The sequence below is a fragment of the Actinoplanes sichuanensis genome, assembly GCF_033097365.1.
Taxonomy (GTDB): Bacteria; Actinomycetota; Actinomycetes; order Mycobacteriales; family Micromonosporaceae; genus Actinoplanes; species Actinoplanes sichuanensis.
In genome coordinates this window covers 2981070-3035398 of sequence record NZ_AP028461.1, presented here as the reverse complement: position 1 = coordinate 3035398, position 54329 = coordinate 2981070, and the positions used below count along the sequence as shown (strand labels likewise).

Sequence of the window (54329 nt, the reverse complement as noted above, 5' to 3'; positions counted from 1 at the left end):
AGGACATCCGCGCCGTGTTGAGCCGCTACGACGACCGGCTCAACGACCCGGCGCGCAGACCGACCGGGCATCGCGTCACTGAGCTGTTGCTGTTTACCCAGCTATACGAGCCCGCCGGCTATCCGCCACCGGACCGCGATCCGCTTGACCCGTCGACCGGCACGACCGCTACCACGACTCAGCACAAGTCAACACACTGATCTCTGCCGCCGATCGTGCGTAGCGGCGAACGTGAGTCACCCAGTTCTATACGTCTGACGTAGAACGGAACGTGGGCCTCACAAGATGTTGCGCGAGAGGCGCAGATACTTCTGCATTCGGCGAATGCACTCGTCGCGTTCGGCGGCCTGGTCATATTGGTGCCCCGGGCTGACCTCAATTTCCACATCCTTGCCGGCGGGTGGCGCGATGAGGGCTTCCTTGCGGAAGGTCTTGTTCTTGAGCTGGATCTTGTCAACCAGGGCGTCGTAAGCATCGCCGAGTTCGGCGGCGTCCATACGAAGCCAGCGACGGTGGAACGCCAATGCCACCTGGACGTCGGCGAGCATCCGTGCCAACTCGTCGCGGATCTCCGCCGTCTCGTTGTGCCGTCGGCGGAAAGTATAGGGAAGTTGTTGATAACGCTCGGCGGCGTCGAGGGCATCGGCGTAGCGACGCATGCGTTCCGTTCGACGACCAGCGGCGCCGTTGAGCAGGTACCCCACGAGGGCGGTCATGGCTGCCACGGCCGCGACCACAAGAGGAACGTAGTCCTTCACCGAAACAGTGTGGAGGGTTGTTCGTCTGGGTGGCAAACGTGCCGCCCGAATCATTCTAGTGGTCCTGCACAGCTAACCTTCGTTTGCTGCGCCGCATATACGGATCTGCCGCCGATAGTGTGTTTGATCGGCGGGCGCGCCAGGCTGGCGCCGCAGCCCGAGCAGCCGGAGTTACGGTCCTGATGCCCCCTGCGGATGTCGGCGCTGAACTCCACCTCTTGGAGAAGGTTACGGCGAACGCGGGTTTCGGTTTGGCGGGCGCACCGCTTCGATGAGCAGGACCAGTTGCCGCCGCGCCGCCTCCCACCGGAGACTGCGGGACGCCTCAGCACCGGCGGCGAGTAGGCCGGCAAGCTTCTGAGCCTCCGCGGCTACGTCGAGAACCGTCGGCTGGTAGCGGTTCCGGGAGATCATCCCTGATTCCTCCATGCCTCTCTGACAGGCAGCTGAGACGGCGATCGCGGCTATCCACGACGCCGTTGCGGGCAGCCCCTCGGCATGCGACCGAACGTCGAAGAAACGCTCGTGTGCAGACTTCAACGAATCCACTTCGGCGCTCTCCACGAAGCCCCGCGCGGCATCCAGGTAGGCAACCGATGCTTCCAGGAGCTCGGCCGGGAGAAGGTGCCCCACCGTCCGAAGCGACTGCTCGGCATAGTCGAGAGCCAAGACCGCGGCGAGGTCCTCGTCGACCTGCCGCAGCAATGACAGCAGCAGATCCGGGATGATGATCATTTATTCCGGGACGACCTTCCCGCATCAATGGATTTCCGGACCGCCTGCCACGCTGCGCGGGACTCGTTGGAAGGTACCCGCCCGCTGGCTGATGACGCTCAGGCCGGGACGTCGGTGGCCAGAAGGCTGTACATGTACATGTCGCGGCGTTCGTGTGCGACCGGCTGCCAGCTACGGAGGAGCCCTTCACGCTGAAAGCCGGCGCGTTCGGCCGTTCGCCAGGAGGATTCGTTCCAGGGCTCGACGTAGAGCTCGAGGCGGGCGATACCGGGAAGTGTCCATGCCCATCGGGTCAAGGCGCACAACGCAGCTGACGCGTAACCACGTCCGCGATACTGCGGCGTGAGCCAGTAGCCGATGCCGGCTCGGCCATGTCGATAGTCGTGCAGCCACAACCCGATCTGGCCGGCAGCCTGGTCCCCGACGGCATCGGCTATGGCGAACGAGTATCCGGCGCCCGAGGAAAGCCGCTCGTGCTGGCGCTTGATGAAGTCCAGGGCATCGGCGTGATGGCCGCTCACCGGGACGCTGGTGATCAAGGGGATCAACGGATCGGCGGCCACTGACATCACCGCCTCGGCATCCGCTTCCCGGAAGGGGCGCAGCCGGATCGGCCCCAGAGACAGGATCGGCATTTCGCTGGGCAGCACGAGGCCCAGGATCCTGGGAAGGGTCGGGGCCGATCAACGGAATTCCGCCGCATCGCTCCGGCTCCGCTGTCCGACATGCTCGATCCGAACGGTACGTGGTATGCCGACCTGCAGGCTTCCATCGGCGGCTGAGTCAGCAGGGTCGTGGCGCCGGCGGCTGGGCCAGCTCGGCGGCGAGGTGGTCGAGTTGGGTGAAGAGCCAGCGGTGGGCCGGGTCGGAGAGGCGGTCGGCGGCGAACCAGTAGCCCTCGGCCAGGACCACCTCGCCGAACGGGGGCTCGACCACGGTGATCGGGCCGCCGTCGGCCAGGTGCATGCGGGCCAGCCGCTCCGGGACCACGGCGACCATCTCGGTGCCCTCGATCACGAACGCCAGCGGCAGGAAACCGGACACCTGCAGGACGACGCGCCGGTCGATGCCGACCTCGCCGAAGACCCGGTCGACCGGGGTGAGGATGCCGGGGCCGAACGCGGCCACCGCATGCGGTAGGACGGCCAGGTCGTCCAGGGTCAGGCGGCCGCCGGTGAGCCGGGAGTTACGGCGGTCGGCGATCACCACCATCCGGTCACGCCACAGCGGCCGGGACTCGCCGGGGAAGCCGAAACCGAGCGGGGCGATCAGGGCGTCGTGTTCGAACAGGATGCGTTCCGATGTACGGGCGTTCGGGCCCAGGTGCTCGATCACCAGCCGTACCCCCGGCGCGGTCGCACTCAGCAGGCGGACCAGGGGCTCGTGCATCACCGCGATCGCGTAGTCGCTCATCCCCAGCCGGAACGAACGTTCGCTGGTGGAGGCGTCGAATCGGCCCTCGACGTCCAGGGCGCGGGCCATCAGCCGTACCGCATGCTGCACTTCTGGCAGTAAATCGCGGGCGAACGGGGTCAACTCGTAGTCGCGGCCGGCCCGGACCAGAAGCTCGTCGTCGAACCGGCGGCGCAGTTTGGCCAGGGCGGCGCTCATCGCGGGCTGGCCGACGTCGAGCCGGGCACCGGCGCGGGTCACGTTGCCCTCCTCCAGCAGCACACGCAGAAAGAGCAGAAGATTGAGATCGGTACCGCCCAACGTCATCCCATGGCCTCCTTGTGCCCGACACTAAACGGGTGAAGGAACGGCTGCGGGAAGTCGACGCCAACCTGTTGCTCTCCCTGCATGCGCTGCTGGAGGAACGCAACCTGACCCACGCCGGCGACCGGATGACGATGAGCCAGTCGGCGATGAGCGGCGCGCTCACGCGGCTGCGAAAACATTTCGACGACGAGCTTCTGGTACGGGAGGGGCGCGGCTTCGTGTTGAGTCCGCTCGCCGGCCGGTTACGTCCGGTCGTGGCCGAGGCCGTGGAGGCGGCGGAGGCGCTGCTCGGCGCGCAGCGGGAGTTCGATGCGGCGGCCAGCACCCACCGGTTCGGGGTGAGCATGTCGGAGTATGCGATGACGGTGCTCGCCGAGCCGCTCACCCGGCTGGTCGCGCAGCGGGCGCCGGGGTGTTCGCTGGCGTTGGATCCGCTGGAGGTGGGGCGCGAGCAGTTCGAGTCGCAGCTGATGCGGCGGGATCTGATCGTGGGGCCGCTCGGGTACGACTTTCCCGGGCGTACCCAGCCGGTCTTCACCGACCATCTGGTGTGTGTCGTGGCCCGGAATCATCCGCGGCTGGTGGACGGGGCGCTCGGGCTGGCCGATCTGCGGGCCATGCCGCATGCGGTCGCCCAGTTCACCGCCGCGGGCAGCCGGCGGCGGCCGTTGGAGGTGACGCTGGAGCAGCACGGGCTCGCCGATCGGACCGTGTTGGTGCAGGTCACCAGCCTGTTGACGCTGCCGTTCGCGGTCGGCGGGACGGGCATGTGCGCGTTCGTGCCGTCTCGGCTGGCGCGGCGGTGCCTGGACATCCTGGACCTGGTGATCGCCCGGACTCCCCTACCGACCGTGCACATCACCGAGGCGGCGCATTGGCATCCGCGGCGCGAGAACGATCCGGCCGTGGTGTGGCTGCGGCGCCTGCTGTACGACGTGGCGGTCGCCGTGGAGGATCACGCTTGAAGGTCGGGTGGTAGCGGGAAGCCGCCGTTCGCCCAGGTCTCGGAGGTGGCGGCGGTGATGGCGAAATCGTCGTCCTGGAGCGAGCCGAGCCCGACGTGGTAGACGAGGGTACGGCCGGGGATGATCGCGCGGTGTCCTCGTTCGTCGTTTCCGCACGGTGTCTCAGTGAACTCAGCGCTCTGCAGTGCCGTTTCGCGACCGCCCGGCGCAGCGATGCGTCGACGCGCGACGAGTTGCTGCTGGTGGCCTTCACCGGCACGTACGGCGCGGGCAGCGGCGACGCCGTGTTCATGCGGGCCGTGCTCGCCCTCGCCGTGCGGGCGTTCGCCCCGGCCGGGGTGGTGCTGGACCTGCGCGAACTCGACTACCGCTCGGGCGACATGATGGCCACAGTGCTGAACGACGTGATCGTCCGCGGCGTCGATCCCGCGGTCGTGGTCTCCGACACCTGCCGCCGGGCCATGACCACCCTGGTAGCCATGGAAATGGGCGAAGACCCTGCCGAGTGGCTGTTCGACAGCCCCGACGAAGCCTTACAGGCCGTCGACGCACGTCGAATCCGATGAGTGGATGTAGCGGAGAAGGTTGAATGACATGATCGACGGCAATGAGCGGCGGTGAAGATTCGATTCTGGGTGAGGCGCGTCAGCATCATCGGAAGCACGTGAACGCGGTGCTCCGACGGCCCGGTATGTACGGCCGTGACGAGACGGCCGAGCAGTTACTGCTGGGTGCGATGGCTGCCGTCGACGGCAACTCGACGCGGTGGGCCGCAGAGTTCGCCGGGCTCCGGGAACGTCACGCCTTCACCGCCACCGGAGTGCAGGGCGCTTACCGCGACGTGCTGCCGGCAGACGGGTTGCGTGAGGCCACCGCATCGATCTACGCCGGCATCGCCCATCGATGCGGCTGGCTCGACCTGGATCGGACCTTGTCAGCAGCCGAGTATCAACGGTTGGCCGCCGACATCGGCGACTGGGTCACCGAAGACCGGACGCTTTCCGAGGCCGTCGACAGGTTCGGCGCACCGTCGCTGTGGATCGGCGGCACCAATCCCCTCTCGCCCAAAACGCTCTGCTACGCCACGGCGAGTCCGAACGACGAACTGCTCTGTCTCCATCTGTGGAACACGTTCGCAAACGACGGCGCCGAGGGGCGGCATCCGGAACCGGTGGTGTTCGCCGTGCGCCATCGACCGGGCGATTTCCCTGGTTCGTTCTCGTTCACCCCGGAAGGCGAGCGTCGCCGGCCCGGCACCGGCCGGCAGAGTCGGCTGCGCCCGACCGTGTGGATCTTTCACGGCGAACAGGCACGATACGCCTCCGCCGTCTTCGAGACAGACGAGGCCGGGCTCGCCTGGGCGGCTGAGCACGGTGTGACCGGCATCCTGGCAGAGTATCCCTACGGAGGTGCCTACGACGCCGCCGTCACCGAAGGCCGGTTCACGCCGTCCAAGCCTCACCACGGCACCACGAACCACGTCGCCGCCTTCAGTCCCGGCCTACGGCACATCCATCTGGTCAACGGCCGGCGAGACTGATCGGCATCCGCTTCTGCCACAGTCCGCGCTCATGCCGACCGCTGCCGTCGCTCAGTTGCCGGCGCATTCGGCGCCCGGGAGGGGTTGCGGCTTGTCGTCGCCGACGAAGGTGAGGGGTCGGTCCAGCGGGAGGTCCCGAGTTGTCGTGAGGCCCCACCAGCTCACTCTGAACCGTAGGGCGTCGATGGTCATGTAGCTGTTCTCGGCCATGGTGGGCTGGCACGCCGTGTCCAGCGACCACAGGACGGTCGTCTCCTGCCCGGGATCCAGCGTCACCGACGTCTGGCGGGTCGTATCGTCCTGGAAACCCGAAACGCCCGGCACGAACGTGACCTGCTGCTTCTTGAACCAGGCGATCGTGTCGGAGACGTCGAGGCCGTGCACGGTGAAGGGCAGCCGACCGTCGTTGCGGAGGCTGAACGTGGCGGTCAACGTCGCGACCGGCCGGCCGCGCGCCACCAGGCGGGTGTCCGTCACGCCGTCGTTGGCCCAGGTCATGCCGGCCCCCGGGCCGGTCACGCTGCCCTCGGCCATCCGAGGACTGCCCCACCACACGAGGCCGGATGCGAGCACGGCGATGAGGGCTACGGTGCCGATGGCGAGTAGCCACCGCATTCGTCGCGAGCGTACACCGGGCCGGGTCACGTCGCTTTGCTCGTCCATCTTCACCTCCATGCCGCACCCCTCGCGGGCCCGCCAAGAATGATCATGTCGTGCGGCGCCACGCCGGCGACGGGCCGTTCACCAAAGGGCCGGTGCGATGGATGACGTCAACTCGGCTTGAGCCGTTTCTCGAAGGAGAGCTGGTTGTACGGCGAGTCGCCGTACGCGTCGATCTGCTGGTAGCCGCTGCTGCGGTAGAGCGCTATCGCCTCGCTGAGCGTCTGGTGGGTTCCGAGGCGGATGGTGTCGACGCCGTGGGTGGCGGCGTCTGATTCCAGGTGGTGCAGGAGGCGGCGGCCCAGGCCGAGACCCCGTGCGTGGGTGTCGATCCACAAATGCCGGATCTCCGCGGTACGGGGATCGAGCCGGACCCAGGCGCCGCAGCCGACCGGTTCGTCGCGTTCGCGTGCCAGGAGCAGGCCGCCGGTCAGGTCGTCGGGCCTGGTCAGGGTCGCCTGGTCGTAGCCCTCCGGGAAGAGGGTCGCCAGTTCGGCCGCGTACCGCTTCAGGCACCGCCACGCCTGCGGGTCGTCGGTCGCCACGGGTGTGATCGTGATGGCGGCCAGGCGGAGCAGGCGCCGGATCCGGTGCTGGGCGGCCGCGAGTTCTTCCTGTTGTTCGGGGCCGAGTCCGTCGAGCAGGGCGGCGACGTCGGCGCGTGATCGTTGGTCGAGCGTGTCGCGTTCGCGTCGGCCGGCGTCGGTGAGCTCGGCGATCCTGGCGCGGCCGTCGCGGGGGTGGGGGACGACGCGGACGAGGTCTTGGTCCTCCAGGCCACGGAGGAGCCTGCTCAGGTAGCCGGAGTCGAGTCCGAGTCGGTCGCGTAGCTCGCGGAGGTCTCGCCGGTCGCCGATCTCCCAGAGCAACCGGGACGGTCCGAGGGCGCGGTCACTGCCGAGGTAGCGATCGGTGAGCAGGCCCAGGCGCTGGGTGTAGAAGCGGTTGAAGTCGCGTATCTGCTCGATCAGGTCCGGCTCCATGTCCCGAGAATATCTGACCCAGGTCAGATAATTCTGGTGTCAGGTGTGCTGAACTGGAGGCATGCTGTTGCGTCCCGCGGAACTGGCGGCGATCCGTGCCGGTGATGTCGATGTGGCGTTCCGTCGCTGGGAACGGCCTCGGCTCAAGGTCGGTACTCGAATGCGTACCGCGATCGGGTTGGTGGAAGTCACGTCGGTCGACCGTGTGCCGGTGAGTTCGCTGACCGCCGCGGAGGCCCGCCGGGCCGGCGCGGTTTCGCTCGCCGCGCTCCGGCAGGGGCTGGACCGTCTGCACGCCGACCGGCCGGTGTTCCGGGTCGGGTTGCGGTATGCGGGTGCCGACCCGCGGCACGCGCTGCGTGAGGCGGTGCCCGACGCTGCGGAGATCGACACGATCGTCGCGTGGCTCGACCGGCTCGACCGGTCCTCCCCGGCCGGGCCCTGGACCCGGGAGACCCTCCTGCTGATCGACGAGATGCCGGCCACCCGGGCACCTGACCTGGCGAAGCGGATGGGGCGCGACACTGCGGCGTTCAAACAGAACGTCCGCAAGCTGAAGGAACGCGGCCTGACCGAATCGCTCGACATCGGTTACCGGCTCTCCGCGCGTGGTGCCGCCGTGCTGGACCACGAGGGGCATCCCCGATCCTCGGTGGACCGGCCGGAGCCGGAGCCGGGCACCCCGCTGCCGCACCTGGGCGCGGCCGCGACCCGTACGCTCACCGCTTGTGGTCTGCACCGTCTGGAGCAGGTCGCCGGCCTCACCGAGAGTGAGGTGCGGGCACTGCACGGAGTCGGGCCCTACGCCCTTGATCGTCTGCGGGCGGCGATGGAGGCGGCCGGGCTGTCCTTTCGTGACGCGCCGCCTCGCTCCGGAATTCGGGGCGACGGCGTGGGCTGACATCGGTCATGATCTTCGGCATGGCGGAGCATGAGTCGGCTGAGGTGTGGCGGCGGATCATTCGCGGTGACGGCAAGTCGTGGGTGGTGTTCGCGCACGGCACGTGTGTCGTGCTTCCCGCGCCGAGTCCGGCGGAGGTTCTGGCCGACCGGGCGGTGGAGATCCTGCGTGAGTACGGGCCTGTCGTCGGCGGCACGCCGGCCGGTGACTTCGGCACCATCACCCTGGATCCCGGCCCCGGGTGGGTGGTCTACGGGCACCACAACGACGTGCTGAACCACGTCGGTCCCGACGAGGTCGCCGACCCCACCGACGTCGCGGTAGGCCTGCACGGCCGTGCCAAGCGGGACCGCGACGGCCGCGAACTCGACGTCGTACACGTCGAGGACAACCGGCCTCGGTGATCATCTAGGCTCGCCCGGGTGGGGTACTCGGGATCCATCGTGGTGGCACGGCCCGACCGTCTACTCAGTAGGCAGGACGGGGTGCAGGGGGTCGGACCGCAGCACAATCTCCTGCGGGAACTCGGCGGCGGCTGGCAGATGTTGGAGAGTCTCTCGCGCGAGCCGTCGCCCGACCTGGCCAGGGTGTCGACGGCGGTCGCCGCGTCCACCGGCCGGCCCGCGCTGACACTCGACGTCATCGACAGCGATTGCGCGGTGATGTGCGCGGCGACGCCCGGATGGACCGGGCCCCTGACGCATCTGTGGGACGTGCGCCGGCCGTGCCCGGCCTATCACCATCAGCCCGCCGGCCATCTGCCGCCGGTCCTCCGCGAACCTGAGGAGGTCGCGGCGGAACTGGTCACCTGGGCGGAGACGGCAGAGCTCCGGCCGGACCCGGAGCGGCTGCTGGAGATCGTCTCCCCGCCGGACGGAGGTGCCGACCGTGACCGGCTGTTCGCCCTGGTCACCGCGGTCGGTGTGGAACGGATCGGACCGACCCGGCGGTGGTCGGTGCCGGTGCGGTCCTGGCCGTTCAGCCCGGTCGTCGGCCGCTCGTCGAGTCTGGGCGCCGTGGCACGCTCCTATGCACGCGATCGCGCGGAGGATCCGGCGGGCTGGGCCGACGAGCCGGAGCAACCGTGGGAGGCGGCGGCCATCGCGCTCGAAGCCGAGGTGTGGGCTTCGCTGTTCGACGACGGCGTGGACGTGATCGCACTCGCACGCCGGGCGTTCGCGGTGTATCAGGACTACGCCCGGCATACCTCTCTGAAGCGGGATCTCGCGAAGGACCAGGAGTGGCTCGACGAGTTCGAGGCCACGTTCGCCGCCGGTGGTGTCCGGGCCGAGATGATGTTCGACCCGGAGTGGCGTTGAACGTCAGATCATGCGGCGCCGCACCCGCCACACCACGACGCCGATCAGGACCACCGCGACGGTGACGAACAGGGTCGTCTCGATGACCTGGAACGTCCAGAAGCGGCCGGCCGGGTGGTAGACCGCGACCTGTTGGATGCCCCGCGCGTGCAGGAACTGATTGAGGTTGGTGCCGGCCTGGTCGGCGGCCGCCTCCAGGTCGTAGTACTCGGTCGCGCTCAGTCGGCGCCCGGCGGCGTCCGCGTAGCCACGTTCGATCATCCAGTCGGCGGCACTCGACGCGGGCCACCCCTTCGCGCCGCCGACGGGGACCGGCTGCAGGGTGGTGAGCGGGGTGTCGTACGCGGGGCGGGCCAGCAGTGCCACCGACATCCGGGCGGCGAGGAACGCTCCGAACGCGACGCCGAACGCGGGCAGGCTGCGCCGTAGGATCGCGCCGGCGGCGGTGGCGGCGGCGAACGCGAACAGTGCGTACGCCACCGGGACGAGGCCCTCCAGGTCGAAGGCGTCGTACTGGAACCGGCCCTCCCACGCGTCGAACGGCTGCCGGAACCAGGTCAGCACCGCGGTGAACATCGCGGTGAGCACGACGGTGACGCCGGCCAGTGCGACGAGTTTGGCCGCCAGCCAGCGCATCCGCGGTACGGCCTGCGTCCACGCGAGCTGCCAGGTGCCGTCCTCCAGTTCGCGGGCGAGCAGCGGCGCACCGAGGAACGCACCGATGACGACGGGCACCAGGTAGAAGGCCGCCAGGAGGTTCTCGAGATACCCGTACTCGTCGTCGAGGCGGCGGAAGGAGGCCGTGCAGTCCTCTGCCCCGCACCGCGCGGGACCGCCGGGGAACAGGTCGTGGGCCTGCATGCCGAGCACGAGCAGGGCGGCGCCGAAAACGGCGACGATCAATCCCAGGACGCAGATTTCGGTACGGTGCTGGCGCCAGATCAACCACGTCATGCGGCCACCGCCGGCTCGGACGGGCGGCGCAGGTAGGCCAGTACCAGTTCCTCCAGCGCGACCGGCTGCGGCTGCCACCCCGGTGCGGTCGGGAGCGCGCCGTCGCGTACCAGAAGAGTGGTGTGCCTGTCGCTGTGCACGGCCTCCACGACGGTGCCGGACCGGTCGAGGTCGGTGGCCGTGCGGGGGCCGACGAGCAGCCGGTGCTCGGTGAGCAGGGTGTCGATGTCACCGGTGAGCGTGACCCGACCGTGGTTGAGCACGATCAGGTGGTCGCAGACGCGTTCCAGCTCGTGCACGACGTGCGAGGAGAACAGGACGGTGACCCCGCCTTCGGCCACCGCACCCATCAGGGTCTGCATGAACTCGTGCCGGGCCAGCGGGTCGAGGCTGGCCACCGGTTCGTCGAGGACGAGCAGGTCCGGCCGTTTCGCCAGGGCCAGGGCCAGCGCGACCTGGGCCTGCTGCCCGCCGGAGAGCGTGCCGGTGCGGCGGTCGAGTGGGATGCCCAGCTTCGCCAGCCGGCGTTCGGCGAGCCCCTGGTCGAACCGCAGGTTGCAGGCCCGGCCGAAGCGGAGCATCTCGGCGACGGTGAACCGCTTGTAGAGCGGGTGGTCCTGGGCCAGGAACCCGATCCGGGACAGGGTCTGCGGGGTGCTGGCGGTGACGTCGTGGCCGAGAACCTCGACCGTGCCGGTGCTCGGTGCGAGCAGTCCGACGGCCAGGCGCAGCAGTGTGGTCTTGCCCGCGCCGTTCGGTCCGACCAGGGCGATCACGCCGCCGGTCGGCAGGGCCAGGGTGCAGTCGCGCAGGGCCCAGCCTTTCCGGTAGAGCTTGCCGACCCCGTCGGTGCGCAGCGCGAACTCGGTCGCCGTCACGCCACGTCCTCGTTCCTGGTCTGCTGGTGGACGGAGGTGAAGAGCGCGTTGACCGCCTGCTCGTCGAGGCCCGCCGCGTAGGCGCGGTCCAGCCAGGTGGCCAGGCCGCGGCGCAGCGACGTGTACGTCGATGGCGACATCACGGCCGACTGCTGTTCGTTGACGAACGTGCCCTGGCCGGGGCGGCCGGTGACCAGGTTCTCCTGTTCCATCTGCCGGTACGCCTTGGCGACGGTGTTCGGGTTGATCGCCAGGTCCTCGACCACTTCGCGGATGAGCGGGAGGCGGTCGCCGGGTTGCAGGAAGCCGAGTAGCAGCGCCTGGCGGACCTGTTGGACGAGTTGCAGGTACGGCGGCACGCCGGAGTGGGTGTCGAGCCGGAAGACGAACATCGGAGCCCCTTACTGCTTTACTAGTTAAGTAGTAAAGCAGGTGGAGACTACACGATCCAGGGTTCCGGCGGTCAGGTCGACCTCGTAGACGTCCGGCAGGCGAAGGCCGTCCCAGAAGGCGATCGGGTCGGCGAGGTCGGTGGTTGCGGCCGCCCACAGCGTCATGGCCATCCCGTGGGTGGCGACGACCAGTGGTCGGATGCCCGCGCGAGTCCGCCAGTGCCTGATTCCAGCGTCGAATCGTTCGATGACCTGCCGGTGCGGTTCCCATCCCGGATGCTCGGTGCCGGCGAGGTAGGCGCGCCGCCGTGCCCGGAAGTCGCCGTCATACGGTTCGTCGCGGGCGATCTCGTTGAAGCGGACGTCGGTGAGCACCTGCCCGGTCGGCTCCAGCGTCTGGCGGGCTTTGGGTTCCCGGCTGGAGACCAGTACGGCGTTCGCCGGGAGGATCTGCTTGAGTGATTCGGCGGCCTGCCGCCCGGCCGCGTCGAGCTCCCATCGCTCGGGTGGGACTTCCGGGTCGAGAACGGGCATGGCGTGCCGGACGAGGAACAGCATCCGCCGAACGGTAGCCGACGCGCTCGTCGCGGTCCGGCCGTCGAGCCGGGCCCGGCTTCAGACTTCCCGGTCCGGGAGCCAGATGGCGACGTCCCCACCGGGTACGCAGACCAACAGCAGGTCGTTGTCGGCCCTGACCTGCCAGGATTCGTACATCTCGTCGGGTTCGGCCACCAGCCGCACGTCGCCGAAGCCGATGGTCAAGGAGCCGTCCGGGCTGAGGCTCACCATCGTGGTGTCCGCGTTCAGCAGAGGGATGATCGCTTCGGCGACCTCGGCGGTCACCGGATCGGCATACCGCTCCACCCGGCCGGGCCGTGAAACGCACAACCGCCCTTCAACCAGGATCTGGTGGTACGGATCTCCGCTGAACTCCAGCAGCACGCCACCACCCATGCGAAAACGGATCAACGAACGCCCCTGGATCTCCGCCAACTGCCGGTTGACGAGGTCGAGGTCCTCCGGTGTCACACCCATCACCAGATCATGCCGCTCCTCGGCGGCCGGTCGACTGACACCACGGGTCGGGTGATTTCGACCGGTGAGCGAACACCGACACCTCAGCCCTTCGGTTCGCGGACGTCGGTGCCGTGCTCGGCATACTCCTTGAAGTCCTGCATGTGCTGCAGCGACTGCTTGCGGAAGACGCCCGGCATCAATCGCCCCATCAGCCGCATCGGGACGTTGCTGAACCGGAATTCGTTCTCGCTCACCCACAGCGTCGCCTCCGGGCCGGCCTCGGTCAGGCGGTCGCGTACGGCGTTCCACATGCCCTCGGCGACGATTTCGCGCTCGAAGTGGACGACGGTCTCGCTCGGGATCTCCTGCAGGTCGGCCGGTTCGCGGCGGGTGATGGTCTCGGTGCATTCGATCTGCCGGCCGCCCGTCCCGAACACGACACGAGACTCGGTGCCGACATGGCCGTGCATCCCGGTCAGCGGCTCGTGGAGCACCAGGCCGCGCAGCCATTTCGGCATCTGTGCCGGGTCGGCGAGCATCTGCACCGCCCTCTCGCGGGGCACGGCTATCTCGATCGAGACGCTGTATTTCATGGCGACATCATCCCGGCCAGCCATTGCGCGTGCTCGCGCATGCGGAACACGTCGTCGGGGAACCAGCTCTCCCATGGCCGGTCCAGACTCATCCATGCGGCGGGCTGGCCGGGCTCGGGCGTGAGCGGGACGGCCGCGTCGACGATCGCGGCGTAGGACAGGCTCAGGGCCGGTGGCTTCTCCGGATGGAACGAACGCACGCAGGCACCGGCCGGCTGGGCGAAGAGCTCGGCACGCACACCGGTCTCCTCCTGCAGCTCACGGCGTGCGGCGTCGCGGGGTGCCTCCCCCGGCTCGACCTGGCCGCCTGGTGGCACCCAGCCGCGCCACGGATGCCGTACCAGAAGGATCCGGGAAAGGTCTTGATCGAACGCCCAGACCTCGGCGCCCAACGGGTCCACCGGGTCGCGGTCGACGGAGGCCACCCAGGCCGCGACGTCGTCGAAGGCGACCCGGGCGATACCGACGTCACCCAACGCGGCCGCCAGCGACCGCCGCTGCAACTCCTCGCGACTCATGCCGGCAACCTATCGGGAGGGTACGACAATTCAGCCGACGGACGGAGTCGGCGGAGGCGTCGAGCCTGGCCGGTGGCCGCCTACTCTGACACGGTGGCCCGCTATGTGATCGACGCTCACACGCTGCTGCACATCATCGACAACGCTCTGGTCGTTGATCGAAGTCATCAGCTGGTGGCCCCCAACATCATTCGTTCGGAGGCCCTTGACCTGCTGTGGCGTGACGTCCGCCGAGGCGACCGCACGGAACGTGCCGCGCTGGAGGCGCATGTGCGGCTCACTGAACTGAAGATGCGACTCCTCGGCGATCGCGTGTCGCGGGCGACCGCGTGGCGGATCGCGCGCGAGAACGACTGGGACACACTGCACGAAGCGGAGTACCTGGCGGTGGCGAGGTTGCAGGCCGACGCCCTGGTGACGGTCGATCCCCGGATGGCGGCGAGGGCGGAGAACGTGGTTCCCGTGCTGCCTCTCCAAGCCCTGCTGACCGGCGACTGACAGCAGCGGCGCGCTCGCCCACCCGCTGCCGGCCGCATCCGCCCCGATCGGATCGGATGCCCCCGCCGACAGCGTGCGGTTCACGGTCGCGGCTCGTCCTCATCCGGTGACCAGTAGATCGTCGCCGACCACCACGGGCCGTCCTCAGTGATCTCCTGAGAGACCGTCAGGTCGAGGATGTCCATGGGCTCGAGGTTGCGTGACTCGATCTCATCCGCCATGCGTCTCAGTAGCCGGGGAAGGTCGCTATTGCCGTCGTCACGCGGGTTGGTCAGACTGAAATGTCGCGATGTCCACCATTCGGCCATCCCATGATCTTGCAGTACGGTCCCACCCTTCAGACAACGGTTTCTCTGCCGCTGCGAGGGACGCGTCCCGGTGTCCGGTGTCTGATCATCTCGTCTCAGGTGATTCCAGAGACGCGGCGGCCGGCGGCAGCGCGGTGGGTGTCTCCAGATCGATCTCCGGGCTGCGCAGTTCGGCACGCGCGGCCCTATTGAATTCGCGTTCCGCATCTCGGCATGCCTGGATGAAGGGTTCGGGAACCTGCCCGGCTTCGTGACCGGCCCTCGCCTCGGCGAGCCTTCCCACCACGAGCATGAGGCCGGCGGCGGCCTGAACCGTCGCCGTCGTGTGTGCGATCAGGCCGATCTCGGCCCGGTACCGGACCACCTGGGTGCGTACCTCGCCACCGTCGGCATGCGGTCGGCGGGAGACCGAAGACGCCGGGATGATCCGCACCTCCGGCCCCAAGACCGTCGCCCGCCACTCACGGCAGGCGGCGACGAAGGCGGCGTACGTCGCACGCCGCTCTCGCATCGACATCGTGTTCTCCTGGTGCTGCCATGAAGCGCGCTGCACCCGAGCGTTGAGCAACGACCCCAGCATCACACCGACCAGAGCGCCGGTCACCGAGAGAAGTGCGAGGACCACCTGAGTCATGGATCCAGAGTCACTGAGGACGTCAACCGTCCACGCCACGGTCGACGAACGCGGTGGGGCCGGAAATGGTGGCGATGCTCCGACGGGTCGGCGGTAGAGTCGCGCCGCATGGGGACGGTTGGTGGTCAGCAGGGTGGCGGCGATGCTCTCGGTGCGGAGGCCATGCGACGGCTGCGGCAGCGGTCGGTGTGTGACATCGAGCCGGGCCTGACCGACGCGGAGTTCGATGCGATCGAACGGGAATTCGGATTCCACTTCGCCGATGACCACCGGGCATTCCTGGCTGCGGGACTTCCGGTGAACTCGCGGCCCGAGCCACCCGCACCGGGGGTGATTCGTGCGCACCCACAGCCGTGGCCGGACTGGCGTCATGCCGACCGCGACGAATTGCGCGGCCTATTGGACTGGCCCGCCGAGGGCGTGCTCTTCGACGTGGAGAACAACGGTTTCTGGTACGAGCAGTGGGGTCCGCGTCCGACGGATTCGGCCTCGGCCGTGGCCGCCGCGAAGCGCATGCTCACGCGGGTGCCCGTGCTGGCACCGGTGTACGGGCATCGGTACCTGCCGGCCGAGCGGGGAGCCGTCGGGCACCCCGTCATGTCGGTGTGGCAGACCGACATCATCTTCTACGGCGTGGACCTCGCCGACTACATCGACCGGGAGTTCGGCCACGGCGGTTCCGACGACGAGCCGCGAGTAACCGTCGAATTCTGGCGAGACCTACTCTGATCCCGAGCCTGGACGATCGCCGTCAGCTCGGGTCAGGCGGTCCAGATCAGGGACGCGGTCAGGGCGACCGCACCGGCCACGGCGACGAGCATCAGCGTCGCGGCACCGGCTCCGGCGGCGAGACGGCCGGCGATGGTACGGGCACCGACGCGCGCGGGCAGGGTCGGAGCATACTGGACGGTCACCGCGTCCGAGTCATCAAAGAAGATCACGCTGCGTAGGTTACGACCCTGATGGTCAACTAGAAAAACCCAGTTCAAGTGACGTTGAGCACCACATTACGAGCCGTCACCACGCATCGACATTACGTACTGTGACCATTGTGGAATTGATCATCATCATTCCGGAGGGTGGTCGCAGCACTCCGGTGCGTTCGCCGTAGTCCAGGACCTCGCGCACCTGTGTCTCGGTGGCCAGTAGCCGCCGGGCGAGTTCGGCCGTGGTCGTTTCGAGCTGGGCTCCCGGCGTCCAGCGGACCACCGCCAGCACGTCCTCGGCGAGTGGCTGGTATCGGCTGCGGGCGTCCGCCTCCCGCACCATCCGGGCCTGCTCAGGCGGCATCGACAGGACCGTGTCCACTCGCTTCGGCCGGCCGATGCCGTACCGATCGGTGTCATCGCGAACCAGGAGCCCGGCGGCGGTCAGGAGCGGCAGAACGTCCGGCCGGTCCCGCACGAGGGGGACCCCGAGCTCGGCCGCGATGTCGTCGACCCGCCGCTGCATCCCGGTCGGGTACGTCGCCGGGCCTGGGCGGGTCGGCCACAGCGGCGCGTCCAACCGGTCGGACGGATGCCGGTGGGTACGGGTCCACTCGTCGATGTCGGCCACGCTCACCGGCCGGCCCAACGCGTTGATCACCGCGCCGACCACGCGTCGGATGTTCATGATCGGCGCCGGTAACACGTTCCGCCAGCCGTTCATGCCGCCACCCACCGCGGGCCGGCTGCGCAACCGCCACACCGGCGGCACCGGCGACGGGTCCGGCCAGAACTGAAGCAGCATGCGGTCGGAGTCGGTCCGCGCCACCCGTACGCGGTAGTCGCCGTTGCCGCCCAGTTCGAGGACCGATCGTCCGCCGCCACCCGCGGTCATCGCCGTCAGCGACAGCCGACCGGTGCTCGACCGGTAGGGCGTCTCCAACTCGTCGTCGATCACCGGCCCGTCGGCGGGCGGCCGGGTGTCGTGCGCTTCGAGCCGCACCGTGCCGCTCCGGCCGTTCGTCACGGCGGCCAGCCAGCCGACCCCCGCTCCGGCGAAGGTGCCGACGGGTTCGTCGAGGTCACCGGGGCCGGCCGGCTCATATCCCGCGGGATCGCGAACCGCGAGCGTGCGGTACTCCGGGTCGTACCCGTCGATCTCGAACACGCGCACGCCCGAAACGTACAAGCCCGGAACCCGGACGCGCAGCCGGAGACCGAAACGCCGCGGCGTCCACCCGTTCGGGTCTGCGGACTGCCGCATCGCCGGATGACCTGCGAAGACGCAAGATCCCTACGCTGATGGACTCACGATCACACGGAGGCGAACCGCACCATGACCAACGGGGTCCGATCCGAGACGGCACCGGGTACGCCTGGCGGGACGACGAGTCGCGCTCAGTCGGCCGGCCGAACCCTGCTCATGATCACTGTTGCGGTCGGTGTGCTGATCGCCGCGTACGTGAGCTTCTGGATGCCGGCCCTCGATCTGCCCGTGGACACCGGCCGCAGCTTGGAAGGCCAGAGCGTGGTGCATCGGTTCGGGTTGGCTCTCGCGTCGCTCAGTCTTCTACCGGCACTCGTCGCGGCGCTCCCGCTGGCGGTCCCGGCCGGGGCGCGGGGTTGGGCCGCCGCCGGCAGCGCCGCGGTGCTCACCGCGTTCTCCTTCAGCACCGGCAACCTCGGCCTGTATCACCTGCCGATCGCGCTGCTGCTGTGGGCGGCCACGATCGTGCCCTTCGTACTGCGACGTGGCATCGGTCGAGTCGCCGCCCGCGCCTGGCGTGTCACCGCCGCGGTGTTCCTGGCGCTTCCCGCCCTGCCGGCCGGTTCGGCGATCTTCACCACCGGTGAGGACGTCGTCTGGTTCGCCGTGTTGCTCTGGGTCGTCGCGCCGCTCGTTCTGGCGGCGCTGTGCGTGTGGGGTCTGCGGATCGGCTACGCCGCGACCGCCCTGGCCGGCGCCGCGGTCATGATCGCGGCAGTGGTCGATCAGGGCTTCCTGTTCGCCGCCTTCTGGCTGTTCGCAGCGGTCTACCTGATGATCGGCGCCAGCGGCTTCACCGCGACGAGGCCGATCCTCCGCCTCCAGCCGGCCGGCTGATCAAAAACCAGCAGATCACCGACCCGGGGGTACGGCGGACCGCGCGCCGTGGCACCGTCCGCTCCCAGGAGTGCGAGCGCGGTGGTCGTACCCTTGGGTGCCCGATCGCAGGAGGTCTCGATGGGATTGTCGGGCCGGGAATGCCCTGACTGTGGGCGTAGTGTCCGTGAGCCGTTCGAGAAGACGATCACCGGGCGTGAGGTCTGCCCGGATTGCGCCCACGCGTTGTACACGGGTTCGGCCGCGGGCGCGATCACCGGGGACGTGGGGTCCGGCTTCGGGGTCTGGGCGATGCTGATGCGCAGGATCCGGCGACAGAGCTGAGACTGTCATGGACTTCGCGGAAGAGTGGCGTGGTCTGGTGCCGGCCGCCGACCCGGTCCTCGGCGTCGGTGTCGCAGTCGGCGGGCCTGCCGGTGGTGTCTGGACCGACGGCGATGACCTGGTGTTTCCGGCGTGTTCGATCAGCAAGCACATCGCCGCGTTCGGCACGCTGAGGCTGGTCGCCGATGCGGTCCTCGACCTCGACACCGACGTCAACGCCTACCTGTCGACGTGGCGGCTACCCGGGCCGGGCAAGGTGACCGTGCGTCATCTGCTGGCGCACACCGCGGGCCTCACCGAGAACTGGTATCCGGGGTACGCCCAGGGGTCACCCGTACCGTCGATGAAAGAGATCTTGCAGGGTGAGCCGCCGGCCGGCACTCCCCCGGTCCGGCGCGAGTTGCCGCCCGGCGTCGAATTCCGGTATTCGGGCAGCCACTATTCCGTCCTGGAGCAGCTGCTGACCGACGTGACCGGCACACCGTTCACCGCGCTGATGTCGGCGCTCGTGCTGGAGCCGCTCGGCATGGCCGACAGTAGCTACGACCAGCGGTTTCCGTACGATAATCGGGATCGTGCCGCTCGCGGCCATCAGGGCGGTGTCGCCGTGCCGGGTGGTTGGCATACGCAGCCGGAGTCGGCGGCGGCCGGGCTGTGGAGCACCCCGGCCGACCTGGTGCGGCTGGGCCGGGAGATCAACCGCGCCGCCGCCGGTGAATCCGTGCTCCTGCCGCCGGACCTGGCCGCGCAGATGCTGACACCGCAGGTGCCGGGCGGGTTCGGGCTCGGGACCGAGATCGGTGACGGGTTCTTCGGGCACACCGGGCAGAACACCGGCTTCAGCTGTTTCTCGTTCGTGTGGCCGGCGTCGGGAACCGCGGTCGCCGTGATGGCCGACGCCGAGGACTGCCGGGACACGCTGCTCGCTCTCATCGCCCTCGCCGGTCGCCATTTCGGCTGACCCCCTGAGCCCGTTTCCGGGCCGGGCGATGCAGGATGGGGGTGATGCTCGAATCGATGGAGGCCGTGCGGCGGCTCATGGACCTGCGGCACCGGGGACGGGCCGAGGATCTGCCGGCCGTGCTGATGGAGACCGCGCCGCTGCTGGAGGCGCGGGCCGCCACCGTGTTGCTGGCCGACTACGGGCAGGTCGGGCTGCATCCGCTGCGGTCGGCCCGTGACGTGTCGTCGCCGCTGGGCGTGGAGGACACGCTGGCCGGGCGGGCGTTCATCACGTCCCGGCGCCAGTGGGCCGAGACCGACGGCACCGGGGTGCTGTGGCTGCCGCTGCTGCATGGGGCCGAGCGCCTGGGAGTCCTGGAGTTGCAGGTCAGCGGCCCTCCGACGGAGTCCGCGCTGCACGATCTGGAGATCATCGCGGCTCTCGTGGCCGAGCTGATCGCCAGCCGGCGGTTCTACGGCGACGCCGTCGAGCACACCCGGCGGCGGATGCCGATGCAGCTGGCCGCGGAGATCATCTGGAATCAACTGCCACCTTTGACGTACGCGATCGACGGCACCCGGGTCGCGGCGGTGCTGGAGCCCTGTTACGACGTCGGCGGGGACGCCTTCGACTACGCCGCCAACGGCGAGGTGCTGCATGTGGCGCTGTTCGACACCGTGGGGCACGGGATCAGTGCGAGCGCGCTGACCACGTTGACGCTCAACACGTACCGTAATGCCCGTCGCTCTGGCCTGTCTTTGATCGACACCTGTCGGTCGATCGACAAGTGGGTGCGCGCGCAGTATCCGGGTGCCTTCGTCACGGCGCTGCTGGCCGAGTTGGACATGGCGACCGGCCGGTATCGGCGGATCAGCGCCGGGCATCCGGCCGAGGTCTTCCTCCGTGGCGGTGTGGTGCGGCCGGCGTTGCCGACGCCGAACACGTTGCCGCTGGGGCTCGGCCACATGATCGCCCGACCACCGGTGGTGGTCGAGGAACAGCTCGTGCCTGGTGACACCCTGGTCCTCTACACCGATGGGATCACCGAGGCCCGCGATGCGTCGGGTGCGCTGTTCGGGGTGGATCGGCTGGCCACGTTCCTGCTGAACACTCTCGGTGACGGCACGGCGGCGGCGGAGACGATGCGCCGCCTGGTGCAGACCATCGTGTCGTACGAGGACGGCGAACTGCGTGACGATGCGACCGCCGCGATGCTCCAGTGGCGTGCGCACTGAGCTGCCCGGTGCCCGCCGCGCCACCTGTAGCGTTGTCGCCGTCCAAGCATGGAAAGGTGGCACATGAAACGCGATCGAACGGGCGACGCCGCACCGATCCCGCCGATGTATCGGGCGGTGATGACGGCGGCCGGGCCGATCGTGCGCTGGTGGGGCCGCCTGGAGGTGGTCGGCCTGGACCTGCTGCCGGTGCGGGGCGCGACGATCGTCCCGGCCAACCACGACAGCGCCTGGGATCCGTTCGTCATCGCGTTCGCCGCCCGCCGGCGTCGGCAGATCCGGGCTCTTGCGAAAGCGTCGCTGTGGAAGAATCCGCTGGTCCGGCGGGTCATGGACGGGATGGGGCAGATCCCGGTCCGGCGTGGGCAGGCCGATACGGACGCGCTCGACGCCGCGGTGGAATGCCTGTCGTCCGGCGGGTGTCTCGGGATCTTCCCGGAGGGCACCCGGTCGCAGGGGCGTCAACTACGGGCCCGCAGCGGTACGGGCCGTCTCGCGCAGGCTGTCCCGGAGGCACGGATCGTGTGCGCGGCGGTGTCCGGCACGGTGGACATCGCTCGTTTCCCGCGTCGCCCACGTTTGAAGGTGACGTTCTTCGAGCCCACACCGTCGACGGCGACGGAGTCGGCGCTGGAGTTGTCGACCAGGCTGACGGCCGAACTCCGCGCCGTCGCACCGGTCGCGCCGGCCGGACGGCAGGGGTAGCCGCTCTCTTTCTAGAGACTCTCAGGCCGGTGGAGGGCCGTACACCGGGTCGCCGAACGGTTCACTCGACGAGTCCCACCCGTTCACGCCCTCCTGGGCGACCTGCCCGCCGGAGTATCGGTACGACCAGCGCGCGCCGTCCTCGCCTTCGATGACGACGACGCCCGCCCGCACGAACGGCGCGATCGCGACGAAGAAGGCGGTGGCGTGGTCGTTCCACTTCGGGTCGCCCTCGTCGTCAAAGCCGAACTCGATCCAGTCCCCGTCGCGAGTGATCGCCGCCGCCGCCACCCACGCGACGTCTTCCAGGGTGTCGCTGGGTGCCCACCGTTCGAAGTCGGGTCCATGCGGCCGACCGGCCCAGGCCGCCTTGGCGGCGGTGACGGCAGCGGCGTCGTCCGCCGCCGGCAGGTGCAGACGGCCCGACGGAAACACCGTGTATCCCACGGGGAGCCATGCTAGGGCATATCCGTCGATCCCGATGCCCGCTTGGATCATCAGCCGATACGACGAAGGGCCCCTCGACCTGGCACCCACCGCATCTTTTCGGCCGCGCCGGGGTCGGTGAAAACCAGTACGGATTCGTCGAGGCGATGCCATTCGAGTCCACCCGACCAGTCTTCGTAAGACTCCCCCGCGACGAGAAGCACCTCACGGTCTGCAATCTGAATTCTCACCTCGGCGAGAACGTCATCGTCGAGGTAGACCTCTACCTCGACGATCGGGCCCGCGGGAAGTTCGGTCAGGGCCCGCCGCCGGTAGCCGCGGCCCCATTCGTCTCGATCGCAAACCGCTCCGGCGTCAGCCCACAGGCCGAACGACAGGTCGTTCTGGTAGGTGGTGACGTTGACCGCAGTACCGTCGGGTCTCACCACGTCGAGTGCGAGAAGCTGCAGACACGGCACATCAGGGCCGTCGTACTCAGGTGTCCCCTCGTCGCCACCACGCACCGCCGTCTCCACGCCGTGCCACGAGGCGACGGCCTGATCCCGCAACGCCAAGAACGCCGCCGTCTGGGCGTGCAGCCAGTCACTGACCATCGACACAGTCTGAATGCCGAGTCGTTCAACCTCGACACGACCCTGAGCCGGCGAGCCACCCTCACTCGGCGCCGCCCGGACGATCGGCACGTCCCCCGGCGCCTCGTCGTGCCGATGAGACGATGTCCTACCGGGCGACGGCGCCGGCCGGCGGCTGAAACTCCGGGTACCGCTCGAAGCAGTTCCTCAGGTCCTCCACCGATTGCGCGGCAACGACGAGATTCGCGAGGACGTCGAGTGTCTCGTCCAGTTCGTCGTGTGGCTGGTCCAGGGGCTGCACCTGGAGGCGGTCGCACCAAAACCAGCCGGCGACCTCGACCTTGTTGAGAGCGGCGACGTCGTTGATCAGACTGCCCCTGAGTTCGTCCCAGCCCCACAGCTCGCCGTTGCCGTAAGCGGCCGGCTCCGCGGCACCCGCGCGACAGAGATTCCACGCGGTGACACCGTCCTGGAAGTCGGCACCGGTCAGCTTGCCGCGCCCGACCTGGGGATCCGTAAACGTCCAACCGGAACCGTCTCGGTATTCGACCACCCAATGGTCGATCCAGCGCTGCGCGACGAAGTAGGCGGCGAAGCCGCATCGGATACGGGCCGGCGTGCCCGTCGCGCGGAGCAGGGCGCAGTGCAGCAGCGCGAAGTGATAGCAGAAGCCGAACATTCTCTGCTCGACATCCCGCTCGCGGTCCAACGGTGCCGGATCGACGCCGATCACGTTGTCCAGAATGGTTTCGGCGCCGACGGTCTCCTTGTGCGACATGCGTTCCGTGGAGAATCGCAGGCCCTGAACCCACGCCGTGTGGTTGTGGACCAGCAGCCCGCGCACGATCGCGCTGAGTGCCTCCGGGTCGGTCGGGAGGCCGTGCACCCGGTCGCGGTGCCGCCCGAGATCGGAGGTAGGGCTCGGCTGCCGGTAGAAGAGTGCGATCTCGTCCATAGACCGAAGGATACCTAATTCGCGTACCCACACCGATATTCATCATCGATGGCCGGCATCTTGTCGTACCGAATCAGGTGTGCAATTCAAAAGGCCTGTATCAATGTTTCATCAATCTGATGCTGCCTTACCATCGGAGGGTCCCGAGCGGAAGGAGATCCGGCGATGCCGAGCCGCGTCGATCGAGAGACCGTCGACCTGTCGTCCTATCCCGACTTGGTGGTGGTCTATCTGGGTATGCGCGTCAACCGACTCTACGGCCTACGCACGCTGATCGCCCGCGGTCCGCGGATCCGCCACTCGGACGACAAGCCGGAGGGTCTGCTCGCGCACGAGACGTTCCTCTGGTCGTTGTTGCCCATGCACCTCGGCATCCGCCAGTACTGGCGGGACCTGCCCGCGCTGCTGACCTGGGCCCGCTCCGAGCCGCACCGCCTGTGGTGGCGCGACTTCCTGCGCGACAGCGGCGGCACCGGCTTCTGGCACGAGACCTACCTGCTGCGCGGCGGTATGGAGGCGGTCTACGACGACATCCCGCAGCGCCGTGGCCTCGCCTCCTTCGCCCCGGTGCTTCCGGCGCGCGGCGCGATGTTCGGCGCGGCGGCGCGGGTCGGCCGCCCGGACGACGACCTCGCGCCGGTCGTCACCGAGGACGACCTCTACGACCCCGGGGCCGGGCGCTGAATTCCACCTCTCGGGTCGAGGCCGACATCCGGGCCGCCGTCGCGGGCGTGTTGAAGGCGCGTCACACGGCGTATTCGTCCGAGATCTCGGTGGCGTAGTTCTTCCACAGCGGTTTCATGGTCTCGGCAGTGACCGGCTGCCCGGAGTCGATCATGGCCTTGAAGTCGCGGAAGTACTGCACGTACAGGTCCGGCGTGAACGTGTTCAGCTTGACATCTCCCCGCCTGAAGGGACGGGGATTCCACTGGGTCGCCCCAGAGTGTTTCCTGCTTCATCGCCGACTGCCCGCCCGAGAGGTGGTTCCCCGTTGAGGTCTTCTATCAGCTCCACAGGCCGTCACCGCCAGCCCGGCGGCCAGAATATTCCGGGCCGCATTCACGTCCCGATCATGCTGCGTCCCACAGCCGGCACAGGCCCATGCCCGCACCGACAGATCCATCTTGTCCGCCCGGACCCCGCACACCGAACACAACCGCGTCGACGGATACCAGCGCGGCACCACGATCAGCGTCCGCCCGTACTCTTCCGCCTTGTATTCCAGCAGGGTGCGGAACATGCCCCACGACGCATCGCTGATCGCCCGCGCCAGCCGACCGTTCTTGAGCATGTTGGCCACGGCGAGGTCCTCGATCACGAGCACTTGGTTATCGCGCACGAGCCGAGTCGTCACCTGATGCCACACATCCCGGCGTCGATCGGCGATGCGGGCATGCACCCGCGCCACCTTCAGCCGCGCCTTCTCCCTGTTACGGGAACCCTTCTCCTTACGCGCCAGCTCCTGCTGCGCCCGCGCCAGCGCGGCACGCTCCCGGCTCTCGTGACGCGGATTGTCCACCGGATCGCCGTCGGACAGGGTCAGCAGCCGGTTGATGCCGGCGTCGATCCCGACCATCGCCGTGACAGCCGCCGCGACAGCCGCAGGTACCTCGCCCCGCAACGACACGAACCAGCGCCCGGCACGGTCCTGCGACACCGTCACCGTCTTCGGCACCACACCGTCGGGCAACGGCCGCGACCACACCACCGCCAGCGGGGTGTCCATCAGCTTCGCCAGCCGCAACTCACCATCACGAAACGTGAAGGCACTGCTGGTGAACTCCGCCGACCGCCGCGACCTCTTCTTCGACTTCAACCGCGGAAAACGCGCCTTGCCGGCGAAGAACCTGGTGTAGGCGGTATCGAGATGCCGCAGCGTCTGCTGCAACGGCACACACGACACCTCATTCAAAAACTCGAACTCCGGCGTCTTCTTCCACTCGGTCAACAGCGACGACGTCGCCCCGTAACCGAGCGTCTCCTGATGCTGCTGCCAGGCGTCCCGGCGGGCCTGCAACCCCAGGTTGTAGACCAGCCGCACACACCCGAACGTCCGCGTCAACAACTGCGCCTGGGCCGGGGTTGGATAGAAGCGGTACCGGTACCCGCGCTCCACCCCCTTAGCCATCCACAAAGGATAGAACACGCGTACGAGCGCATCCGCGACGGGTCGACCGTCCTGACGCTGATCCGCCGGGACGGCGAATCAGCTGTGCTTGCCCTGCTACACAGGACATTCCGATTCCTCCCCGGCCCGAAGGCCGGAGTATCCCCGGAAGACATCTGATGACCGCGTTCTCGTCGCCGATGTTGGCGAACGTGTGTGGCGCCCCGGTCGGCACGATCACCCAGGTGCCCGGCCCGGCGTCGTAGTGGTCCTCGCCGACGGTGAACCGGAACGTTCCCGCCAGCACGTAGAAGCCCTCGTCGTGCTGGGCGTGGCGGTGCTGCAACGGGCTCGGGGTGCCCGGTGGGATGGTGACCTCGGCGAACCCCAGCCGGTGGTCGGTGTGCTCGCCGTTCTCCAGGATCCGGATCTGCTGCGCCCCGCTGCCGAGGATCTCGCCCTCACCGGGGCGCACGATGTTCACCTTCGCCACGACTGTCTCCCTCTGTCATCGCCTGTCTTGGTGATCACCATCCTGTTCCGGGCCGGCGGTGTGCGTCTTGGTCGTCTGTGCACGGTTACCGGTCATCAGTGCACGGGCGTTGTAGCCGTACGTCGCCTTGAAGATCTTGCTGAAATGGGCGGGGTCGGAGAATCCCCAACGGGCGGCCACGGCGGTGACCGTACGTCCGTTTCCGGTCAGCTCGGCCCGGCAGCGCTCCAGGCGGCGACGGCGGATCAGGGCCGCGACGGTGAGCGGCTGGTCCTCGAACAGCTTGTGCAGCCGGCGTACCGAGATGTGGTGGGCGGCGGCGATGCTCGGCGGGGACAGATCGGGATCGGCCAGCCGGGCCTCGATGTAGCCGGCGATCCGGTTGCGTAGCCGCTCGTCCGGGGAGGGTTGCCGGTCGCCCAGGCGGGCCTCCAATGCGACCGTGATCAGCTCGATGACGGCCGCCGCCGACCGCAGCGCCTCCGCCTCGCGGAACCCGGTGGCCGACCGTGCCGACTGTCGGGCCAGCACGGAGACGAGAGCGCCCGGACCGTGGTTGCCGTCGATGCGTTCGCCGATGAGCCGGTCGATCTGTGCGGGCCGGATCCGCAGCTCGCGACGCGGAACCAGCATGGTGACGTGCGTCGCGGCGGTGCTCTCGAACCGGAGCGGACGGGTGGGATCGAGCAGGACCAGGTCGGCCGGCCCGAGTTCGGCGTGGCCGCGGCCTTGCTCGATCCGCGTCCGGCCGCGGGCCATCACCTTGATCGCGAGGTTCTCGCCGTCGGAGGCGTCGCGCTCGCGCCCGACGCAGGCGCTCTCGGGCGTGTCGAGGCAGACCAGCCGCAGCGGCCCGAGGTCACGGGTGGTGATCCGGCCTCGGAAGTCGGCTCCGGCCAGCTTGTTGACCAGTGGCGGAAACCCGCTGGCGGTCAGCTCGGCCTGGAACGTCTCAAGGTTGCCGATCACCGGTCAACGATAACGACGAACCACCGACCCGCGGGCCGGCCGACCAGCGGATCAGAACGTGCGGCCGAGTGCGGCCCAGGCCGCCTCGGTGTCGACGCCGTCGATCGGCGGGACCTGCACGGTACGGGCGCCGGCGGTGCCGCCCAGGATGACCGTTCGGTGGGAGATGTTGTTGTCGCGGGTCGCCTCCTGCAGCTTGTGCTCCGGGTCGGCCTCGATTCTGAGCTGGTAGGTGCCGTTGGCGATGCCGCTGATGTCGAGTGCCTGGCCGGGGCGGATCTGGCCGTACTCGTCGCCCCAGCCCGGGTCCAGGGTTTCGCGGACCGACCGGGACACCGCGGTGCCGCAGCCGGTGAAGCCCTCGTAGTCGGGGAGGGCGAAGGCGGGGTTGCCGGCGTCGATCTGGTGCACGTCGGCCATGCAGAAACCGATCTTGCCGCTGGTGGCGACCACCGTGCCTCGGGCGTCGACGAGCTGGTAGCGGGCCAGGTAGTCGAAGTGCCAGTGGAAGTGCTCCGGGTCGTAGACGAGGGTGCCGGCCGGGCGGCGGGACACCTCGGCGCCGTCGCGGAACAGCACCTGTTCGGCGCGCATCTCCGTCGCCGTCATGTCGCTGCGGAAACCGTCGATCCGCATGGTGCCCCGGCCCAGGTTGGCCACCGTGGAGCTGAAGCGCAGCAGGTCGACGCCGTCGTCGGGGACGGCCGAGATGTTCTCGCTCGGCAGCGGCACGAGGTCGGGCAGGTCGACCCGGCCGCCGGCCGCTCGTGCCGCCGTCGGCGGCACGGACCGTGGGACGGCGGTGCGCTCGGTGGCGGCGGGCGGCGCGGCGACGGCCTGGGCTTCCTGGCCGGTGTCGAAGACCTCGACCGGCATCCGTACGGTGTTGTCGGCGCGGGTGGACTCGCGGATCGCCCCGTCGGGGTTGACGGTGGCCTCCAGCATGTAGGCCCCGGGTGGCGTGGCATCGGGCACCTGGATGTGCATCTGGACGCCCCAGCCGGTCGGGAAGCCCCAGCGCGCCCGGACGGTCAGCGGGTCGCCGCATTCGAGCGGGTACGGGTTGGTCGCCGGAGTGTCCGGGTTGGCCGGGTCGATGTTGACCGGCATGTTGAAGCCCCACGCGTTCTGGCCGAACAGGGTGCCGGACATCGGGCAGGCCTCGACCTGCGCCGAGGCCGCGACGCCGCCGTCGGTGCGCAGCAGCTTCCACTGGAAGTATCGAGGCAGGCCGAGCAGCACCGACCGTGGCCGTACGGGCAGCAGCACGCCGCCCTGCCGCACCGACACGACCCCACCGGTCCGGCGCACGTCCAGCTCGAGTGAGGCGCCGGTGACCGCGAACACCGGGCTCGCGGAGAGGGCCCGCGCCCCCTGGCGTGGTGGGAAGTCGGGATCGGTGCCCGCCAGCAATTGCAGATTCGTCACCGGCCGGGCTGCCGCACCGGCCCCTGCCGCGGCCGACCCGCCGGCGCCCATGATCAGCACCAGCACACCCGCGGCCAGGCCCATCGCACGCTGTCGCACACCGCTCACGTGACTCGCCCCTCCCCGTGTAGAACAGAGCCAGCCGAACGTAGCGCGACGGTATGACATTTCCTGGCGTCGATCCGACAGAAGCCGGGGTCTCTGGATCAGGTCACGCCTGGCTCAGGTCGATGACGTTGCCGTCGGGGTCGCGGATACTCGACGTACGCGGTTTCCCAGCGAAATCGGTCGGGGGATGAATCTCCCGGCCGCCGGCCTCGACCGCACGGGCATGGGCGGCGTCGACATCGTCGACGAGCAACCCGAATCGGGTGCCGTCATGTCCTGCTCCGGTTCCGTCGTGTTCTTCGAGTGTGATCAAGAAGAACCGGTCGGTTCGGTACGTGCCGAACTGCAGCGATGAGATCGACTCGTTGAACACGACGTCGAACGCGGTCGTGTAGAACGCGGCCGCCTTCTGGACGTCTCCGACGGGGATGCGGATCTGGACAGGGCGGATGGTCTGCAGCGCGGGCATCGGTGTTCCCTTCTCGATGAATTCGTCGACGGCGGCGATCCGCTGCGATGCCTCGCGGACCTGGGTGACCAGCCGCTCTCGGTGGACGTCCAACGCCGACCGCACCTGTCCCGCCGGGCGTCCGACCACCGCACGGACCTCATCGACCGGTACGCCCACGGCGCGCAGGCCGCAGATGAGGCGAGCGTCGTCGATCTGGTCTCGGTGGTAACGCCGGTAGCCGGTGGCCGGATCGACCTGAGCGGGTTTGAGTAGCCCGATCTCGTCGTAGTGGCGCAGCGCGGGGATGGTCAGGCCGGTCGCCGCAGCGAACGCGCCGATGTTGAGCAGGTCCTCACCGTTCACCCACCCAGCTTCGGCCCTCTGGCCGCCGGAGAGTCAACATCGACACCCGTCGGATTCAGTTCTTGCCGGCCGGGTCGGATGTGCGGTCTTTCAGCTCGGCGACTCCGTCGCCGGACAGGTCCGCCAGCGCGACATGACGGCCGGTCAACGCGAGCATCACCGCTTCGGCGGTGCCGAGAATCCGTGGACCGTCGCCCCAGGCCCAATCCAGATCGGTGGTCTCGAATCGCAGACCGGCCGGTCGGCGTTTCGGGACGAAACCCACGGCGCGGCCGCCGACCAGGAAGTCGAGTGACACCCGTAGGCGCTCCGGTCGCAGATCCTGCGGGAGGCCCAGTGGCCTGCGGATGTCCTGGCCGTGTACCTGCAGGTCGGTGAGTTGCCCCGGGTAACCGACGATCGGTGGACGGAACGGATTCTCCGCGTGTGTCCGCAACAGCGCGGCGAGCTCGTCGGCAGGGCGGTCGGCCATCATGACGGCGAGCCGCGCGTTCGCCTTGTGGATCCGGAAACCGCTGCGCAGCAGAAGCAGGAGCGCGGACGAGTTCGGGGTGGCGACCGCCGCGATCAGGTGACCGATCACCTCTTTGACGGTCCAGGCGGCACAGAGGCTGGGTGAATTCAGCTGCTCGGGATCCAATGACTCGACGAGGTCAGCTGTTCGACGGCGCTCATCGATGATCATTTTCATGACGTCCGCGTCGGGAAGCATCGGTGAACCCACTCTCCGGCTTGACATGTCGGCACGGTTCCGCAGTTACTATAATCATAGTAATGACTTCGAAGGATGTACGAGGCGGGGCCGGCACCGGTTCTTCGCGGACCCGGCAAGGACCGGGTGACGTGAAAGAGGTGTGCGCATGGCACAGGTCGTGATCATCACGTTGGGCACCAGGGGCGATGTGGTGCCGTACGCGTCGTTGGGCGCGGCACTGGCGGCCACCGGCGATCGGGTGCGCATCGCGACCCACCGGTCGCTGCGGGGCCACGTGCTGGACGCCGGGCTCGACTTCGCCGCCCTGCCGGTCGACCTGCCCACCGATGAGCCGTTGACCTCGTCGCGGTTCGCCCGGCTGCTCGCCGCCCGCTGGCTCGACCTCGGCCTGGCGATCGCCGCCGCCGCGCGCGACGCGGATCTGCTGCTGCTCGCCCCGATGGGCTGGCTCGGCTACCACGTCGCCGAGGCCACCGGGGCCGCTTGCATGGGCGCCTTCCTGCAACCCCTCGAACCGACGAGGGCGTTCCCGCCGCCGTTGACGACCACCCGCTCGCTGGGCGGCTGGGGCAATCTGCACGCCGCACGGGCGTTTCGCCTGCTGGGGCAGGTGCCGTTCGCCCGGTCCACTGCCGAGTTCCGACGCCGACTCGGGCTGCCGCCGTCGAGTCCGGCGGCGATGTTCCACCGGATGGACCGCGAATGTCTGCCGGTGCTCTACGGCTTCAGCTCCCACGTGGTGCCGACGCCGTCGGACTGGCCCGCGCACCGGCCGATGACCGGCTACTGGTGGCCGCGTCCCGAGGCCGGGCTCTCCCCGCGGCTGCGCGACTTCCTCGACGCCGGTGAACCACCGGTCTTCCTCGGCTTCGGCAGCCTGGCCGCTCCGGGCGTACGCGACGTCGTCGAGCAGGCCCTCGCCCGGCTCGGCCGGCGGCGGGTCGTCGTGCAGCGCGGTGCCGCCGGCCTGTCCGCGAGCCGCGCCGACGTCCTGGTGGTCGGCGACGAACCGCACGCCGAACTGTTTCCGCGGGTGTCCGTCGTGGTGCACCACGCGGGAGCGGGTACCACAGCGGCCGCACTGCGCGCCGGGGTCCCGGCCGTCACCGTGCCGTTCACCGCGGACCAGCCGTTCTGGGCACACCGGATCGCCGACCTGGGTGCCGGACCGGCGCCGGTACCACGGCACCGGCTTGACGCCGTGCGGCTCGCCGAGGCGATCGAGGCGGCGGACTCCTACCGTACGGGTGCCGCGCGGGTGGCCGGCCGGCTCGCTGCCGAGGACGGGCCGGCCACCGCGGTCGCGCAGATCCGCAGGCTCGGCCGTTCGGTACGGTGAGGCGGAGGACGGGCCGGCCACCGCGGTCACGCAGATCCGCAGGCTGGGCCGCTCGGTACAGTGAGCCGGTGCTCTCCGCCACCGCCGTCCGTGTGACCGATGCGGCTCTGCAGGTGCTCGGCACCGGTGGCCTGCACGCTCTGAGCCACGCGCGCGTCGACGCGACCGCCGGGCTGCCGCCCGGTTCCACGTCCAACTACTTCCGGACCCGGGCCGCGCTCGTGGCGTCGGCGGTGGCCCGGCTGCGCGAGCTCGACGGCGCCGCATGGCAGGCCACCCTCGCCGCCGGTCCGCCGCACCACCCGGCGCAGCTCGCCGACATGTACGCCCGCTTCGTCGACGACGCCACCGGCGCCGCGCGGACTCGTACGATCGCCCGGTATGTGATCTTCGTGCAAGGGGTCGTGCAGCCGGAGCTGCTCGAGTCGCTGAACGCCGATCGGCGGCTGCTCGTCGAGTGGACGGCCGAGGCGCTGCGGTCCTTCGATGTGCCGGAGGCGACGACCGCCGCGGAGACCCTGCTGGCCGCCGTGGAGGGTTTGATCATGCATCGGTTGACCGGGTTCGTGACGTCGCCCGCCGCCCCCGAGGTGCACCGGATGGTCGACATCCTCTGCCGCCGGGGTCACGCGCCGCGGCTCTGACCAGCGCCCATCGCCGCCGAGATGATCCACCTCTGCAAGAGCTGCGATGTGGCGGCGGGAACCCTCCCGGAGAGTCGGCCATACCGTCCTCTGGTCGATCACGAACCGGATCCGTTGTGGCCGGTCAGCGAAATCGGAGGGATTCCCATGCTAGGTAGGAACAGCCTCAAGAAGGCCGCCATCGGCGCGGCCGTCGTCGCGGGCCTCGTCGGTGGGGCCGCCGCTCCGGCCGCGGCGTCGGCAGCCGCCCCGGGGGACGTGCAGATCAGTGCGTGCGGCTTCTGGGTCAACCGGCAGGGCTGGGCGTTCTACACCCACTGCACGGGCAGCGTGTACACGATCGTGGAGGTGAAGGTCGTGACCAGGTCCGGCCCCGGCTCCCTCATCTGTGTCCGGCCCGGCACGGTCGGCCTCGGCCCGAACGCCGTGGTGAGCAACGCCTACTACACGGGTAGGCTTTGCTGATCAGTCGATGTCGCGGGGTGCGTCGTGTGTCGGCGCACCCCGCCCTCGACGGGCGTCACGTTCTCCTCCCGGCGACGTTCTGCACGCGGCGTGCGACGAAGGGCCGGATGGTCTTCCTGCGAAAGCCTGGAAAAGATATCGACTGGTTACGATGTCACGAGGGCCATGCAGGGAGAGCGAATCGTGCAGACGGAGCGAGTTGTCGCCAACAGGTATCGGCTGGAAGAGCAGATCGGCTCCGGCGGCGGCGGAGTCGTGTGGCGGGCCACCGACGAACGCCTCGGCAGGCCGGTCGCGCTGAAACGGGCCCTGTCCGGGGATCGCGACCCGCAGCGGTTCCGGCAGTTGGAACGCGAGGCGAAGCTGCTCGCCCAGTTGAACCACCGGCACGTCGTGACGATTCACGACGTGCTGGACGACGACGGCGAGTGCTGGCTGGTCATGGAGTACGTGCCGGCGCGGAGCATGGCCGAGTTGGACGCCGTCGCACCTCGGCAGGCGGCGAAGCTGGGCGCGCAGATCGCCGATGCGCTGGCGACGGTGCACGCGAAGGGCATCCTGCATCGTGACATCAAGCCCGGCAACGTCCTGATGATCTCCGACGACGAGGTGAAGCTCGCCGACTTCGGCATCTCCCGCGACGGCGCGGGTGACGCGACCGTGACCTGCCCCGGTCTGCTCACCGGGTCACCGGGGTACGTGGCGCCGGAGGTGGCCAACGGTGCCGCGCCGACGGCGGCGTCCGACGTGTTCTCGCTGGCATCCACGCTGTTCGCGGTCGTGGAGGGCGAGTCACCGGTCGGGTCGACCACCGACGACATGCGGCTGCGGCTGCGGCGGGCCGCCAACGGCGCCATCGCCGCGCCGCGCCGCAGCGGCCCGCTCACGCCGGTGCTGGAGCGCATGCTGCGAGTCGACGCCGGACAACGTCCCACCGCAGCCGAGGCGTACGAGATCCTCGCGGAGATCGCCGGTGTGCCGGCGACCCGGCACGCACCCCGCCCGAGGTTCGCCGGGTCCCGCAGGCTTCTCGTGACCGCCGGGGTGCTGGTGACGGTCGCGGCGGCGGCGAGCGGCATCGTGTTCATCGATGAGCCCGGGACACCTGCGGGGCCGGTGCTCGGTGCCGACCCGCGCACCGCCGATCCGTGTTCGCTGATCCGTGACGCGGCTCTGGAGCCGTTCGGCGATCCCAACCTGGTCTCCGACGATTCCGGGTTCAACCAGTGCAACGTCATCGTCAAGAAGGACCGCAAGGAGGCGAACCTGCTGGCGCGGATCGACCGTACTCCCGGCGAGCAGTCGCCCGTGCAGGCAGCGGACAAGGGGCGGTATCGGCTCGTCGACGAACCGGCGGGTGAGGGATCCTGCGGGCGCCGGATGCTGTTACCCGACCGCTACGAGGTCCGGATCGAGGTGACCAGGGCTCACCTGATCGGCGCCGACGCGTGCGCCATGGCCGACGGGGCCGTCCGGAGCGCCGACGCGGTGATCACCATAGGGCCGATTCCGGAGCGCCGACCCGGCAACCCGACGTTACGGCCGGACTCCTTCAGCAGGGCGGACGCCTGCCGGGCCAAGGACTCGCCGTCGTTTCCCGGGCGGCCCGGGATCGACCGGCAGAACCCGGAGGTCGGCTTCGGGCGTTGGAAGTGCACCTGGACCAGCGCCGCCGACGGGATCGTCTACCGGCTGCGTTTCACCCGGGCGCAGCCGTTGGTCAAGTCCGGCGCGACGAAGATGACGATCGACGGCCGGTATTCCGTGATCGGTTATCCCGGAGACGCACCCGGCGACGACACGTGTGAGGTCGAAGCGCACAACTTCACCTACGTGGACGCCTACGGCTATGACAAGGACGAGGTGTTGGAAGCCACCGTCGTCGGCAGGAACCTGTCGCCGGACGAGCGGTGCCTGCTCGCGACCCGGTTGGCGACCGCCTTCTTCCCGCCTCGGTGACGCGGGAACCCTCCCGCGGATCCCGGGCAGGCTCGATGCCAGGAGGCGAACATGCCAGAGGTACGGTCGAACGCGCTCCCGGCGAACCACCACAGCCTCGCCCTGGGAGTTCCGGCCGGCGTGGCACCCGGCATGCTGCACGTGCTGGCGGCGACCGGCGGCACGACCGTCGGATCCAAGGAGGGGCGGACCGTCCTGTTCGGGCGGAGCAGGCCGGATGTGCACGTGTGCGTCGGCGAGGACGACCTGCGCGTCAGCAGGGAACACGGGGCGCTCACCTGTCGCGGTGACCGGTGGTGGATCAGCACACTGGGTCACCTTCCGCTGCGGCTGCCCGACTCTCGCCTGTTGTTCCGGCAGGACGAACCGATTCCGCTGCAGACGGGCTACACCCCGCTGTTCATCCGGGGCTCCCACGACCGACTGCACCTGCTCGAAGTCCACGTGCAACCCAGGGACGTCGACCGGCCGGCGGCCGACCACCACGCACCGACCAGGCCGCCGCGCACGTGGCAGTTGACCGCCGTGGAGAAGCGCGTGATCGTCGTGCTCGCCCAGCGGTACCTGCTGCACGAGCGGCACCCGATTCCGCTGTCCTGGCGTCAGGTCGCGGAACACCTCAACGAGATCCGGCCGACCGACGACTGGAACCACAAGAAGGTCGAGCGCGTGGTCACCGAGGTGCGGACCCGGTTGAGTGGCAACGGTGTCGCCGGCCTGACCCGCAAGGAGGTCGGTGAGCCCATCGGGAACACGCTGAACCACAACCTCATCCGCGAACTGATGGAGAGCACCACCCTCGTACCACCGGACCTGCGCATCCTCGACCACGACGACGGAGACTCCGGGTGATCAGTCGGGGAGTCTGAGACTGGCGGCACCGGCCAGCAGCGACGCGGCCGCCATCACCGCGGCCGGGACCACCGCCGAATTCGCGCCGCCCAGCCCGACCAGCGGCGAGACGGCCGCGCCGAGGGCGAACTGGCCGAACCCGAGAACCGCGCTACCGGTCCCGGCGACCTCGCGCACCTCGGCCATCGCCAACGCGGCCGAGTTGCCCATGATGCCGCCGTTGGCGGTCACCGCCACGAACACGGCCACCGGAAACGTCCAGACCGGCGCCCCGGCCACCGCCAGTGCCAGGAACGACACCGTGGCGCCCACCTGCACGACGATGCACCACCGGACCATCCGCGCCGGATCGATCCGGCGCACCAGACGCCCGGCGACCGCCCCCGCACCGATCAGACCGGCCGCGTTGACACCGAACAGCACGCCATAACCGATCTCGGACAACCCCACCACGTTCTGATACAGAAACGGCGACGCCGCGATATAGGCCATCATCACCGCGAACGAGAACGCGAACACCGTCACCGGCGCCCGATATCCCCGGCTGCCCACCACGGTCCGAACCGCGACGGCCCACGACATGTGCTGCTCGACCGGGGCCCGCGTCTCGGCCACCACGACGACCACCGCGACCAGCAGGGCCACACTCAGCAGCGCGACCGCCCACAGCATCCCGCGCCACCCGACCGGCCCGGCCAGCAGCCCGCCGACGCTCGGCGCGAGCACCGGCGCCACCCCACCGACGGTCAGCATCAGCGTGAACGCCCGCGCCGCGGCCCGCCCGGTGGCCAGATCGGCGATCACCGCCCGCCCGATCACCATGCCACCGGCACCGGCCAGCCCCTGCACCAGACGGGCCGCCACCAGCAGCGGCAACGTCGGCGCCACCGCACACGCCACCCCGGCCACGACACACACCGCGACGCTGACGACCAGCGGCTTGCGGCGCCCGAAGCGGTCCGACAGCGGGCCGGTCACCAGCTGGCCTACGGCCATCCCGATCAAGAACGAGGTCAATGTCAGCTGTACGCCACTCGCGTCCGCGCCGAGCTCGGCGCCGATCGCCGGGAACCCGGGCAGGTAGAGATCGGTGGCCACCGGCGCGACCGCGGCGAGCGCCGCCAGTACCAGAAGTAGCGGCCACCGGATCTCGCGGCCGGTCAGGGGTGTCGTCACCAGCCGAGCCAACCGGCCGGGCCGCCCACGCGGAACGTCTGTTTTCCGCATGCCAGCGATCGGTGCCGGCGATGGCTGCGATGGTTGTCCTACGGCCGACGGTGGTGCCCAATGAGTGCAGACCGGCCGACCCTCAGCGCTGTCATCCCCGCGCGAGGACAGCGCTGACGACCGGCCGGGGTCGTGACCGCGCGCACCTGAAGGAGGAGACGTGACCTGGGACGACGGCAACCCGTATGTGGACCGGCTGACCGAGGGCGTGCACGCCTACATTCAGCCCGACGGCGGCTGGATGGTGAACAACTGCGGCGTGATCGTGGACGGTGCCGGCACGGCGATCCTGGTCGACACGACGTCGACCGAACGCCGCAACCGGGCTGTGCTGGCCGAGGTCGCCAAGGTGAGCACCGGCGCCCCACGAGCGGTGGTCAACACTCATCATCACCCCGATCACACGTACGGCAATGGCTTCTTGCCTGCGGAAACGCTGGTCATCGGGCACGAGAAATGCCGGGACGAGGTGCTCGCCGCCGGTCTTGAGGCGACCAAGGTGATCACCGCCCCCGACTACGGGAATCTGAAGCTGCGCCCGCCGGAGATGACCTTCAACGACCGGATGACGCTGCACCTGGACGGTTTCGGTGTCGAGTTGCGGCACGCCGGCCGGGCGCACACCAGCAACGACGTGCTGGTGTGGCTGCCGGAGCAGAGTGTGCTGTTCGCCGGGGATCTGGCGTTCGCGGGCGGGCAGCCGTTCCTGCTGGAGGGTTCGGTGGCGGGCTTCAAGAAGGCGATCGCCCAGATGCGCGATCTGGCGCCGGCGGTCCTGGTGCCGGGTCACGGCCCGGTGGTACGTGACGAGCAGGTCACTCGCCTACTCGACGACCTGGACGGGTACGTCTCATATGTGGCCGAGGTGGCCGCCGCCTCGCACGCCGCCGGTCTGTCGCCGCTGGAGGCCGCGGTCAAGCACCGCGACAACCCGTACCGGACGTGGGCCGAGACCGAACGGTTCGTCGGCAACCTGCACCGGGCGTACTCGGAACTGTCCGGCAACCCGATCGACACCCGCCTGACCGTCCCGTCGGTGTGGCCGGACATGGTCGCCTTCCACGGCGGCCCGATCGCGTGTCACGCGTGAACGTCCCCCGCCGGGTGGTGACCGGCCACTCCCCCGACGGTGTCTCGATCGTGGTGTCGGACGGCCCGGTGCCGGTGAGCCGCGAACTGCCGGAGGACGGGGTGGCGTTCCACGAGATCTGGAACACCGAGGGCGCCCCGGCCCGGATCGTGGCCGTCGAACCCGACGAGCCCACGGCCCGAACGTTGGCGGTACCCCCTCCCCCGCACGGCACGAAGATCCGCATCAACGAGTTCGCCCCGGGCCACCTGGACGCCCGGGGCCTGCAGTCGCCGGTGCACCGAACCGCGTCGATCGACTACGGGATAGTCCTCGAGGGCGAGATCACCCTGATCCTGGACGACTCCGAGGTGCTGCTGCGAGCAGGCGATGTGGTGGTCCAGCGGGGCACCGACCACGCCTGGGCCAACCGCGGCCCGGTCCCGGCCCGGGTCGTGTTCGTGCTGGTCGACGGCGAGTTCGACGAGTCCCTGGCAGCCACCCTGCCCGGCGGGCTGGCCGGCCTGATGCACGGCGGCCCACAAGACTGACCGCTATCGTCCTCGGATGATCCTTCCCGGTCACGCGGACTCCTTCGCCGACGAGGTGGACGTCGCGGCACTCACCGTCGACGGGTGGCACCTCGCCGATCGGCCCGGATTCTGGGCGGCGCACTGGCAGGAGCAGTTCATCGACGATCCGGATCTGCTGCTGCACACCTGGGGCGTGACCGAGGAGGACGTGACGCACCGATTGGAGGAGCTGTATGCCTCCCCGGTGTGGCCGGTCTTCACGGTCGAGCTGCGCGACGGCGCCGCACTCGCGGTGGTGTTCCGCAACCACGACGACGACGCCGGGGTGGACTACCTGGTGCTGCCGGGCGGCGGCCGACCGGCGATCGAGGTCGCCGGTCTGGACGGGCATCAGCGTGGGCCCGCCTTCACGTGGGCCGAGCTGGCCGGTGTCGCCGCCCGCCAGCCGGACCACATCCGACGGGCCCAGGCCCTGCTGCTGCTCGCGCCCGCGTTCGGCGACGACACGGCCGACACGCCGGAGGCGAGGTCGGCGCTCTCGGGGGCGATGCGGACACTGGGCGCGAGCGGCGACACCTCCGAACTGGCGGCGCTGGCCGTCTCCGACGAGGTCGTCTTCTGGGGTCACGTGCCGTGGGCGGCGGGCGTACCGGACCTGGATTACGCGCCCCGCAATCCGGCCGGCGCGTTCGCTCTGCCGGAGGCGGTGCGGCAGCTGGTCGCCGAACTGTTGGTGCCTTGAACGCAGTCGCGGGCCCGCCGACGCTGAAACTTTCCGCATCGTTGCTCTCGAGCGAGGCGGCCACCGGCGGTGTCCTCCACGCCGACAGTGCCTTCGCACTTGATGACGGTGAAGCGGACCTCGACTGGCCGGGGAGAACGGGGTCCTCCAGACCGATGCTCTCAGGTGACCGGGCAGCCGCCCCTGCCCACCGAAACCCCGACACAGCGGCTTGCGGCGATTGGGCAGAATGTGCGCGTGTCAACGTCGCGGCTCACACGCATGGTTCTGGTCGTTTCAGTGATCGCCGCCTGCGCAGGATGTACGAATGGCTCCACAACCTCCACGAAGCCGGCCGCGTCACCCCGCAGCCAGAACACCCCGTCCCAGGTCCCGTCAGCCGGCACCACGATCAGCGCGGTACCGACGCGCCTGAAGCTACCCACGGCAGTCGCGGGAGAACTGTCCCGAACAGTGTGGGCTCACAAAGACGGTCACCCCGACAACGTGACCACCATAAGTGGTCTTGCCCGTGCCGGACGGGAATACCGGGTGCATGCAGCCTGCCTGTCGACAACCCCGGGCAAGGTGCTGTCGGTCGAGGTCCGCAGCGGTAAACCCGGTGCCTCCGACCAGGTGCTAGCCGCCGCTGACGTCCCGTGCGACGGCACCGTGGCCGTCGATTCCCTGAGTAACCTGCCAGCCGAGCCCCTCATCATCGACCTACAAGGCGGCCAGGCCGACGTGTCCTCGGCCTACGCCCTCGTCGCGCCGACTCCAGCGCTATCCCAGCGTTAGCAGCATGTTCGGCTGTCTGGGGAGGCCCCCTGACAAGTATTCAGAAGAGCGTCTCGATGCCCGATTCGGCCGAGTGGAGGCGCGGGGACGGGACGGTGGACAGGAGGGGTGATGAGCGATCCAACACGGCGTCGAGTTCGACGGCCGACGCCGGGGCCAGGCGGTAGATTCCCTGCACACTGATGGCGCTCGTGAGCAAGCCGTCCGCACTGACATGTTTGATCGGCCGTGGACCTCGGCGCGGCATGTAGGTGAGTGTCTTCAGCATCTCACCGGGGACGGCTCGTTTGCCGTACACGATGGTGCCCTCCTCGCCGAGCACGACCTCGTCCGTGCAGGTCGCCGCCAAGAAACGCCACGGACGAAATCGGTCGTAGTATTCCTTCAGCCGAGCACCATCGGCTTCCACGATCTCGCGCACGCGCATGCGCCCGAAGACGAATAGCACCTGGCGATGCACGCCGATGGGGTAGAGCAGGTCACCTGGACCGACCTTCGCACGTCGGAAACTCGGCTCGGACAAATGCGGTCCACCGAACATCACTTCAAGCGGCCGGTGCATACCCAGCGCGCGCTGCCAGCGGTCCTGGGGCCAGAAGACCGTATACGCCTCGCTCACGAACGCAACGTAGCAAGCACCACCGACAAGATCGGAGGCTCTCTCCGGGCCGGCGTCGGTAGACGGCTCCTGGCAGACGATCCAACGTCGCCGCAACGCGGTGCCATGAGCGGGCGCGGCTACGATCCGCGCTGTGCGACTCCCCGACGTCATCCCGATCAAGTACAAGCCCGGCTACCGTACCGGTCGCATCGGACGGCATGCGGGCGGACAGTTCTTCGCTGACATCACCGGCGCCTACCAGGAAGGCGTCAGGCGAGGTCGCGACTGGCGCAACCAGCAGCGGATCTACGCGGTGCTCCATCTCTTCGGTGACGACGGGCACCACACCGGCTCGAACCTGCGGTTCACCGGCGTCAGGGGCGACAGCCCGGCAGCCGTCGAGGCCGCCGAACAGGTCTTGTCGGAATGGCTGGCCGGCCTCGACCCGGTCACGAACTGCGATATCGCCATCCGACCGTTCCGGGTCGACTTCGACGACATCGTTTTCGGCCTCATCGACGAGACCAGCGACGATCCAGATCAGGGCCACGGCGGACCACGGGCCGAGCTCTACCCACAAAGACTCGGGTTCCGCGAGCCATGGAACGGCGAATACGACACTTAGGACGCCGGGATGGTCGCCGCAGCTTCGCAATATTCTCAAAATAGACCGATTCGCACGCCGTCGGCGTTAGGAATGGGTTTCCGGCCCGCCTCAAGATCGAGGCGGGCCGGCTCGCGGGAACGGTCAGGTGGATCTCGAACCGACTCTCCGCGTCGGTCAGGGGTGGACCAGGACCTTGAGGCTTTCGCGGGCGGCCATCTGGCGGTAGCCGGTGGGGACGCCGGTCAGGTCGGTGGTCGCATCGAAGACCTTTCCGGGGTCGACGGTGCCGTTCAGGACGTCGGGGAGCAGTTCGGCGATGTACGGGCGGGTCGGTGCGGCGCCGCCGGTCAGCCGGATGTTGCGGAAGAACAGGCTGCCGATGCCGACGGGCGCGTCCTCGTACTGGGGGACGCCGACCCGGCTGATCGTGCCGCCGTTGCGGACGGCGCCGACGGCCTGGTCGTAGGCGGGGCGGGTGCCGACCGCCTCGATGACGACCGTGGTGCCCTGACCGGCGGTGAGTTCGCGGACCGCGGTGATGCCGGCGTCGCCGCGTTCGGCGACCACGTCGGTGGCTCCGAACTCGCGGCCCAGGTCGGTGCGGGCCTTGTGGCGGCCCATCAGCACGATCTGCTCGGCGCCGAGTCGTTTCGCGGCCAGCACGGCCAGCAGGCCTACGGCGCCGTCGCCGATCACCGTGACCGACGAACCGGCGGTCACCCCGCCGCGGACGGCCGCGTGGTGGCCGGTGCCGAACACGTCGGAGAGGGTGAGCAGCGACGGGATCAACGCGGAGTCGGCGGCCACCGGCAGTTTGACCAGGGTGCCGTCGGCGTGTGGGACACGGATGGCCTCGGCCTGGGCGCCGTCGGCGTCGCCGTAGCCCCAGATGCCGCCGTGGGTGCAGGAGGTGGTCAGACCCTCGCGGCAGTATTCGCAGGTGCCGTCGCTGAACACCCACGGCGCCACGACCAGGTCGCCTGCGCGGACGGTGGTCACGTCGGTGCCGGTCTCCTCGACCACGCCGATGAACTCGTGGCCCATCCGGGTCGGGACGCCGTCGGCCGGTTTCGTGTCGAACGGCCACAGGTCGGAGCCGCAGATGCAGGCGGCGGTGATACGGACGACGGCGTCGGTGGGGTGTACGAGCCGTGGGTCGGGAACCTCTTCGACTCGGATGTCGCCGGCGCCGTACAGCAGGGTTGCTCGCATTTTCGGTGTTGCTCCTCGAACGTGGGGTCTCGTGGCACCCATGCAAGACCCGCGGTGCGGGGTGTTCCAGGCTCGGCTCATCGGGGAGAAACGCCACCCCCTTGACGGTCGGGCGGCGACGTACCGTGGTCGGCGTGAACAACCGCATCGCCGTCCGCGAGTTCCTGATCAGCCGCCGGGCCCGCATCACGCCTGCTCAGGCGGGGTTGCCCGGGGGCGCCCGGCGTCGGGTGCCGGGGCTGCGGCGCGAGGAGGTGGCGGTGCTCGCCGGGGTCAGTACGGAGTGGTACACCCGGTTGGAGAAGGGCCACATCCGTGACGTGTCGTATGACGTGTTGGAGGCGGTGGCGCGGGCGTTGCGGCTGGATGACGAGGAGCGGATCTACCTGTTCGACATGGCTCGGGTCGCCCGGGCCGAGACGCCGGGCGGTTCGGCGCGGGAGTGCCCGGCCACCGCGGCGAGGGTCGAGCTGCCGCCGACCGTGCAGTGGTTGCTCGACAGCATGACGTTGTCCAGCGCCATGGTGACCAGCAAGAAGCTGGACGTGCTGGCGATCAATCCGCTGGGCCGGGCGTTGTATGCGCCGCTGTTCGACAGCGCGGAGCAGCCCAACCTGGCGCGTTTTCACTTCCTCGTCCCCGCGGCGCGGGAGTTCCACGGCAACTGGGAGGCGACGGCCGACGTGCTGGTCGGTCTGCTGCGCACCGAGGTCGGCCGGGCCCACTGCGATCAGGCCCTGCACGATCTGGTGGGTGAGTTGTCCGAGGTCAGTGGCGAGTTCCGGGCCCGCTGGCAGGCCCACAACATCGTGATCAACTACCGGGGTACGAAGGTGTTCCGGCATCCGTTCGCCGGGCCGCTGACCTTGGCGTACCACTCGATGAACCTGCCGATCGCGGTGCAGGACGGCCCGATGCTGAGCGTCTGCACCGCCGAGCCGGGGTCGGCGGACGAGGAGCGTCTGCGGATGTTGGCCAGTTGGGTGGCGCCCTCGTCGGCGGGTCGGCCCCGGTAGGGCGCTGCGCCCCGCCCGCCGATATGCCGATGGCGATCATGAACGGCTTCGATGCAAGGTCATCCGGGTGAACGACACGGCAGTCCGAGCCACCGATGACTGGTTCCAGCGTCAGGGATTTCCCACATTCATCGAAACAGACCGTCCTGATTTTGCGCCGCTCCGCCCGGCTCTGACGGTGCTCGTCATCATCAACGCCGCCATGCTGGGCCTGGTGTCTCTGACGTCACTCAGTTCGACAGTGGTGCTGGCCGACGCTGACAGCCCGTTCTCAGTGCTCTTTCCCTTCGCCATCCTTGTCGACCTCGCCACCGTCGTCGTTGCCGCTGCAGGTCTGGCGGCCCCGACACACGCGTTTCTGAGTCGGCACGTCCAGTTCGGGCGGCTGCGAACGTGGCGGGCCGCGCTTTGGATCATCGGATGCCTACTCGCGCCGGCCGTCGCTTTGGCCGTCCTCAGCGACTCCGTCGGTGTCGAAGGGCTCGGCAGTCTCGCTATGCCGTACGACGAACTGGAACGCGAATACGGGTGGCCGTACTGCATCGGCGGCCAACCGTTGAGCTATTGCGACGAGTATGGATATTCCTACCTGTATTCGTACGACCCCGGTTATCTACCGGAATTCATCGCCTTGGCGACCGTCCGGATCGCGAAATGGTTTCTCGTGATCCTGGCGGTGTCCTGGCTCACTGCGAAGTTCGGTGTCCTGCGCCTGATATGGCATTCCCTGAAGGCGACGTTCGACCACCGTCGCGCCCTCACCACCGTCCAGGCCCAGGTCATCCCGGTCGCGTTCATCGCCGTCCTGTTCATCTTCTTCTCCGCGGAGACGTGGCAGATGACGAACCAGCTCACCTGGACGCGCGTCTTCATCGCACTGGTCATCATCTGGTTCGTTGCACTACTACCGACCGCAGTGGTCCTGCGCCGCCAGTCGAGTCAGTTGCGCGGACGGCGCATCGACGCGGGCCGCCTCTGCGGAACTCCCGCGGAGGACTTCATCGACGACGAGGGCGTGGGGGCGCCGGACCACACTCGCACCCCGATCCAGAAATGGAATCTGTGGCTTGCGGCCGGGCTGCGTCAATCGGGCCTCACCATCGCGGTCGGCCTGGCCGTTTTCACGTGCCTCGAGGTTCTCGGCATCGTGCTGGTCGATCGGGCTACCGCTCAGCAATGGATCGGCCCGGACGTGGTGGTCCAGCAACTCGCGTCGTCCGAACTCCCGTTCCTACCCGACGATGACATCCGTTCAGGCGTCGGTGGCCGAATTCACGATCTGTGGGGGCTCATCGCGCAGTCACCGGCGGCGATGACCCGTACAGCGGTGCTCCTCGGCGGTTTTGCGGCCGCTTCCGTCACCGTCAGTCTACTGAGTAGCGCTGAGCACCGAGATGAGTACCTCGGTCCGACTCTGGCGAACATCGACACGCTGCTCACTGTCCGGATCTTCTACTGCAACCGCCTGTTGCTCCATCACCGCGATCTTGATACCTCCGAGGAGTCCGGCTGACGGCTGGTGGCGGTTATTCGACCAGGCCGGCGCGGAACGCGGTGATGGCCAACTGGACGCGGTTGGTGGCGGCGAGCTTCTCGAACAGCCGGGTGACGTGGCTTTTCACGGTCGCCTCGCTCATGTGCAGGGTGCGGGCGATCTCGGCGTTGGTGAGGCCGGCGCCGATCTCGACGAGCACCTCCCGTTCGCGTTCGGTCAGTGGTTCGAGGCGTTGGAGGGCTTCGGCTCGGGGGCGGGACCGGTCTTCGGCGGTGAAGCGTTGGATCACCCGGCGGGTCACGCTCGGTGAGAGCATGGCGTCGCCGGCGGCGGCGAGGCGTACCGCTCGGAGAAGATCTGCCGGTGGGGTGTCTTTGAGGAGGAAGCCGGTGGCGCCGACTTCGAGGGCGCGGAACACGTCGTGGTCGGTGTTGAACGTGGTCAGCACGATCACCGACGGTGGCTGCGGCCGGGTCCGGATCGTCGCGGTGGCGTCGAGGCCGTCGAGGTGCGGCATGCGGATGTCCATCAGGACGACGTCGGGGCGGTGCCGGTCGACGGCGGCGACCGCCGCGTGACCGTCGCCTGCCTCGGCGACGACGAGCAGGTCGTCGGCGGTCTCCAGGATCATCCGCAGGCCGGCCCGGATCAGCGCCTCGTCGTCGGCGAGCAGTACTGAGATCACGTCGCCTCCGGTCGGGGATCCAGCCAGGGTACGACGGCGGACAACTGCCAGCCCGCACCGGCTGTCGGGCCGCTGCGCAACGAGCCGCCGACCAGCCGGATCCGTTCGGCGAGGCCGACCAGTCCGGCGCCGGAGCCGGGCAGGTCCATCGCCGTGTTTCCGGTCCTGTTGTGGACGGCCACGGCCACGCTGCCGTCGTCGGTGCGGCCGACCGACACGGTGGTCAACGCCGCGGGGGCGTGTTTGTGGGCGTTGGTCAGGCCCTCCTGGACCACGCGGTAGACGACCCGGGCGGTGGCCGCGGGCAGGTCGCCGGCGTCGTCGTGCAGCTCGACCGGGTGTCCGGCCCGGGTGGACGCGGCGACGAGGGCGGTCAGGTCGGCGAACTGTTCGGTGGTGTCGTCGGTACGCAGTACGCCGAGCACCTCACGCAGTTCGACGAGGGCCTCCCGGGCGGTGGTGCGGATCAGTACCGTACCGTCGCGCAGTTTCGGGTCGTCGGTGGCCCGTAGTTCGAGGGCACCGGCGTAGAGGGCGATCAGGGACATCTTGTGGGCCAGGACGTCGTGCATCTCCCGGGCGATGCGGGTGCGTTCGGCGGCGCGGGCCTGTTCGTCGGCGGCCCGGGCCTGCTCCTGCAGCGAGGCCAGCAGTGCGTCGCGGGTGGCCTGGTTGATCCCGGCCAGGACGATCAGGGCGATACCCAGCGGTGGGAAGACGATGTTGTCGATGGTCAGCTGCCCGGAGTCGAACCAGGACCACGTGACGAAACCGACCCAGCCGGCGATCCCGCACAGCCAGGCGTTCAGGCGGGGCGCGTACCGGGCGCCGCTGTAGACGCCGATGAACAGCGGTCCGGGGTTGCCGGCCAGCGCGAACGCGACCGCCCCGGCCACCGCGCTGAGCATCGGCCGTCGGCGGCGGGGCCACATCGCCGCACTGCCCAGCAGGCCGGCGGCTGCCACGACCGGCCACGGCAGTGGTGACCAGGGTGTCTTGATCGCCAGCAGGGTCAGCACGAGACAGGTCAGCACCAGCGCGCCGTCGATCAGGGTGCGCCGCGGGATCTGCATGAAGGCAGCGTAGGCAACGCGGCCCCGGCGGCCACTCCGACTTTCGTCGACGAAAACGGCCCGCCGTCTGCGTCTTTCGTGGGGTTCCGGAGTCGACCGCGCGGCGATGTGCCCCCACCCCCGCCGACGGAAGGCTCGGCATCATGCGAAACCTTCTCCGCCGTACGCTGATCGGCTTGTTGATCGGCTGCGCAGCAGTGCCGGCCGTGCCCGCCCGGCGAGCCGGTGCGGCGCCGGTCGCGTGCCCACCGGTGACGCCCGCCGCGGTGGCCGAGTTCTTCGACGGTGCGCTGCCCGCAAGGTTGGCGGCCGACCGGGTGCCCGGCGCCGTCGTGTCGGTCGCGGCCGGTGGGGCGACGGCGTTCGCCCAGGGGTACGGGTCGGCCGACACCGAACGTGCGGTGCCGTTCGACGCGTCCCGTTCGCTGGTGCGGATCGCGTCGATCTCCAAACTGTTCACGTGGACCGCGGTGATGCAGCAGGTGCAGGCCGGTCGTCTCGACCTGGACACCGACGTGAACCGGTATCTGACCGATCTTCAGGTGCCGGACACCTATCCGCAGCCGGTGACGTTGCGGCATCTGATGAGCCATACCGCCGGGTTCGAGGACTTCATCACCGGCACGGGTGCTCGCCGGGCGGAGGATGTGCCGCCGTTGGGCCGGTATCTGGCCGATCACCTGCCGGACCGGATCCGGCCGCCGGGTGAGATCTCCGCTTATTCCAACTTCGGTGCCGCGCTGGCCGGGCACATCGTCAGTGAGGTCAGCGGTGAACCGTACGATCGGTACGTTCAGCGGCACCTGCTCGACCCGCTGCGCATGACACGCAGTACCGCCGCCGAGCCGGTGCCCGCCGCGCTGGCCCCGGATCTGGCCCGCAGTTACGACACCGACGTGAACCCGCCGAAGGTGTATCCGTTCACGTTCGACCAGATGCCACCGGACGGGTCGGTGACGACCACCGCCGTGGACATGGCCGAGTTCATGAACGCTCATCTCGGCCACGGCCCGGGACGGATCCTCGCCGCACCGACGATGGCTCGGATGCATGAGCGGTCGTTCACCGCCGACCCGCGGATCGACGGGTACGCCCACGGGTTCAAGGAACGCACGGTCAACGGGCATCGGGTGCTGATGCACGACGGTGGCTGGGAGGGTTTCACGAGCCTGCTGATGCTGCTGCCGGACTGCGATCTCGGGTTGTTCATGTCGCTGAACAGCCTCACCGGCGGCACTGCGGAGATGCTGAAACTCGTCGACGCGTTCTTCGACAGGTTCGCTCCGGGACCCGCGGGGACCGGCACCGGGCAGCCGGCCGATGCCGGTGGTGTGCCGCGGGCCGGTTTCTACAAACCGACCCGGCACAACGCGTCGACGTTCGAGAAGTTGACCACGCTGCTCTCGCCGTCGAGGCTGGCCGTCGACGACGCCGGGGTGGTGACGTTCCGGGGCAAGACGTGGACCCGGCAGGACGACGGCCGATATCAGGCCGACGACGGTGACCGGCTGGTGTTCCCGACCGGCACGCGTTATGTCGCCACCGACGGGTCGGCGGCCGAACTGATGTCGCCCGCCGAGACGATTCCGGTCAATCTGGGTGTGCTGTCGGTGCTGCTGCTGCCGGTCCTGGCCGCGCTGGTGCTGCCGATCGGCGCGCTGGTGCGCCGGATCCGGCGGCGCCCGGTGACGACGACCCGCACGTGGCGGATCGCGCGGCGGCTGGCGGTCGGCGCGGGGGTGCTCGGTGTGGTGTTCCTGGCCGGGCTGATGATCACACTGCTGGCGCTGTCCGGTGAGTTCCTCTACGGCGTACCGCTGAGCTTCCGGTTGTTGCTCGGTCTGCCGGTCGTGGCGCTGGCGGTGGCGGTGATCGCAACCGGTCTGACGGTCCGGAGTTGGCGCGGCAGCGGCGCCGGGGTGGCCGCCCGGATCCATCAGGTGGCGCTGCTGGCCGGGATGGTGGCGCTGACCTGGTTCCTGTGGCAGTGGAACCTGCTGGGCTGGCAGGGCGCGTAACCCCCGGCGGTTAGGTTGTGGCGGTGATCCTCACCGAAGCCGCCGCGCGGGGTTGGAGCATCGTCCGCCGCTACGCGGTGCCCGCCCCGATGATCCATCGGGCGACGGAACGCCGCCTCGCCGGCGATTGGCGGGGCGCCTGCGATGCCGCCGACGTCGCGGTTGATCTCGACCTTTCGAAGACCCGATACGGTACGGCCACCACCGGCCGGATCGAGGAGGATCTCCGGCACCTCGCCCCCGAACTGCTGCGTTGGCATCTGCCTCGACGCCCGAGTACCGGCCACACCGCCCTGTCACCGAGGCGGGTGTCGGTACTCGCCCGCTACGACGACGACCTGGTCCTGGCGGTGGGGAGCCCGCGCACCGGCTACGGCCGTCAGCGGCTACGGCTGTTCCTGACGTCCGGGCAGCTGCCGACGTCCCCGCCGCCGGACTCCTCTCCCGGCAGCCACGCCCGTGAGCCGTGCACGTGGCACCAGCGCATGGATCCTGATCGGCCCCGGCACCTGTGGGATGTCCGCCACACCGACGAGCTGCTGACCTGGTACGGCCTGGCACCGGCCCCGCACGACCAGCTCATCTGGGACCTGCACGACACCGACCGTTTCCGGCAGACGTGGGCGGACCTGGGAGTCGACATCGACGAGCAGCATCTGCAGGTGAATCGGAGGCTGGTCGCCGGGTACTGGCACCGGCTGCCGGAGATCGTCCACGCGGTCCGTGAAGCCGCTGCGACCAGCTCCGGCCGGATCGCCGCCGGCCCGAATCTGGCGTTCACCCCGACCGGGGACGGGCGGCTCGCCATGGACTTCCGCGACTACCCCCGGCACACCGCTTACGTCGCTCTGGACCGTCTCGGGCTGCCGCTCGACGCCGTCCTGATCAGTCTCGGACTTCTGGACCCGGATCACCTGCATCCTTTGATCCACTCGGTGTTGTTCCCGTCCGCGGCCGGGCCTCCGGCCGGGCCACCGCGTCCCGTCGCGTCCGCGGCGGAGCCGGTGCGGGTGCGCTGTGGCGGGGTGTGGCATGAGGTTCGCCGGCAGGGCGGGCGGGTTCTCATTCCGCACACTGAACGGGAGGAGCAGCGCGAGACGACGCTGGTCGCGCTGGGCGGCAGCCGCAGCGGCTGCTTCGCGGTCAAGACCGCCATGGAGAACGGTCCCGCCGGGCTGCTCCCTCCGCCACGGCACCGTATCGTCTTCGAGGATCCGTGGGCGGTCCCGCCGGTGAAGGTCATCGTGCCGTCGCCGCCGGCCGCCCGCCCGGCCCGACTGCCGCGCCGTCTGCGCGAGCAGCGCCGTGAACTGATGCGGCTGGCGTTGCACGGCGACACCGAAGGGGTGGTGTCGCTGCTCGACGCCGGTGTCTCCGCCCACGTGCGCGATCACCGGGGTCGCACGCTGCTGCATTTCATGGCGCACCTGCGTGATCTCACGCTGCTGGAGCGGCTGCTCGCCGAGGGCCTCGACGTCGACGCCCCGGACGTGGCCGGGGTGACTCCGCTGGTCGCCGCCGCCTACGGGATGGGCGACGTCGAGGTGATCCGAGCCCTGATCACGGCCGGCGCCCGCATGGACGCGCTGGTGGAACGCACCCACGAGCCGATCACCGCCTGGCTGGAGACGGCCCGTCCGGACGTCTTCGCCGCGATCAGCGACCTCGAGGACACCGCAGCCGTCACCGCCCGTCTCGACTGGCGGCACAGGTTGCAGGAGTGCGCCCGCAAGGAGGCCGAACGGCGCAGCCGTAACCCTTGAGCCGGCCGACTTGCATTCGGTACCCAGGTACAGGTTTACCGTCGATGCCATGACCGCCGTTGAACCCGGGTGGGTGCCCGAGGTGTGCACCCTGCCCAGCGCCGAACAGCCGTTACGTCTTGCGGAGTTCGACGATCTGTTCGTCACCGCTGTCCGCGCCGTCGACACGACGGGCCCGACGCGGGCTCGTCTCGCCCTGGCCGGCCCGGCCGGACTGGCCGAGACCGTGCGGGACCTGACCGCGCGGGAGAGTTCCTGCTGTTCCTTCTTCGTCTTCACGGTCACGGCCGAGCCGGCCGGGGACGGTGAGGCGGTGACGTTGGATGTTGAGGTGCCGCCGCCGCATGCCGCGGTCCTCACGGCGTTCGTGAGGCGGGCGTCCGCGCTGGCGGCGGGTGCCCGGGCCGACCAGTGGCGTGCTGCGCCGTGACGGGGCCGGGTGGGTTGCGCACCGGCGAGGTCGCCGAGCGGGCCGGGGTCAACATTCAGACGCTGCGCTATTACGAACGGCGTGGTCTGCTCGCCGAGCCGGTCCGGTCGACCGGCGGGCACCGGCTCTATCCGGCGGCCACCGTCGATCTGCTGGCGGTGATCAAAGCGGCGCAGCGGCTCGGTTTCACGCTCGACGAGGTCGCCGACCTGCTGAACGCGGGCCGGCGCCGGCACCCGAACGCCGACCTACGGCAACGCGCCATCGACAAGATCACCGAGATCGACGCGAGGATCGCCGACCTGACCGCCATCCGGGCCACGCTCACCGAGGTCGTCGACGCCCGCTGCGACAGCCTCACCGACTGCACCTGCACCGACTGCCCGATCCCGTTCCTGACCATCGGCGTTGCCGAACGCACGCACGGAGAACCGGCATGAGCCACCCGATCCCACCGGCCGGCACCACGCCCGGGTCTCGTCAGCCGACGCCGGATGTCGACGACGGACCGCCCACCCGTAGCAAGATCGCCGGTGGTCTCGCCGTCCTGGCCTGCGGTGCCTGTTGCGCCCTGCCTCTGCTGATCATGGCGGGGGTGATCACTGGCGCCGGGGCGGCGATCCTGAAGCAGACGCTGCTCGCTCTGGCCGCCGGACTCGTCGTCGCCGCGCCGGCGATGTGGTGGTTGCAGCGGCGCCGCAGTGCCCGCCGGGCCGCAGCGGCGGGTTCTGCCGGCGGATGCGGCGGCGGCGCCTGTGGCTGTTGAGCCATCGATCATCCGGTGGTTTCCGCCAGGCGACCGCACCGCCCGACGCCCGACCGGCTCCACGGGGACGCGGCGGGGCAACCACGACATGCGCGCGGTGACCGAGACGCTCGCAGGTCCAGTCGCTGTTTCCCATCAACAGCTCTCACCGTGGCCGGGACCGCGCTCGCCACTTTCGGCCGGGTCGGAGAATGGGCCGAGTCGCAGTTTCGCCGCTATGTGACCGGTAAACCAGGCGAAGAAGTCCCTGTTCAGGTCACGGCTCTCACGGATCGTGGCGCGCCATTCCGGGCGGTCGAGTACGGCGAGGTACTGCTGCACGATGTGGTCGCGCTGCTCGGTGGTGCAGCCGTGTCGATTCGGTGGCTTGGCCGTCAGATGGCCGGCGATGAGCGCGGCGTCGACGTATCGATTCGCTGCCGGCGGCTGCCGGGCTAGGTGAGCAGCATGCGCTGCCAGTACGGCGGGTGCCGGCGGGTATTTCTCGAGGGTCATGCCCATGCCACCGCAGTCGGCCATGATCCTCAACAGCCGGCCGGTGTGATCGATCAGGTCGTCGTCGACGTCGGTGCGGGTGACCGCCTCGTGCAGGTGCGCGGCGGTGGCGACCTTGCCGGCGACGTAGCCGTTGAGGTGGTCACCGTCGCAGGCATGGCGCAGCAGCCATGCCCGGGAGCCCGCGGCGCCGGATCGGCACAGCGCCTCGACGACGTAGACCCGGCCCCAGCCGGCGACCCGCTCGGCGAGCCACACCAGCGCTTCTGTACCTCCACGTCGGCGCTGTAGCGCCTCTGCGGCCAACGACCCGAACTGGTCCGACAGCAGACCGATGGTTTGGATCAGCGGGATGTCCTCCTCGGCCGAATCAGCAGTCAGCAGCGCGAGACCGACCGTGACAGCACGGCGATCGGTGCCGTGCCGCACCAACCATCGCCCGGTCTGCCGCACTCGCTGCCGATCCGCGCGCAGGGCAGCGGCAACGATGTGGTCGTTGCGGTGAATCGGGACATGGATACCGCAGAAGGCATCGACGATGTCACTCGGCTGCGCGTCAGTCCGGCTGAAATGCGTGTCCAGGACGACGGCTACATCGGCCCCGTACAGCCGTTGATCCCTCACACGTCCGACTGACGGCCGCGAGCGGTTGCGCCTTTCGTCCGGATACGGCTCACCGGCGCGAGGCAGCGCACCGTCAGGGTGCTGCTGATGGAGACGCAGAGCGTGTTCGAACAGAGCGATCTGGGGTCCGAGCGGTCCAGGCTCAGAAGTCACGCTCACCGGCGAACGGAGGACTCGATTCTTTCGATCATGGCCGCGATGATCTCACCGCTACGTCCGCGCAGCAAGCAGCGTGCTGTGAGCGACTCCGGCTCTGGGACTCCACATACAGACCACTGATCGTCCACTGTGTGGTTGAGTGGTGGCGTGACGGTTCTTCGGATTCGTGGTTTCGGTCTTCCCGACGGTGAGCCGGTGGATCTGTACGCCGACGGTGATCGGTGGACGTCGGATCCGGTGGCCGGTGCCGAGCTCGTCGCCGAGGGCTGGATCCTGCCGGGGCTGGTCGATGCGCACACTCATCCGGGAGCCGAGGAGCCGGGCCGGCCGCTGGATGACGGTGTGCTCAGGGCGGATCTGCGGGCGCATCTGGAGGCGGGGGTCACGCTGATCCGGGCGCCGGGTCTGGCCGGTGATCCGCCGGAGTGGTTCGGGCAGGCGGATGACAGCCCGCGCGCTGTGCACGCCGGTCCGTGGATCGCTCAGCATGGTCAGTTCATGGTGGGCTGGGGTCGCCGGCCGGATCCGGTCGATCTGCCGGCGGTGGCGGCTGAGCAGGCGGCCCGCACCGGCTGGGCCAAGGTGGTGATCGACTGGCAGCCTGACGACGACGTCATGCCGGTGGAGGTCCTGCGTGAGGCGGTCCGGCGGGTGCATGCGGTCGGCGGGCGTCTCGCGGTGCACTCGCAGCAGGCGGCGGGTGGGGTGGTCGCGGTGGAGGCGGGTGTCGACTCCGTCGAACACGGCATGGGCCTGGACCTCGATCTGTTGCCCCGGATGGCCAAGCAGGGCACCGCGTTGACGCCGACCCTGTCGGTGATCACGGCCTCCCTCGCGAAGATCACCGCCGATCCGGAACGGGCACGCGACAGTTGGTACGTGCCGGGCGCGAGCGCACACGCCCGGCTCGCCGCAGCGGCCGTCGAGGCGGGGGTCACGGTGCTGGCCGGGACGGACACCAGACCGCACGGCGGCATCGCCCGGGAGATCGGGGCGCTGGTCGCCGCCGGGGTGTCGCCGCATGAGGCGATCGGTGCCGCGTCGTGGACCGCCCGGTCCTACCTCGGCCTGCCCGGTCTGGTCGACGGTGCTCCGGCGGACGCGGTCGTGTTCGACGCGGATCCGCGGGCTGACCTGGGTCAACTCGTCAAGCCGCGGGCCGTGATCGTGCGTGGGCGGCTGCGGTAGGAGGTGACGCCCGGGGTGGCGTCGTGGCGGGTGCCGTCGGGGAGCAGCACCTCGGCGGTGCAGCCGGGTGGGACGGTCACCGTCACGTGCAGTTCGTCGTCGACGCGGTGCCAGGCTACGGCTGCCCGGCCGTGTGGGGTGACGTGCTCCGCCCGTACCGCGGAAAGGGTTTGATCGGGTCGGGGTTTGATCTGGAAATGGCGCCAGGTCGGGGTCAGGCGGCGAAGTCCGGCGGTGTGGGTGTGCAGGAATGAGATGACGGCGCCCTTGGAGTAATGGTTCAGGGATTCGTGTGGGGTGCCGTCGGTGTCGATGCCGTCCCAGCGTTCCCAGACGGTGGTGGCGCCTCGGTCGATCATGGTCAACCAGGAGG

The 54329-nt window shown here is 69.3% G+C and carries 66 protein-coding genes (2 of these 66 cut by a window edge); 33 read left to right on the top strand and 33 right to left on the bottom strand.

What is annotated here, in order from left to right:
• Positions 1-200: the 3' end of a winged helix-turn-helix domain-containing protein gene (locus Q0Z83_RS13540; RefSeq protein ID WP_317794245.1), read on the top strand. Its footprint begins 442 nt before the window's first position; 200 of the gene's 642 nt are visible here — the last part of the coding sequence; the start codon falls outside the window, past its left edge; its stop codon occupies positions 198-200.
• Between the two features lie 78 nt (positions 201-278).
• On the opposite strand, the gene Q0Z83_RS13535 is transcribed toward Q0Z83_RS13540, so the two are convergent.
• From Q0Z83_RS13535 to Q0Z83_RS13520, 4 genes are all read right to left on the bottom strand, one after another.
• Positions 279-758: a hypothetical protein gene (locus tag Q0Z83_RS13535; protein ID WP_317794244.1), complete on the bottom strand. Its 480-nt coding sequence runs from the start codon at positions 756-758 to the stop codon at positions 279-281.
• Positions 759-986: 228 nt separating this feature from the next.
• The gene (locus Q0Z83_RS13530) at positions 987-1493 is read right to left on the bottom strand and encodes a hypothetical protein (protein ID WP_317794243.1); all 507 of its coding nucleotides are present in this window, start codon (positions 1491-1493) and stop codon (positions 987-989) included.
• A 98-nt stretch (positions 1494-1591) separates the two neighbouring features.
• Positions 1592-2143 (bottom strand): GNAT family N-acetyltransferase, encoded by a 552-nt coding sequence (locus Q0Z83_RS13525; protein ID WP_317794242.1) that lies wholly within the window; start codon positions 2141-2143, stop codon positions 1592-1594.
• 133 nt (positions 2144-2276) lie between these two features.
• The gene (locus Q0Z83_RS13520; protein WP_317794241.1) at positions 2277-3212 is read right to left on the bottom strand and encodes a LysR family transcriptional regulator; all 936 of its coding nucleotides are present in this window, start codon (positions 3210-3212) and stop codon (positions 2277-2279) included.
• A gap of 32 nt (positions 3213-3244) precedes the next feature.
• Between Q0Z83_RS13520 and Q0Z83_RS13515 the strand changes: the two genes are divergently transcribed.
• The 3 genes from Q0Z83_RS13515 (at position 3245) to Q0Z83_RS13505 (ending at position 5717) form a co-directional block, all read left to right on the top strand.
• On the top strand, positions 3245-4177 hold the full coding sequence (locus tag Q0Z83_RS13515; RefSeq protein WP_317794240.1) for a LysR family transcriptional regulator: 933 nt from the start codon (positions 3245-3247) through the stop codon (positions 4175-4177).
• A 131-nt stretch (positions 4178-4308) separates the two neighbouring features.
• Positions 4309-4743, top strand: coding sequence for a hypothetical protein (locus Q0Z83_RS13510; RefSeq protein ID WP_317794239.1), 435 nt, complete (start codon positions 4309-4311; stop codon positions 4741-4743).
• Between the two features lie 98 nt (positions 4744-4841).
• Positions 4842-5717, top strand: coding sequence for a DUF7710 domain-containing protein (locus Q0Z83_RS13505; protein ID WP_317794238.1), 876 nt, complete (start codon positions 4842-4844; stop codon positions 5715-5717).
• Between the two features lie 51 nt (positions 5718-5768).
• Here Q0Z83_RS13505 and Q0Z83_RS13500 read toward each other — a convergent pair whose 3' ends face one another.
• Together Q0Z83_RS13500 and Q0Z83_RS13495 are read right to left on the bottom strand one after the other, a co-directional pair.
• A complete protein-coding gene (locus Q0Z83_RS13500; protein WP_317794237.1) occupies positions 5769-6332 on the bottom strand; it encodes a hypothetical protein in 564 nt (187 codons plus the stop codon).
• Between the two features lie 155 nt (positions 6333-6487).
• Positions 6488-7360, bottom strand: coding sequence for a MarR family winged helix-turn-helix transcriptional regulator (locus Q0Z83_RS13495; protein ID WP_317794236.1), 873 nt, complete (start codon positions 7358-7360; stop codon positions 6488-6490).
• A gap of 61 nt (positions 7361-7421) precedes the next feature.
• Here Q0Z83_RS13495 and Q0Z83_RS13490 point away from each other — a divergent pair, with 61 nt between their 5' ends.
• From Q0Z83_RS13490 to Q0Z83_RS13480, 3 genes are read left to right on the top strand one after another with little or no spacing between them, the layout of a single operon-like run.
• Positions 7422-8261, top strand: a complete 840-nt coding sequence (locus Q0Z83_RS13490) for a hypothetical protein (RefSeq protein WP_317794235.1) — start codon at positions 7422-7424, stop codon at positions 8259-8261.
• A 20-nt stretch (positions 8262-8281) separates the two neighbouring features.
• Positions 8282-8665: a hypothetical protein gene (locus Q0Z83_RS13485; protein ID WP_317794234.1), complete on the top strand. Its 384-nt coding sequence runs from the start codon at positions 8282-8284 to the stop codon at positions 8663-8665.
• Positions 8666-8683: 18 nt separating this feature from the next.
• Positions 8684-9580, top strand: a complete 897-nt coding sequence (locus Q0Z83_RS13480; RefSeq protein WP_317794233.1) for a hypothetical protein — start codon at positions 8684-8686, stop codon at positions 9578-9580.
• 3 nt (positions 9581-9583) lie between these two features.
• On the opposite strand, the gene Q0Z83_RS13475 is transcribed toward Q0Z83_RS13480, so the two are convergent.
• The 7 genes from Q0Z83_RS13475 to Q0Z83_RS13445 all read right to left on the bottom strand — a co-directional run bounded on the left by Q0Z83_RS13475 (position 9584) and on the right by Q0Z83_RS13445 (position 13932).
• Positions 9584-10534: an ABC transporter permease subunit gene (locus Q0Z83_RS13475; protein WP_317794232.1), complete on the bottom strand. Its 951-nt coding sequence runs from the start codon at positions 10532-10534 to the stop codon at positions 9584-9586.
• A complete protein-coding gene (locus Q0Z83_RS13470; RefSeq protein ID WP_317794231.1) occupies positions 10531-11412 on the bottom strand; it encodes an ABC transporter ATP-binding protein in 882 nt (293 codons plus the stop codon). Before Q0Z83_RS13470 ends, Q0Z83_RS13475 begins: the two co-directional genes overlap by 4 nt.
• Positions 11409-11804 carry a GntR family transcriptional regulator gene (locus Q0Z83_RS13465; protein ID WP_317794230.1) on the bottom strand — a complete coding sequence of 132 codons (396 nt, stop codon included), beginning with the start codon at positions 11802-11804 and terminating at the stop codon, positions 11409-11411. The genes Q0Z83_RS13470 and Q0Z83_RS13465 overlap by 4 nt, the downstream gene beginning before the upstream one ends.
• A gap of 24 nt (positions 11805-11828) precedes the next feature.
• Positions 11829-12362 carry a histidine phosphatase family protein gene (locus tag Q0Z83_RS13460; protein WP_317794229.1) on the bottom strand — a complete coding sequence of 178 codons (534 nt, stop codon included), beginning with the start codon at positions 12360-12362 and terminating at the stop codon, positions 11829-11831.
• A 57-nt stretch (positions 12363-12419) separates the two neighbouring features.
• On the bottom strand, positions 12420-12839 hold the full coding sequence (locus Q0Z83_RS13455) for a DUF6188 family protein (RefSeq protein ID WP_317794228.1): 420 nt from the start codon (positions 12837-12839) through the stop codon (positions 12420-12422).
• 83 nt (positions 12840-12922) lie between these two features.
• Complete coding sequence (locus Q0Z83_RS13450) at positions 12923-13414, bottom strand: SRPBCC family protein (RefSeq protein ID WP_317794227.1); 492 nt, start codon at positions 13412-13414, stop codon at positions 12923-12925.
• Complete coding sequence (locus Q0Z83_RS13445) at positions 13411-13932, bottom strand: NUDIX domain-containing protein (RefSeq protein ID WP_317794226.1); 522 nt, start codon at positions 13930-13932, stop codon at positions 13411-13413. Before Q0Z83_RS13445 ends, Q0Z83_RS13450 begins: the two co-directional genes overlap by 4 nt.
• A gap of 93 nt (positions 13933-14025) precedes the next feature.
• On the opposite strand from Q0Z83_RS13445, the gene Q0Z83_RS13440 reads away from it, so the two are divergent.
• On the top strand, positions 14026-14430 hold the full coding sequence (locus Q0Z83_RS13440) for a type II toxin-antitoxin system VapC family toxin (protein WP_317794225.1): 405 nt from the start codon (positions 14026-14028) through the stop codon (positions 14428-14430).
• 80 nt (positions 14431-14510) lie between these two features.
• Here Q0Z83_RS13440 and Q0Z83_RS13435 read toward each other — a convergent pair whose 3' ends face one another.
• The gene (locus Q0Z83_RS13435) at positions 14511-14738 is read right to left on the bottom strand and encodes a hypothetical protein (protein WP_317794224.1); all 228 of its coding nucleotides are present in this window, start codon (positions 14736-14738) and stop codon (positions 14511-14513) included.
• Positions 14739-14823: 85 nt separating this feature from the next.
• Positions 14824-15372, bottom strand: a complete 549-nt coding sequence (locus tag Q0Z83_RS13430; RefSeq protein ID WP_317794223.1) for a hypothetical protein — start codon at positions 15370-15372, stop codon at positions 14824-14826.
• 108 nt (positions 15373-15480) lie between these two features.
• Between Q0Z83_RS13430 and Q0Z83_RS13425 the strand changes: the two genes are divergently transcribed.
• Complete coding sequence (locus Q0Z83_RS13425) at positions 15481-16101, top strand: hypothetical protein (protein WP_317794222.1); 621 nt, start codon at positions 15481-15483, stop codon at positions 16099-16101.
• 32 nt (positions 16102-16133) lie between these two features.
• Here the strand turns inward: Q0Z83_RS13425 and Q0Z83_RS13420 are convergent, their stop codons facing one another.
• Both Q0Z83_RS13420 and Q0Z83_RS13415 read right to left on the bottom strand, forming a co-directional pair.
• Positions 16134-16313 carry a hypothetical protein gene (locus Q0Z83_RS13420; RefSeq protein ID WP_317794221.1) on the bottom strand — a complete coding sequence of 60 codons (180 nt, stop codon included), beginning with the start codon at positions 16311-16313 and terminating at the stop codon, positions 16134-16136.
• Between the two features lie 76 nt (positions 16314-16389).
• Positions 16390-17472: a DUF6042 family protein gene (locus Q0Z83_RS13415; protein ID WP_317794220.1), complete on the bottom strand. Its 1083-nt coding sequence runs from the start codon at positions 17470-17472 to the stop codon at positions 16390-16392.
• 249 nt (positions 17473-17721) lie between these two features.
• On the opposite strand from Q0Z83_RS13415, the gene Q0Z83_RS13410 reads away from it, so the two are divergent.
• The 4 genes from Q0Z83_RS13410 (at position 17722) to Q0Z83_RS13395 (ending at position 21609) form a co-directional block, all read left to right on the top strand.
• A complete protein-coding gene (locus Q0Z83_RS13410; protein ID WP_317794219.1) occupies positions 17722-18402 on the top strand; it encodes a hypothetical protein in 681 nt (226 codons plus the stop codon).
• Between the two features lie 331 nt (positions 18403-18733).
• A complete protein-coding gene (locus tag Q0Z83_RS13405; RefSeq protein WP_317794218.1) occupies positions 18734-19687 on the top strand; it encodes a serine hydrolase domain-containing protein in 954 nt (317 codons plus the stop codon).
• 44 nt (positions 19688-19731) lie between these two features.
• Positions 19732-20904 carry a PP2C family protein-serine/threonine phosphatase gene (locus Q0Z83_RS13400; protein WP_317794217.1) on the top strand — a complete coding sequence of 391 codons (1173 nt, stop codon included), beginning with the start codon at positions 19732-19734 and terminating at the stop codon, positions 20902-20904.
• Positions 20905-20967: 63 nt separating this feature from the next.
• Positions 20968-21609, top strand: coding sequence for a lysophospholipid acyltransferase family protein (locus Q0Z83_RS13395; RefSeq protein ID WP_317794216.1), 642 nt, complete (start codon positions 20968-20970; stop codon positions 21607-21609).
• Between the two features lie 21 nt (positions 21610-21630).
• Here Q0Z83_RS13395 and Q0Z83_RS13390 read toward each other — a convergent pair whose 3' ends face one another.
• The 3 genes from Q0Z83_RS13390 to Q0Z83_RS13380 form a co-directional block, all read right to left on the bottom strand.
• Positions 21631-22056 carry a hypothetical protein gene (locus tag Q0Z83_RS13390; RefSeq protein WP_317794215.1) on the bottom strand — a complete coding sequence of 142 codons (426 nt, stop codon included), beginning with the start codon at positions 22054-22056 and terminating at the stop codon, positions 21631-21633.
• A 50-nt stretch (positions 22057-22106) separates the two neighbouring features.
• Entirely contained in the window at positions 22107-22649 is a 543-nt protein-coding gene (locus Q0Z83_RS13385) for a hypothetical protein (protein ID WP_317794214.1), read from the bottom strand.
• Between the two features lie 127 nt (positions 22650-22776).
• The gene (locus tag Q0Z83_RS13380; protein ID WP_317794213.1) at positions 22777-23583 is read right to left on the bottom strand and encodes a transglutaminase-like domain-containing protein; all 807 of its coding nucleotides are present in this window, start codon (positions 23581-23583) and stop codon (positions 22777-22779) included.
• 165 nt (positions 23584-23748) lie between these two features.
• Between Q0Z83_RS13380 and Q0Z83_RS13375 the strand changes: the two genes are divergently transcribed.
• Positions 23749-24267, top strand: coding sequence for a monooxygenase family protein (locus tag Q0Z83_RS13375; protein ID WP_317794212.1), 519 nt, complete (start codon positions 23749-23751; stop codon positions 24265-24267).
• Positions 24268-24538: 271 nt separating this feature from the next.
• Here Q0Z83_RS13375 and Q0Z83_RS13370 read toward each other — a convergent pair whose 3' ends face one another.
• The 6 genes from Q0Z83_RS13370 to Q0Z83_RS13345 all read right to left on the bottom strand — a co-directional run bounded on the left by Q0Z83_RS13370 (position 24539) and on the right by Q0Z83_RS13345 (position 30187).
• Complete coding sequence (locus Q0Z83_RS13370; protein WP_317797070.1) at positions 24539-25711, bottom strand: RNA-guided endonuclease InsQ/TnpB family protein; 1173 nt, start codon at positions 25709-25711, stop codon at positions 24539-24541.
• Positions 25704-26183: a cupin domain-containing protein gene (locus tag Q0Z83_RS13365; protein WP_317794211.1), complete on the bottom strand. Its 480-nt coding sequence runs from the start codon at positions 26181-26183 to the stop codon at positions 25704-25706. Before Q0Z83_RS13365 ends, Q0Z83_RS13370 begins: the two co-directional genes overlap by 8 nt.
• A 15-nt stretch (positions 26184-26198) precedes the next feature.
• Positions 26199-27152 (bottom strand): AraC-like ligand-binding domain-containing protein, encoded by a 954-nt coding sequence (locus Q0Z83_RS13360; RefSeq protein ID WP_317794210.1) that lies wholly within the window; start codon positions 27150-27152, stop codon positions 26199-26201.
• 51 nt (positions 27153-27203) lie between these two features.
• Positions 27204-28688, bottom strand: a complete 1485-nt coding sequence (locus Q0Z83_RS13355; protein WP_317794209.1) for a lysyl oxidase family protein — start codon at positions 28686-28688, stop codon at positions 27204-27206.
• A gap of 103 nt (positions 28689-28791) precedes the next feature.
• A complete protein-coding gene (locus tag Q0Z83_RS13350) occupies positions 28792-29502 on the bottom strand; it encodes a MerR family transcriptional regulator (RefSeq protein WP_317794208.1) in 711 nt (236 codons plus the stop codon).
• Between the two features lie 55 nt (positions 29503-29557).
• On the bottom strand, positions 29558-30187 hold the full coding sequence (locus Q0Z83_RS13345; protein ID WP_317794207.1) for a maleylpyruvate isomerase family mycothiol-dependent enzyme: 630 nt from the start codon (positions 30185-30187) through the stop codon (positions 29558-29560).
• Positions 30188-30362: 175 nt separating this feature from the next.
• Here Q0Z83_RS13345 and Q0Z83_RS13340 point away from each other — a divergent pair, with 175 nt between their 5' ends.
• The 5 genes from Q0Z83_RS13340 to Q0Z83_RS13320 all read left to right on the top strand — a co-directional run bounded on the left by Q0Z83_RS13340 (position 30363) and on the right by Q0Z83_RS13320 (position 35476).
• Complete coding sequence (locus tag Q0Z83_RS13340) at positions 30363-31556, top strand: glycosyltransferase (RefSeq protein WP_317794206.1); 1194 nt, start codon at positions 30363-30365, stop codon at positions 31554-31556.
• Between the two features lie 68 nt (positions 31557-31624).
• A complete protein-coding gene (locus tag Q0Z83_RS13335) occupies positions 31625-32200 on the top strand; it encodes a TetR/AcrR family transcriptional regulator (RefSeq protein ID WP_317794205.1) in 576 nt (191 codons plus the stop codon).
• A 147-nt stretch (positions 32201-32347) separates the two neighbouring features.
• The gene (locus Q0Z83_RS13330; protein ID WP_317794204.1) at positions 32348-32665 is read left to right on the top strand and encodes a DUF6355 family natural product biosynthesis protein; all 318 of its coding nucleotides are present in this window, start codon (positions 32348-32350) and stop codon (positions 32663-32665) included.
• Between the two features lie 183 nt (positions 32666-32848).
• Positions 32849-34624 (top strand): serine/threonine-protein kinase, encoded by a 1776-nt coding sequence (locus Q0Z83_RS13325; RefSeq protein WP_317794203.1) that lies wholly within the window; start codon positions 32849-32851, stop codon positions 34622-34624.
• 51 nt (positions 34625-34675) lie between these two features.
• The gene (locus tag Q0Z83_RS13320) at positions 34676-35476 is read left to right on the top strand and encodes an FHA domain-containing protein (protein ID WP_317794202.1); all 801 of its coding nucleotides are present in this window, start codon (positions 34676-34678) and stop codon (positions 35474-35476) included.
• On the opposite strand, the gene Q0Z83_RS13315 is transcribed toward Q0Z83_RS13320, so the two are convergent.
• Positions 35477-36652, bottom strand: coding sequence for a Bcr/CflA family efflux MFS transporter (locus Q0Z83_RS13315; protein WP_317794201.1), 1176 nt, complete (start codon positions 36650-36652; stop codon positions 35477-35479).
• 211 nt (positions 36653-36863) lie between these two features.
• Between Q0Z83_RS13315 and Q0Z83_RS13310 the strand changes: the two genes are divergently transcribed.
• From Q0Z83_RS13310 to Q0Z83_RS13295, 4 genes are all read left to right on the top strand, one after another.
• Positions 36864-37793, top strand: coding sequence for an MBL fold metallo-hydrolase (locus tag Q0Z83_RS13310; RefSeq protein WP_317794200.1), 930 nt, complete (start codon positions 36864-36866; stop codon positions 37791-37793).
• The gene (locus tag Q0Z83_RS13305; RefSeq protein WP_317794199.1) at positions 37790-38323 is read left to right on the top strand and encodes a cupin domain-containing protein; all 534 of its coding nucleotides are present in this window, start codon (positions 37790-37792) and stop codon (positions 38321-38323) included. Before Q0Z83_RS13310 ends, Q0Z83_RS13305 begins: the two co-directional genes overlap by 4 nt.
• A 16-nt stretch (positions 38324-38339) precedes the next feature.
• The gene (locus Q0Z83_RS13300) at positions 38340-39047 is read left to right on the top strand and encodes a hypothetical protein (protein ID WP_317794198.1); all 708 of its coding nucleotides are present in this window, start codon (positions 38340-38342) and stop codon (positions 39045-39047) included.
• Between the two features lie 486 nt (positions 39048-39533).
• Positions 39534-39824, top strand: coding sequence for a hypothetical protein (locus Q0Z83_RS13295; RefSeq protein WP_317794197.1), 291 nt, complete (start codon positions 39534-39536; stop codon positions 39822-39824).
• A 40-nt stretch (positions 39825-39864) separates the two neighbouring features.
• Here Q0Z83_RS13295 and Q0Z83_RS13290 read toward each other — a convergent pair whose 3' ends face one another.
• Positions 39865-40443, bottom strand: coding sequence for a hypothetical protein (locus Q0Z83_RS13290; RefSeq protein WP_317794196.1), 579 nt, complete (start codon positions 40441-40443; stop codon positions 39865-39867).
• A gap of 133 nt (positions 40444-40576) precedes the next feature.
• Here Q0Z83_RS13290 and Q0Z83_RS13285 point away from each other — a divergent pair, with 133 nt between their 5' ends.
• Positions 40577-41050 (top strand): hypothetical protein, encoded by a 474-nt coding sequence (locus tag Q0Z83_RS13285; protein ID WP_317794195.1) that lies wholly within the window; start codon positions 40577-40579, stop codon positions 41048-41050.
• Between the two features lie 156 nt (positions 41051-41206).
• On the opposite strand, the gene Q0Z83_RS13280 is transcribed toward Q0Z83_RS13285, so the two are convergent.
• Complete coding sequence (locus tag Q0Z83_RS13280; protein ID WP_317794194.1) at positions 41207-42244, bottom strand: alcohol dehydrogenase catalytic domain-containing protein; 1038 nt, start codon at positions 42242-42244, stop codon at positions 41207-41209.
• 134 nt (positions 42245-42378) lie between these two features.
• Between Q0Z83_RS13280 and Q0Z83_RS13275 the strand changes: the two genes are divergently transcribed.
• On the top strand, positions 42379-43260 hold the full coding sequence (locus Q0Z83_RS13275; RefSeq protein ID WP_317794193.1) for a helix-turn-helix domain-containing protein: 882 nt from the start codon (positions 42379-42381) through the stop codon (positions 43258-43260).
• Positions 43261-43327: 67 nt separating this feature from the next.
• Positions 43328-44773 carry a hypothetical protein gene (locus Q0Z83_RS13270; protein WP_317794192.1) on the top strand — a complete coding sequence of 482 codons (1446 nt, stop codon included), beginning with the start codon at positions 43328-43330 and terminating at the stop codon, positions 44771-44773.
• A 13-nt stretch (positions 44774-44786) separates the two neighbouring features.
• On the opposite strand, the gene Q0Z83_RS13265 is transcribed toward Q0Z83_RS13270, so the two are convergent.
• Together Q0Z83_RS13265 and Q0Z83_RS13260 are read right to left on the bottom strand one after the other, a co-directional pair.
• Positions 44787-45440 carry a response regulator gene (locus tag Q0Z83_RS13265; RefSeq protein ID WP_317794191.1) on the bottom strand — a complete coding sequence of 218 codons (654 nt, stop codon included), beginning with the start codon at positions 45438-45440 and terminating at the stop codon, positions 44787-44789.
• Positions 45437-46513 carry a sensor histidine kinase gene (locus Q0Z83_RS13260; protein WP_317794190.1) on the bottom strand — a complete coding sequence of 359 codons (1077 nt, stop codon included), beginning with the start codon at positions 46511-46513 and terminating at the stop codon, positions 45437-45439. The genes Q0Z83_RS13265 and Q0Z83_RS13260 overlap by 4 nt, the downstream gene beginning before the upstream one ends.
• A 143-nt stretch (positions 46514-46656) precedes the next feature.
• Here Q0Z83_RS13260 and Q0Z83_RS13255 point away from each other — a divergent pair, with 143 nt between their 5' ends.
• Genes Q0Z83_RS13255 through Q0Z83_RS13235 form a run of 5 tightly spaced genes read left to right on the top strand, consistent with a single transcriptional unit; the run spans position 46657 to position 51490 of the window.
• Complete coding sequence (locus Q0Z83_RS13255; protein ID WP_317794189.1) at positions 46657-48531, top strand: serine hydrolase domain-containing protein; 1875 nt, start codon at positions 46657-46659, stop codon at positions 48529-48531.
• A gap of 23 nt (positions 48532-48554) precedes the next feature.
• Positions 48555-50294 (top strand): ankyrin repeat domain-containing protein, encoded by a 1740-nt coding sequence (locus Q0Z83_RS13250; RefSeq protein WP_317794188.1) that lies wholly within the window; start codon positions 48555-48557, stop codon positions 50292-50294.
• A 49-nt stretch (positions 50295-50343) separates the two neighbouring features.
• Positions 50344-50724, top strand: coding sequence for a hypothetical protein (locus Q0Z83_RS13245; RefSeq protein ID WP_317794187.1), 381 nt, complete (start codon positions 50344-50346; stop codon positions 50722-50724).
• Positions 50721-51164, top strand: a complete 444-nt coding sequence (locus Q0Z83_RS13240; RefSeq protein ID WP_317794186.1) for a MerR family transcriptional regulator — start codon at positions 50721-50723, stop codon at positions 51162-51164. The genes Q0Z83_RS13245 and Q0Z83_RS13240 overlap by 4 nt, the downstream gene beginning before the upstream one ends.
• Positions 51161-51490, top strand: coding sequence for a hypothetical protein (locus Q0Z83_RS13235; RefSeq protein WP_317794185.1), 330 nt, complete (start codon positions 51161-51163; stop codon positions 51488-51490). Before Q0Z83_RS13240 ends, Q0Z83_RS13235 begins: the two co-directional genes overlap by 4 nt.
• Before the next feature lie 135 nt (positions 51491-51625).
• Here the strand turns inward: Q0Z83_RS13235 and Q0Z83_RS13230 are convergent, their stop codons facing one another.
• Entirely contained in the window at positions 51626-52243 is a 618-nt protein-coding gene (locus Q0Z83_RS13230; RefSeq protein ID WP_317794184.1) for a hypothetical protein, read from the bottom strand.
• A gap of 81 nt (positions 52244-52324) precedes the next feature.
• Between Q0Z83_RS13230 and Q0Z83_RS13225 the strand changes: the two genes are divergently transcribed.
• Positions 52325-52621, top strand: a complete 297-nt coding sequence (locus Q0Z83_RS13225) for a hypothetical protein (protein ID WP_317794183.1) — start codon at positions 52325-52327, stop codon at positions 52619-52621.
• 294 nt (positions 52622-52915) lie between these two features.
• On the top strand, positions 52916-53956 hold the full coding sequence (locus tag Q0Z83_RS13220) for an amidohydrolase family protein (protein ID WP_317794182.1): 1041 nt from the start codon (positions 52916-52918) through the stop codon (positions 53954-53956).
• Here Q0Z83_RS13220 and Q0Z83_RS13215 read toward each other — a convergent pair.
• Positions 53908-54329, bottom strand: the 3' end of a protein-coding gene (locus Q0Z83_RS13215) for an alpha-L-rhamnosidase (protein WP_317794181.1). The gene runs 2134 nt beyond the window's last position; the window shows 422 of its 2556 coding nt (coding positions 2135-2556); its start codon lies beyond the right edge, outside the window; the stop codon is at positions 53908-53910. The genes Q0Z83_RS13220 and Q0Z83_RS13215 overlap by 49 nt on opposite strands.

Excerpts from the sequence above, each read along its gene's own strand:
- Q0Z83_RS13530 (WP_317794243.1), bottom strand. The coding sequence starts at position 1,493 with ATGATCATCATCCCGGATCTGCTGCTGTCATTGCTGCGGCAGGTCGAC.
- Q0Z83_RS13520 (WP_317794241.1), bottom strand. The coding sequence starts at position 3,212 with ATGACGTTGGGCGGTACCGATCTCAATCTTCTGCTCTTTCTGCGTGTG.
- Q0Z83_RS13500 (WP_317794237.1), bottom strand. The coding sequence starts at position 6,332 with ATGCGGTGGCTACTCGCCATCGGCACCGTAGCCCTCATCGCCGTGCTC.
- Q0Z83_RS13495 (WP_317794236.1), bottom strand. The coding sequence starts at position 7,360 with ATGGAGCCGGACCTGATCGAGCAGATACGCGACTTCAACCGCTTCTAC.
- Q0Z83_RS13490 (WP_317794235.1), top strand. The coding sequence starts at position 7,422 with ATGCTGTTGCGTCCCGCGGAACTGGCGGCGATCCGTGCCGGTGATGTC.
- Q0Z83_RS13485 (WP_317794234.1), top strand. The coding sequence starts at position 8,282 with ATGGCGGAGCATGAGTCGGCTGAGGTGTGGCGGCGGATCATTCGCGGT.
- Q0Z83_RS13475 (WP_317794232.1), bottom strand. The coding sequence starts at position 10,534 with ATGACGTGGTTGATCTGGCGCCAGCACCGTACCGAAATCTGCGTCCTG.
- Q0Z83_RS13465 (WP_317794230.1), bottom strand. The coding sequence starts at position 11,804 with ATGTTCGTCTTCCGGCTCGACACCCACTCCGGCGTGCCGCCGTACCTG.
- Q0Z83_RS13460 (WP_317794229.1), bottom strand. The coding sequence starts at position 12,362 with ATGCTGTTCCTCGTCCGGCACGCCATGCCCGTTCTCGACCCGGAAGTC.
- Q0Z83_RS13455 (WP_317794228.1), bottom strand. The coding sequence starts at position 12,839 with ATGGGTGTGACACCGGAGGACCTCGACCTCGTCAACCGGCAGTTGGCG.
- Q0Z83_RS13450 (WP_317794227.1), bottom strand. The coding sequence starts at position 13,414 with ATGAAATACAGCGTCTCGATCGAGATAGCCGTGCCCCGCGAGAGGGCG.
- Q0Z83_RS13445 (WP_317794226.1), bottom strand. The coding sequence starts at position 13,932 with ATGAGTCGCGAGGAGTTGCAGCGGCGGTCGCTGGCGGCCGCGTTGGGT.
- Q0Z83_RS13435 (WP_317794224.1), bottom strand. The coding sequence starts at position 14,738 with ATGGCCGAATGGTGGACATCGCGACATTTCAGTCTGACCAACCCGCGT.
- Q0Z83_RS13430 (WP_317794223.1), bottom strand. The coding sequence starts at position 15,372 with ATGACTCAGGTGGTCCTCGCACTTCTCTCGGTGACCGGCGCTCTGGTC.
- Q0Z83_RS13425 (WP_317794222.1), top strand. The coding sequence starts at position 15,481 with ATGGGGACGGTTGGTGGTCAGCAGGGTGGCGGCGATGCTCTCGGTGCG.
- Q0Z83_RS13410 (WP_317794219.1), top strand. The coding sequence starts at position 17,722 with ATGATCACTGTTGCGGTCGGTGTGCTGATCGCCGCGTACGTGAGCTTC.
- Q0Z83_RS13405 (WP_317794218.1), top strand. The coding sequence starts at position 18,734 with ATGGACTTCGCGGAAGAGTGGCGTGGTCTGGTGCCGGCCGCCGACCCG.
- Q0Z83_RS13400 (WP_317794217.1), top strand. The coding sequence starts at position 19,732 with ATGCTCGAATCGATGGAGGCCGTGCGGCGGCTCATGGACCTGCGGCAC.
- Q0Z83_RS13395 (WP_317794216.1), top strand. The coding sequence starts at position 20,968 with ATGAAACGCGATCGAACGGGCGACGCCGCACCGATCCCGCCGATGTAT.
- Q0Z83_RS13385 (WP_317794214.1), bottom strand. The coding sequence starts at position 22,649 with ATGGTCAGTGACTGGCTGCACGCCCAGACGGCGGCGTTCTTGGCGTTG.
- Q0Z83_RS13380 (WP_317794213.1), bottom strand. The coding sequence starts at position 23,583 with ATGGACGAGATCGCACTCTTCTACCGGCAGCCGAGCCCTACCTCCGAT.
- Q0Z83_RS13375 (WP_317794212.1), top strand. The coding sequence starts at position 23,749 with ATGCCGAGCCGCGTCGATCGAGAGACCGTCGACCTGTCGTCCTATCCC.
- Q0Z83_RS13370 (WP_317797070.1), bottom strand. The coding sequence starts at position 25,711 with ATGGCTAAGGGGGTGGAGCGCGGGTACCGGTACCGCTTCTATCCAACC.
- Q0Z83_RS13345 (WP_317794207.1), bottom strand. The coding sequence starts at position 30,187 with ATGATCATCGATGAGCGCCGTCGAACAGCTGACCTCGTCGAGTCATTG.
- Q0Z83_RS13340 (WP_317794206.1), top strand. The coding sequence starts at position 30,363 with ATGGCACAGGTCGTGATCATCACGTTGGGCACCAGGGGCGATGTGGTG.
- Q0Z83_RS13330 (WP_317794204.1), top strand. The coding sequence starts at position 32,348 with ATGCTAGGTAGGAACAGCCTCAAGAAGGCCGCCATCGGCGCGGCCGTC.
- Q0Z83_RS13320 (WP_317794202.1), top strand. The coding sequence starts at position 34,676 with ATGCCAGAGGTACGGTCGAACGCGCTCCCGGCGAACCACCACAGCCTC.
- Q0Z83_RS13300 (WP_317794198.1), top strand. The coding sequence starts at position 38,340 with ATGATCCTTCCCGGTCACGCGGACTCCTTCGCCGACGAGGTGGACGTC.
- Q0Z83_RS13280 (WP_317794194.1), bottom strand. The coding sequence starts at position 42,244 with ATGCGAGCAACCCTGCTGTACGGCGCCGGCGACATCCGAGTCGAAGAG.
- Q0Z83_RS13260 (WP_317794190.1), bottom strand. The coding sequence starts at position 46,513 with ATGCAGATCCCGCGGCGCACCCTGATCGACGGCGCGCTGGTGCTGACC.
- Q0Z83_RS13255 (WP_317794189.1), top strand. The coding sequence starts at position 46,657 with ATGCGAAACCTTCTCCGCCGTACGCTGATCGGCTTGTTGATCGGCTGC.
- Q0Z83_RS13245 (WP_317794187.1), top strand. The coding sequence starts at position 50,344 with ATGACCGCCGTTGAACCCGGGTGGGTGCCCGAGGTGTGCACCCTGCCC.
- Q0Z83_RS13235 (WP_317794185.1), top strand. The coding sequence starts at position 51,161 with ATGAGCCACCCGATCCCACCGGCCGGCACCACGCCCGGGTCTCGTCAG.